The sequence below is a fragment of the Sphingobacterium sp. UBA3519 genome, from assembly GCF_002377215.1.
Classification (GTDB): Bacteria; Bacteroidota; Bacteroidia; order Sphingobacteriales; family Sphingobacteriaceae; genus Sphingobacterium; species Sphingobacterium multivorum.
This window is the reverse complement of the sequence record NZ_DFPI01000008.1, coordinates 1-57671: the sequence shown is the minus strand read 5'-3', so window position 1 is coordinate 57671 and position 57671 is coordinate 1. Positions and strand designations below refer to the sequence as shown.

At 39.5% G+C, this 57671-nt stretch carries 52 protein-coding genes (1 of these 52 running past the window's edge); 30 read left to right on the top strand and 22 right to left on the bottom strand.

Annotated features, from left to right (window positions below):
* A protein-coding gene (locus tag B3297_RS03675) for an aldehyde dehydrogenase family protein (protein ID WP_070562035.1) crosses the window boundary here: on the top strand, window positions 1-812 show its 3' portion. 718 nt of this gene lie to the left of the window's left edge; 812 of the gene's 1530 nt are visible here — the last part of the coding sequence; its start codon lies off the left edge, out of view; its stop codon occupies window positions 810-812.
* Between the two features lie 19 nt (window positions 813-831).
* On the top strand, window positions 832-2121 hold the full coding sequence (gene lat, locus B3297_RS03670) for an L-lysine 6-transaminase (protein ID WP_286778449.1): 1290 nt from the start codon (window positions 832-834) through the stop codon (window positions 2119-2121).
* A 59-nt stretch (window positions 2122-2180) separates the two neighbouring features.
* On the opposite strand, the gene B3297_RS03665 is transcribed toward lat, so the two are convergent.
* From B3297_RS03665 to B3297_RS03655, 3 genes are all read right to left on the bottom strand, one after another.
* Complete coding sequence (locus B3297_RS03665) at window positions 2181-2948, bottom strand: suppressor of fused domain protein (RefSeq protein WP_070562050.1); 768 nt, start codon at window positions 2946-2948, stop codon at window positions 2181-2183.
* 77 nt (window positions 2949-3025) lie between these two features.
* On the bottom strand, window positions 3026-3475 hold the full coding sequence (locus B3297_RS03660) for an energy transducer TonB (protein ID WP_083295803.1): 450 nt from the start codon (window positions 3473-3475) through the stop codon (window positions 3026-3028).
* A 70-nt stretch (window positions 3476-3545) separates the two neighbouring features.
* Entirely contained in the window at window positions 3546-4529 is a 984-nt protein-coding gene (locus B3297_RS03655) for a hypothetical protein (protein ID WP_115047073.1), read from the bottom strand.
* 223 nt (window positions 4530-4752) lie between these two features.
* Here B3297_RS03655 and B3297_RS03650 point away from each other — a divergent pair, with 223 nt between their 5' ends.
* Both B3297_RS03650 and B3297_RS03645 read left to right on the top strand, forming a co-directional pair.
* Complete coding sequence (locus B3297_RS03650) at window positions 4753-5259, top strand: GbsR/MarR family transcriptional regulator (protein ID WP_201303460.1); 507 nt, start codon at window positions 4753-4755, stop codon at window positions 5257-5259.
* Window positions 5260-5263: 4 nt separating this feature from the next.
* A complete protein-coding gene (locus B3297_RS03645; protein ID WP_286778448.1) occupies window positions 5264-6181 on the top strand; it encodes a TIGR01777 family oxidoreductase in 918 nt (305 codons plus the stop codon).
* Window positions 6182-6213: 32 nt separating this feature from the next.
* On the opposite strand, the gene B3297_RS03640 is transcribed toward B3297_RS03645, so the two are convergent.
* Together B3297_RS03640 and B3297_RS03635 are read right to left on the bottom strand one after the other, a co-directional pair.
* Window positions 6214-8325, bottom strand: coding sequence for a type IA DNA topoisomerase (locus tag B3297_RS03640; RefSeq protein WP_115047072.1), 2112 nt, complete (start codon window positions 8323-8325; stop codon window positions 6214-6216).
* A gap of 111 nt (window positions 8326-8436) precedes the next feature.
* Window positions 8437-9795: a deoxyguanosinetriphosphate triphosphohydrolase gene (locus tag B3297_RS03635; protein WP_286727371.1), complete on the bottom strand. Its 1359-nt coding sequence runs from the start codon at window positions 9793-9795 to the stop codon at window positions 8437-8439.
* A 250-nt stretch (window positions 9796-10045) separates the two neighbouring features.
* Between B3297_RS03635 and B3297_RS03630 the strand changes: the two genes are divergently transcribed.
* Complete coding sequence (locus B3297_RS03630; protein WP_070562019.1) at window positions 10046-11104, top strand: aldose epimerase family protein; 1059 nt, start codon at window positions 10046-10048, stop codon at window positions 11102-11104.
* Window positions 11105-11188: 84 nt separating this feature from the next.
* On the opposite strand, the gene argH is transcribed toward B3297_RS03630, so the two are convergent.
* Window positions 11189-12520 (bottom strand): argininosuccinate lyase, encoded by a 1332-nt coding sequence (gene argH / locus B3297_RS03625; protein WP_070562017.1) that lies wholly within the window; start codon window positions 12518-12520, stop codon window positions 11189-11191.
* Window positions 12521-13103: 583 nt separating this feature from the next.
* Here argH and rbfA point away from each other — a divergent pair.
* The 4 genes from rbfA to B3297_RS03605 are packed head-to-tail and all read left to right on the top strand — an operon-like array spanning window position 13104 to window position 15886.
* On the top strand, window positions 13104-13475 hold the full coding sequence (rbfA, locus tag B3297_RS03620) for a 30S ribosome-binding factor RbfA (protein WP_070562015.1): 372 nt from the start codon (window positions 13104-13106) through the stop codon (window positions 13473-13475).
* A gap of 29 nt (window positions 13476-13504) precedes the next feature.
* The gene (gene aat, locus B3297_RS03615; protein WP_286727370.1) at window positions 13505-14152 is read left to right on the top strand and encodes a leucyl/phenylalanyl-tRNA--protein transferase; all 648 of its coding nucleotides are present in this window, start codon (window positions 13505-13507) and stop codon (window positions 14150-14152) included.
* A complete protein-coding gene (locus B3297_RS03610; RefSeq protein WP_286778447.1) occupies window positions 14145-15233 on the top strand; it encodes an aminotransferase class V-fold PLP-dependent enzyme in 1089 nt (362 codons plus the stop codon). Before aat ends, B3297_RS03610 begins: the two co-directional genes overlap by 8 nt.
* A gap of 2 nt (window positions 15234-15235) precedes the next feature.
* Window positions 15236-15886, top strand: a complete 651-nt coding sequence (locus B3297_RS03605; protein WP_286778446.1) for a hypothetical protein — start codon at window positions 15236-15238, stop codon at window positions 15884-15886.
* 50 nt (window positions 15887-15936) lie between these two features.
* On the opposite strand, the gene B3297_RS03600 is transcribed toward B3297_RS03605, so the two are convergent.
* Window positions 15937-16335, bottom strand: a complete 399-nt coding sequence (locus B3297_RS03600) for a hypothetical protein (RefSeq protein WP_112373891.1) — start codon at window positions 16333-16335, stop codon at window positions 15937-15939.
* A gap of 221 nt (window positions 16336-16556) precedes the next feature.
* Here B3297_RS03600 and B3297_RS03595 point away from each other — a divergent pair, with 221 nt between their 5' ends.
* The 5 genes from B3297_RS03595 to hemL all read left to right on the top strand — a co-directional run bounded on the left by B3297_RS03595 (window position 16557) and on the right by hemL (window position 23180).
* Window positions 16557-17396, top strand: a complete 840-nt coding sequence (locus B3297_RS03595; protein WP_286767314.1) for a hypothetical protein — start codon at window positions 16557-16559, stop codon at window positions 17394-17396.
* Between the two features lie 219 nt (window positions 17397-17615).
* Window positions 17616-18857: a glutamyl-tRNA reductase gene (hemA, locus tag B3297_RS03590; protein ID WP_070562003.1), complete on the top strand. Its 1242-nt coding sequence runs from the start codon at window positions 17616-17618 to the stop codon at window positions 18855-18857.
* 348 nt (window positions 18858-19205) lie between these two features.
* The gene (gene hemC, locus B3297_RS03585) at window positions 19206-20792 is read left to right on the top strand and encodes a hydroxymethylbilane synthase (protein WP_286778445.1); all 1587 of its coding nucleotides are present in this window, start codon (window positions 19206-19208) and stop codon (window positions 20790-20792) included.
* 90 nt (window positions 20793-20882) lie between these two features.
* The gene (gene hemB, locus B3297_RS03580; protein ID WP_046674929.1) at window positions 20883-21866 is read left to right on the top strand and encodes a porphobilinogen synthase; all 984 of its coding nucleotides are present in this window, start codon (window positions 20883-20885) and stop codon (window positions 21864-21866) included.
* A gap of 3 nt (window positions 21867-21869) precedes the next feature.
* On the top strand, window positions 21870-23180 hold the full coding sequence (gene hemL, locus B3297_RS03575) for a glutamate-1-semialdehyde 2,1-aminomutase (protein ID WP_046674928.1): 1311 nt from the start codon (window positions 21870-21872) through the stop codon (window positions 23178-23180).
* A 91-nt stretch (window positions 23181-23271) separates the two neighbouring features.
* Here the strand turns inward: hemL and B3297_RS03570 are convergent, their stop codons facing one another.
* The 4 genes from B3297_RS03570 to B3297_RS03555 are packed head-to-tail and all read right to left on the bottom strand — an operon-like array spanning window position 23272 to window position 25598.
* Window positions 23272-23817, bottom strand: coding sequence for a DUF4252 domain-containing protein (locus B3297_RS03570; RefSeq protein WP_083295802.1), 546 nt, complete (start codon window positions 23815-23817; stop codon window positions 23272-23274).
* A gap of 6 nt (window positions 23818-23823) precedes the next feature.
* The gene (locus B3297_RS03565; RefSeq protein WP_046674926.1) at window positions 23824-24345 is read right to left on the bottom strand and encodes a DUF4252 domain-containing protein; all 522 of its coding nucleotides are present in this window, start codon (window positions 24343-24345) and stop codon (window positions 23824-23826) included.
* Window positions 24346-24351: 6 nt separating this feature from the next.
* On the bottom strand, window positions 24352-25041 hold the full coding sequence (locus B3297_RS03560) for a hypothetical protein (RefSeq protein ID WP_070561995.1): 690 nt from the start codon (window positions 25039-25041) through the stop codon (window positions 24352-24354).
* Between the two features lie 41 nt (window positions 25042-25082).
* Window positions 25083-25598 carry an RNA polymerase sigma factor gene (locus B3297_RS03555; RefSeq protein ID WP_070561993.1) on the bottom strand — a complete coding sequence of 172 codons (516 nt, stop codon included), beginning with the start codon at window positions 25596-25598 and terminating at the stop codon, window positions 25083-25085.
* A gap of 273 nt (window positions 25599-25871) precedes the next feature.
* Here B3297_RS03555 and B3297_RS03550 point away from each other — a divergent pair, with 273 nt between their 5' ends.
* Window positions 25872-26708: a hypothetical protein gene (locus tag B3297_RS03550; protein ID WP_070562046.1), complete on the top strand. Its 837-nt coding sequence runs from the start codon at window positions 25872-25874 to the stop codon at window positions 26706-26708.
* A 105-nt stretch (window positions 26709-26813) separates the two neighbouring features.
* On the opposite strand, the gene B3297_RS03545 is transcribed toward B3297_RS03550, so the two are convergent.
* Window positions 26814-28106, bottom strand: a complete 1293-nt coding sequence (locus tag B3297_RS03545; RefSeq protein WP_070561991.1) for a DUF3472 domain-containing protein — start codon at window positions 28104-28106, stop codon at window positions 26814-26816.
* A gap of 428 nt (window positions 28107-28534) precedes the next feature.
* Between B3297_RS03545 and B3297_RS03540 the strand changes: the two genes are divergently transcribed.
* The 4 genes from B3297_RS03540 to B3297_RS03525 all read left to right on the top strand — a co-directional run bounded on the left by B3297_RS03540 (window position 28535) and on the right by B3297_RS03525 (window position 31936).
* Window positions 28535-29689 (top strand): sensor histidine kinase, encoded by a 1155-nt coding sequence (locus B3297_RS03540; RefSeq protein WP_070561990.1) that lies wholly within the window; start codon window positions 28535-28537, stop codon window positions 29687-29689.
* A 62-nt stretch (window positions 29690-29751) separates the two neighbouring features.
* Window positions 29752-30441: a LytR/AlgR family response regulator transcription factor gene (locus B3297_RS03535; protein ID WP_070561988.1), complete on the top strand. Its 690-nt coding sequence runs from the start codon at window positions 29752-29754 to the stop codon at window positions 30439-30441.
* 75 nt (window positions 30442-30516) lie between these two features.
* Window positions 30517-31239: an intradiol ring-cleavage dioxygenase gene (locus tag B3297_RS03530; RefSeq protein ID WP_070561986.1), complete on the top strand. Its 723-nt coding sequence runs from the start codon at window positions 30517-30519 to the stop codon at window positions 31237-31239.
* Window positions 31240-31249: 10 nt separating this feature from the next.
* Complete coding sequence (locus tag B3297_RS03525) at window positions 31250-31936, top strand: hypothetical protein (RefSeq protein ID WP_139144908.1); 687 nt, start codon at window positions 31250-31252, stop codon at window positions 31934-31936.
* Between the two features lie 273 nt (window positions 31937-32209).
* Here the strand turns inward: B3297_RS03525 and argC are convergent, their stop codons facing one another.
* The 3 genes from argC to B3297_RS03510 form a co-directional block, all read right to left on the bottom strand.
* The gene (gene argC, locus B3297_RS03520; protein ID WP_139144907.1) at window positions 32210-33223 is read right to left on the bottom strand and encodes an N-acetyl-gamma-glutamyl-phosphate reductase; all 1014 of its coding nucleotides are present in this window, start codon (window positions 33221-33223) and stop codon (window positions 32210-32212) included.
* A 102-nt stretch (window positions 33224-33325) separates the two neighbouring features.
* Window positions 33326-34510 (bottom strand): argininosuccinate synthase, encoded by a 1185-nt coding sequence (gene argG / locus B3297_RS03515; protein ID WP_070561980.1) that lies wholly within the window; start codon window positions 34508-34510, stop codon window positions 33326-33328.
* 161 nt (window positions 34511-34671) lie between these two features.
* Window positions 34672-35388 carry a GNAT family N-acetyltransferase gene (locus tag B3297_RS03510; protein ID WP_070561978.1) on the bottom strand — a complete coding sequence of 239 codons (717 nt, stop codon included), beginning with the start codon at window positions 35386-35388 and terminating at the stop codon, window positions 34672-34674.
* Between the two features lie 575 nt (window positions 35389-35963).
* Between B3297_RS03510 and B3297_RS03505 the strand changes: the two genes are divergently transcribed.
* Window positions 35964-36227 carry a hypothetical protein gene (locus B3297_RS03505; RefSeq protein ID WP_046674987.1) on the top strand — a complete coding sequence of 88 codons (264 nt, stop codon included), beginning with the start codon at window positions 35964-35966 and terminating at the stop codon, window positions 36225-36227.
* Between the two features lie 43 nt (window positions 36228-36270).
* Here the strand turns inward: B3297_RS03505 and B3297_RS03500 are convergent, their stop codons facing one another.
* On the bottom strand, window positions 36271-38313 hold the full coding sequence (locus B3297_RS03500; protein ID WP_254667650.1) for a S9 family peptidase: 2043 nt from the start codon (window positions 38311-38313) through the stop codon (window positions 36271-36273).
* A 368-nt stretch (window positions 38314-38681) separates the two neighbouring features.
* On the opposite strand from B3297_RS03500, the gene B3297_RS03495 reads away from it, so the two are divergent.
* The 5 genes from B3297_RS03495 to B3297_RS03475 all read left to right on the top strand — a co-directional run bounded on the left by B3297_RS03495 (window position 38682) and on the right by B3297_RS03475 (window position 44677).
* On the top strand, window positions 38682-40307 hold the full coding sequence (locus B3297_RS03495) for a S8 family serine peptidase (protein WP_286754825.1): 1626 nt from the start codon (window positions 38682-38684) through the stop codon (window positions 40305-40307).
* Between the two features lie 439 nt (window positions 40308-40746).
* Entirely contained in the window at window positions 40747-41424 is a 678-nt protein-coding gene (nth, locus tag B3297_RS03490; protein WP_070562044.1) for an endonuclease III, read from the top strand.
* 67 nt (window positions 41425-41491) lie between these two features.
* The gene (gene recA, locus B3297_RS03485; protein ID WP_070561972.1) at window positions 41492-42517 is read left to right on the top strand and encodes a recombinase RecA; all 1026 of its coding nucleotides are present in this window, start codon (window positions 41492-41494) and stop codon (window positions 42515-42517) included.
* A gap of 191 nt (window positions 42518-42708) precedes the next feature.
* Window positions 42709-43476, top strand: coding sequence for an endonuclease/exonuclease/phosphatase family protein (locus tag B3297_RS03480; protein ID WP_286710089.1), 768 nt, complete (start codon window positions 42709-42711; stop codon window positions 43474-43476).
* Between the two features lie 19 nt (window positions 43477-43495).
* On the top strand, window positions 43496-44677 hold the full coding sequence (locus B3297_RS03475; RefSeq protein ID WP_070561968.1) for a metallophosphoesterase family protein: 1182 nt from the start codon (window positions 43496-43498) through the stop codon (window positions 44675-44677).
* 57 nt (window positions 44678-44734) lie between these two features.
* Here the strand turns inward: B3297_RS03475 and pruA are convergent, their stop codons facing one another.
* The 6 genes from pruA to B3297_RS03445 form a co-directional block, all read right to left on the bottom strand.
* The gene (gene pruA, locus B3297_RS03470) at window positions 44735-46372 is read right to left on the bottom strand and encodes an L-glutamate gamma-semialdehyde dehydrogenase (protein ID WP_070561966.1); all 1638 of its coding nucleotides are present in this window, start codon (window positions 46370-46372) and stop codon (window positions 44735-44737) included.
* A 168-nt stretch (window positions 46373-46540) separates the two neighbouring features.
* Window positions 46541-47188, bottom strand: a complete 648-nt coding sequence (gene msrA / locus B3297_RS03465) for a peptide-methionine (S)-S-oxide reductase MsrA (protein ID WP_286778444.1) — start codon at window positions 47186-47188, stop codon at window positions 46541-46543.
* A 150-nt stretch (window positions 47189-47338) separates the two neighbouring features.
* A complete protein-coding gene (locus B3297_RS03460) occupies window positions 47339-47947 on the bottom strand; it encodes a superoxide dismutase (protein WP_286778443.1) in 609 nt (202 codons plus the stop codon).
* A gap of 101 nt (window positions 47948-48048) precedes the next feature.
* Window positions 48049-48516 carry a nucleoside deaminase gene (locus tag B3297_RS03455; protein ID WP_286754821.1) on the bottom strand — a complete coding sequence of 156 codons (468 nt, stop codon included), beginning with the start codon at window positions 48514-48516 and terminating at the stop codon, window positions 48049-48051.
* A 9-nt stretch (window positions 48517-48525) separates the two neighbouring features.
* Complete coding sequence (locus B3297_RS03450; RefSeq protein ID WP_112373905.1) at window positions 48526-48867, bottom strand: tRNA-binding protein; 342 nt, start codon at window positions 48865-48867, stop codon at window positions 48526-48528.
* On the bottom strand, window positions 48864-49073 hold the full coding sequence (locus B3297_RS03445) for a hypothetical protein (RefSeq protein WP_112373906.1): 210 nt from the start codon (window positions 49071-49073) through the stop codon (window positions 48864-48866). The genes B3297_RS03450 and B3297_RS03445 overlap by 4 nt, the downstream gene beginning before the upstream one ends.
* Before the next feature lie 87 nt (window positions 49074-49160).
* Between B3297_RS03445 and B3297_RS03440 the strand changes: the two genes are divergently transcribed.
* From B3297_RS03440 to B3297_RS03420, 5 genes are all read left to right on the top strand, one after another.
* Entirely contained in the window at window positions 49161-49757 is a 597-nt protein-coding gene (locus B3297_RS03440; protein ID WP_286767316.1) for a porin family protein, read from the top strand.
* Between the two features lie 171 nt (window positions 49758-49928).
* On the top strand, window positions 49929-50699 hold the full coding sequence (locus tag B3297_RS03435; RefSeq protein WP_046674909.1) for a succinate dehydrogenase cytochrome b subunit: 771 nt from the start codon (window positions 49929-49931) through the stop codon (window positions 50697-50699).
* Between the two features lie 57 nt (window positions 50700-50756).
* On the top strand, window positions 50757-52691 hold the full coding sequence (locus B3297_RS03430; protein WP_070561950.1) for a fumarate reductase/succinate dehydrogenase flavoprotein subunit: 1935 nt from the start codon (window positions 50757-50759) through the stop codon (window positions 52689-52691).
* A gap of 14 nt (window positions 52692-52705) precedes the next feature.
* Complete coding sequence (locus tag B3297_RS03425; RefSeq protein WP_172462311.1) at window positions 52706-53479, top strand: succinate dehydrogenase/fumarate reductase iron-sulfur subunit; 774 nt, start codon at window positions 52706-52708, stop codon at window positions 53477-53479.
* Window positions 53480-53649: 170 nt separating this feature from the next.
* A complete protein-coding gene (locus tag B3297_RS03420) occupies window positions 53650-57396 on the top strand; it encodes a HAMP domain-containing sensor histidine kinase (RefSeq protein WP_286778442.1) in 3747 nt (1248 codons plus the stop codon).
* The last annotated feature ends 275 nt before the right edge of the window (window positions 57397-57671 follow it).

The window sequence follows — 57671 nt, the reverse complement described above, 5'->3', positions numbered from 1 at the left end:
CTACCCGAATGGGAAAAGAAGTCGCCGTTACCGTAGCACAACGCCTTGGTAAAACACTTTTGGAGCTCGGTGGAAACAATGCGATCATCGTTACTCCAGACGCCGACTTAAAAATGACCATTATCGGTGCTGTATTTGGTGCCGTAGGTACAGCCGGACAACGCTGTACAAGTACCCGAAGACTTATTATCCATGAGGACATTTATGACAACGTCAAAAAACAACTGACAAAAGCTTATGGTCAATTAAAAATTGGTGACCCTTTGGACACGAAAAATCATGTGGGACCATTGATCGACAAAGCCGCCGTAAAATCATACTTAAACGCACTGGACAAAATTAAAACACAAGGGGGAAAAATGCTGATCAAGGGAAAGGTCCTTGAAGGCAAAGGGTATGAAAGTGGCTGTTATGTGCAGCCTGTCATTGCCGAAGTTGAAAATCATTATGAAATCGTACAGCATGAGACCTTTGCCCCTATTCTTTACTTAATCAAATACAAAGGGGATATCAGTGCGGCCATAGCACTTCAAAACAGCGTCGCCCAGGGATTGTCTTCTGCCGTTATGACCAACAACCTACGGGAAGCCGAGCTATTTCTCAGTCCTGCTGGCTCTGATTGTGGTATTGCCAACGTCAATATCGGCACATCGGGCGCCGAAATCGGAGGTGCTTTTGGGGGCGAAAAGGAGACTGGCGGAGGCCGGGAGTCTGGATCAGATGCCTGGAAAGCTTATATGCGCCGCCAGACAAATACCATCAATTATACAACTGACCTTCCCTTGGCACAAGGTATCAAATTTGATTTATAAACCATTTACACACAAAACTATGAGCAGCGTACATGAAAGATTAAGCAAACATATATTAGCCGATGGATTCCCTTTGGTTATGGATATGGAGAAATCCCATGGTTCTTATGTCGTGGATGAAAATGGGGATGAATACCTCGATATGTTCAGTATGTTTGCCTCCATGGCCGTGGGTTACAATCATCCACATTTGGTCAAACAACGTGACTTCCTGGGTAAAATGGCCGTCAATAAGCCAGCCATGTCAGATATTTACCCCAAAGAGTTTGCTGATTTTGTCGACACTTTTGATCGCGTAGCCATACCGAAAGAACTCCCCTATGCCTTTTTCATCTCGGGGGGAACACTCGCCGTGGAAAATGCATTAAAAGCTGCCTTCGACTGGAAGACAAGGCTTAATTTTGCACAGGGAATACAAAAGGAAGCCAGCCAGGTCATTCACTTTAGACAGGCTTTTCATGGTAGATCGGGCTATACCTTGTCATTAACGAATACACAAGACCCCAGAAAATACCTTTATTTTCCAAAGTTCAACTGGCCACGCATTACCAATCCTAAATTGAGCTATCCTTTAACAAACGAACATATCGGCCAGACGATTGCTTTGGAGGAAAAAGCTGTCTCAGAAATACGTCAGGCGATCACGGCTAACCCCAACGATATTGCCTGCATTATTATTGAACCGATACAGGGTGAAGGTGGCGACAACCATTTTCGAAAGGAATTTTTCGTACAGCTTCGTCAAATATGTGATGAAAATCAGATCCTCTTAATTTTTGACGAGGTACAGACGGGATTGGGTATTACGGGAAAAATGTGGGCTTACCAACATTATAACGTCATTCCCGATATCATTGCCTTCGGCAAAAAAGCACAAGTCTGCGGTATACTGGCGAGCAAGGAAAAATTTGATCAGGTGGAACATCATGTCTTTCAAGAATCCAGTCGTATCAATTCGACATTTGGTGGCGATTTTATGGATATGCTCCGCTTTAAATTAATTCTTGAAGTCATAGAGCAAGAAAACCTGATTCAAAATGCGGCAGAAAAAGGGCGCTATCTACAAGATAAGCTCCAGGAACTGCTAGCGAAAAAACCGCAGCTGTCCAATTTACGGGGTGAGGGTTTATTCGTTGCAGTGGATTTCGAATCGGAAGCTGCACGGAATGAATTTATCAAGAAAGCCTACGCCAATAAACTGATTATGTTAGGCTGTGGAGAGAAAAGTATCCGTTTTAGACCGCACCTCAATGTGAGCTATGCGGATATCGATAAAACGATAGCAATTATAGAAAAAAGTATTTCCTAAAAAGATATGCAATGCTAAAAGCTCTAAAATAGCCCATCGCATTGCATATTTTTTATAAACTATCTATCTTTACAGACATTGGGACGGTCGATATCGACCAGCTCGGAAATTCCATATTCATCAAACAAGTCTAAGAGTGCATCTGTGCCCTCTTCCAGTTTGTAATCCATCTCTTCTTTATACACGGGAATCATTGCATAAAAATTGATCAGATTACCATCTTTGGTCTTTAACTCCAAAAATTCCTCATCAAAACTTAACATAGGCGGAAGCAGCAACATACAACCGAAACCTGTATTTGCAATATCTTCGGCTTCCATGCCATTGGGAATGGTATGCCCATAGCCCAGCCAGGTTTTGTACTCATGTGGAAACCGCGCTAATCTTTTCAAAAAGTAGACCGGCCAATAATTATTGTCATCCTGAAATTCCTCTTCTCCGATCTTCCAATCAGCGGGCAGCACAACCATTAGCTCTGCGCGCTCATAAGACTCTTTGTTTTCCACTTCATCTGGAACATGCATAGCCAGGTCACTCATGCCCGAAGTAACCAAGATATGGTATGGATAATTTGCACTTGGTTTAATCCAATGAACATCGATATGAACAAGCTCAGAGATTATCTCATGGAACACCATATCGGGTTCGGCAATATATTTGGTCAAATGCTCCTCAATCTCATCCAGATAAACACATTGTACCTCCGGAAATAAGTTTTTTGGATCCTTATCATCAGATTGATCTTCATAACGGTAGACCGTAGAACCTCCGGCAGTAATTTCTGTATCTTTTTTATCAGGCGAAGATTCCTCCGCTCCGCTACTCATAATCTTTTTGACTTTATCCCAAAATGACATATTATCTTATAAATGGTGAAAATTTAAGCTATTCTTTTCTTATCAATTTATTCGATCACAGCAACGACAGGTTGCCTGAATCTTGTTTTAACCGGTTTTCCCTTGACCTGACCAGGCATCCATTGTGGCGACCGGCGCATAGCAGACAACACAGCCTTTGCAAACTCGGGGCTTATCTTATCGGGATTCTCGATTTCAATATTGCAGATCGCCCCATCCTCGCAAACAATAAATTTCAGAATTGCCGTTTGCCGAGATCCGTATTTTGCATAGGCCACACTGTCCATTGCCCGGACTGTTCCGGACAGATCCAGATTATTTTGTATAAATTTGGACCAGGCCACCACCCCGCCCTTGAAATAGGGAAAATCATCAACATGCTGTGCGATACTGTCTGCAGGGATATCCCGCTTAGCAATCACTTGTGCACTTGCGGAAGTACACCATACCATAAAAAGTAAAACTGAAAAAAGAGTCTTGAATCCTGTTAAATACATACCCTATCCTATCCATAACCGTACCATTTAACGCTTATATAAGATAATTTATTACTTTAATTCTTTTGGACTAATTGAGCGGCCTAGCAATATCAGTAACAAACTCTCCTGCTTCGTCAACAAGAAAACTAATCGGATGCTCTGGATTTTTAATAATCTCGAACAAGGTCAAACCCCAAGGTTTCCAAAAATTTTCCAAAACTTGGCCATAGGTCTTGTTTTGCCAATGATCAAAGATAGGTTTCATCGACATATCTGCTAATGGCATCGGTTCAACATAGACTTTTTGCGGGGTATTTAAATAGGTATAATCTGGTAAACGATTAAATAAGTAGGCTGAATAAAAATAGCGTGCACACAATTCTTCAAACTGAATGGGATGCAATGTTTTGCCCGCAATAACCTTGAGGATATCTTCGTGATAAATATTGTTTGTGGCATTATCTTGAAGACAGGCGATTACAGCAAAGTCCTTCATGCGGATAGAAAAGATCAAGGTATTGATTTCATCACGATACATAAATGTATCGGGTGCATTCTCAACCGGTACAACAACCAATGAAAATGGGAAGGTATTTTCAAACTCCATCGGTACAACCAGCGACTGCAACATCGCATGGAGATTTGTAAAACGCTGTGCAAGGGCCTGAGAAAAGTTCATATCTTCGCCAGAAGCTTTTTGCTGCCGAATTCCCGCAAGAATTTCATTAAAGACCACCCCATAGATGATTTTTGTCATCCATTGAAACAATAATAAGGGATCCAACTGTTTGACGGCTTCATAACCTTGTTCAAACGACTGTTCTACCACACGTTCCATTTGTTCGATCGCTTCAGCTGCAGTTATGGAACAGGGGAGCTTCAACGATTTATAAGTCACCAGATTCTCATCCAGCATTTTAAAAGGTTTATCTTCCAATTGAAAAGATTTCATCATCCATGCAGGAAACACCTGAATGGATTCTTCTTCCGATTGGAGTTTATTTCCTGTTAAAAAACAAATATCTGAATCAAACTGAAATTGTTTGAATGGATTATACAAAGTTGCCGCCATAATGCAGGCAAAGTTAAAACAAATCGAAAAGTCCGCAAGAAAAGCAAATTCTTATTACGATATGGTGACTTGTCTATTTAAACTTATTTTATTTTCAGAAATTTTTGAAAGTTCAAAAACTTTGAATAACTTTAATATAAGCAATTCATAAAAAGAACGAGAAAGCCGATCGGTTCAATAGTCCGATAAAAACAAATTGAGGTATTGGCAAAATAAAAGCACGATGGAATTACAAGAAGCAAAACAGCAATTTATAGACACCTGGGGGGCATTAGGTTCTGAATGGGGAATCAACAAGTCCGTTGCGCAAGTTCATGCCTTACTCCTCTCGGCAAGCAATCCCATGTCTACAGACGAGATTATGGACAAGTTGGTGATCTCGCGCGGCAATGCCAATATGAGTATCCGACAATTGATCGATTATGGCATCGTCTACAAAAAGCATATTGCTGGCGACAGAAAAGAATATTTTGTTGCCGAGAAAGAAGTCTTAAAATGGGCCATGAAAATTGCGGTAATGCGTAAGCAAAAAGAACTTGACCCCGTTATGGATATTTTAAAAGATATCAGCCGAAATACCGAGAAGGATCAGACGGCAGAAGGTAAAGAATTCCATAAAACGGTCAAGGACATCCAAAATCTGACGGATCAACTCGAAACTATTGCCAACAAGATTTTCAATACAAGCGGGGGAGATTTATTAATTAAATTGATCAAATTAATGATGTAGCATCATGAACTGGACTGTAAACACACTTGCCATGCATAAAATAGTCATCGCTGGAGGAACAGGTTTTGTTGGACAATATCTTTCCGAGAGATTTCAGACATTGGGCTACCAGGTTATCATCATTGGCCGTCGGCCGGGCAATATCCTTTGGACCGATCGATCCGGCATTTCCGATGCACTGGAAAATGCGGAGATGCTAATCAATCTAGCCGGAAAGTCTGTCAACTGTCGATATAACGAAAAAAATAAGGCCGAAATATTTTCTTCAAGAACAAAGACGACAACGATTCTTGGTGAGCTGATCGTAGGCTGTACCAATCCACCAAAATTGTGGCTCAACTCCAGTACAGCAACCATTTATCGGCACGCCGAAGATCGTCCGATGACCGAAAGTTCGGGGGAGATCGGAACAGGTTTTTCTGTTGATGTTGCCAAATTATGGGAAAAGACTTTTTTCGACTTCAAATTGGAAAAGACAAGACAGGTGGCACTTCGGATGGCGATTGTTTTGGGTGCGGATGGAGGTGTTATCCTTCCTTTCAAAAATTTGGTTCGCGCTGGACTAGGAGGTATACAAGGAAATGGTCAGCAATATTTTAGCTGGATCCATATTGAAGATCTTTTTCAAATTATTTTATTCTTAAAAGATCATGGAGATATGGATGGTGTCGTCAATTGTGCGGCTCCCCAACCGATAATGAATAAGACTTTTATGGCGACTTTTCGACAAGTAATGAACCGTAACATTGGTCTACCATCTCCCAAATGGCTACTGGAAATAGGCGCTGCTTTAATTGGTACGGAGACAGAGCTGCTTTTAAAAAGCCGTTGGGTATTACCTGAAAAGTTGGAGAATAGTGGATTTACATTTAGGTTTCCAACGATATCAAGTGCTTTACAGGATATTCTACAGCGGGGGTAAAAATTGAAAAGATAAACGTGGGGTAAACCAATTTATCCCACGTTAACCTTAAAATTTTCAAATACAAGCGGCGCAGTGACAATAGCACCCTCGTTATTTTTCACCCCTTTAAACTCGGAGGTTTTTCCTTTCTCCAACAGGTTCTTCATCTCTTTTTCGTCGAGAAAGATACCATTCAATGTTCGCCAGATCTTAAAATCACATCCACGGGCATAATGGTCGCATTGGGCTACTTTATCGTAGAGCAAAATCAATCCCTTTTCACATTTCGGGCATTTTATCTTTCCTTTTTGTTGAGGTTTAACTTCCTCTTGCGCGAGAGAAATCCGCAACGTCAACAGTTCTTTTGTAATTTTGGCCGTATAGTCTTTAATATGTTTCATAAAAACATCATAGGACACTTTATTGGCCCGCATCTCTTCCAGCTTCTGCTCCCATTTACCGGTCAAGGTTACCTTGGCAATGGAACGATCTTTTACAAGATTGTATACCGCAAGTCCTTTTTCCGTTGGGATCAGTTTTTTCTTGTCGCGCTTAATATAATCCCGCTGGAAAAGTGTTTCGATGGTTGCAGCACGTGTAGCAGGGGTACCAAGTCCACAGTCCTTCATGGCCTGCCGCATTTCATCGTCTTCAATTTCCTTTCCCGAAGTTTCCATGGCCTTCAATAAGGAGGCTTCGGTATGTATGGGTCTTGCTTTGGTAAAACGTTCGGCAAGTTCGAGGGTCAGAATCTGCAATAATTCCTCAGCTAACAGCTTCGGTAACTGCGCATTTTCATTATCCTGATCGTCATTGTTTTTATCTTCATCGGGCGCTTCGATCTGCTCCGCGGAAAGACGCCAGCCGTATTGCTTGATCACAGTACCTTTGGCGATAAGTTCAACCCCCTGCGCATCAATTGTCACGGTGGTAATATCTTTTACACATACTTCCGAGAAACTTTCCACCATGCGCTTGGCGATCATATTGTAAACATTCTGTTGCTCTTTGAGCATGGGACCCGGCTTTTCATCCGTCACCAATAGGGCGTGGTGATCGGTTACCTTTTTGTCATCGACAGAACGTTTGTTCAATTTTGCGCCGATCAGATTTTTTGCGATCGACGCGATGGATTCATCTGCGGTATCCGACAAATGTTGAAAAAGTGCGCCAATTTCTTCAAAAACATCCTCACCGATGTAACGGGAACCCGTACGCGGATAAGTGATGACCTTCTTTTCGTAAAGTGTTTGCGCAATACTCAATGTCTGATCGGCCGAATAACCATACTTCTTATTTGCATCCTGTTGCAGCGATGTCAAATCAAATAGCAAGGGCGGTTGCTCTTTTGTTTCTTTGGCTTCCACCTTTGCCACGCGAGCATTGGAACCAACGGTCAATCGCGCAATGGTTTGCTCGGCGACATCCTTTTTATCGATCTTATTCGATGTTGCCTTAAAACTGATATTATCTTTTTCAAAACCGGCCTGAATTTTATAGAATGCCTGGGGTTTAAAGTCTTTATTTTCCAGATACCGCGAACAGATCATGGCCAAGGTTGGCGTCTGTACGCGGCCCAAAGAAAGTAATCCTTTATTCCCGGCTGCCAAGGTGATGGCCTGCGTCGCATTGATACCGATCAGCCAGTCCGATTCCGAACGTGAACGGGCAGACATGTACAGACTATCGTATTCTGTACCTGCCTTCAAATTGGCAAAACCTTCTTTAATGGCTTTATCCGTTTGGCTCGATATCCAAAGGCGTTTAAAAGGTACTTTAGAACCTAAAAAATAGTATATATTACGAAAGATCAATTCACCCTCCCGTCCCGCATCGGTAGCCACAATGATTTCTTCGGCTTGTTCCAACAGGGATTTTATGGTGTTGAGTTGCTTAACTGCTCCGGTATCATCCATCTGCTTGCCATCACGCTTCACTTTCTTCGATTCTAGCTTAAATGTGGATGGAATGATCGGCAAATTTGAAATTGTCCAGGAATTGTATCCGTACGCCTGTGGCGTACAGAGTTGAACCAAATGGCCAAAAGCATACGTAAAAGCATAGCCATTGCCGGCGATATAACCGTCTTTGACTTCCTTCGCCCCCATCACTCGAGCCAGATCACGCGCCACGGAGGGCTTTTCAGCAATTACAACCTTCATTTTAGATATGAGATGTTAAATTTTCGATCCGAGACTTTAGGATAATACACGCGGATATTACAGCTTGTCTCAATTTAATATTGATGTTTTAACCTTTTACCTGAAACGTCCCTATTCTATGGATGGTATTGTTATTCCCTTGATTTTACGGTACAGCTCTATGGCATAAACGTCAGTCATACCTGAAACAAAATCCAATACACAACGGATTTTGGAATACGAATCTTGTTTGTCCGTATAAAATTGTTCAGGAATTAATGCGACCAGCTTTTTATCGTAATTGTTCTTGTTCTTCTTTAGGTATGCCGGAACAAATTCTTTTAATAGGGCATCCATCACCCGGTAACCAGCAATCTCAATTTGCACAACCGTGGGCGCATTATAGATTTTTGCAATGGAAATCTTCGAGATTTTTTTCATTTGTGTAACAATGTCCTCATCTAAAGCATCCATTAACGCTGATCCGAAAGTTCCTGACAGAAATTTGTCCTGCTCACGTACAAAGACATCAACACATCCTTTAATCAAGGTATTGATCGCTTTAGCACGCAACAATGCTACACGGCTTGGGGTATCCAGCAATCCATCGAGCCTGTCGCGAAGATTTTCTTTGCCACAGAGCGGCAATAGTAATTCTTCCACTTCTTGATAGGACAATATCTTAAGATGATGTGCATCTTCCAAGTCAATAATATTGTAACAAATATCATCCGCAGCCTCCACGAGATAAACCAAAGGATGTCTTAGGTAGCCCTTTGAATTGGAAGGATCTTTTAATAATCCCAATTCATTAGCAACCTTCTCAAATGCTTTTTGTTCTTCCGTAAAAAAGCCATATTTCTTGCGATGATGGCTTTTCTTGAGGTGGCCATCAATTGCCAGACAGGGGTATTTTACAATGGAAGCCAGGGAAGTATAGGTCAATGCAAAACCTTTGGGATCCTTTCCTTGAAAGGCATGTGTCAGAATCCGTAGCGCATTGGCATTTCCTTCAAAGTGGGTCAGATCGGCCCATTCTTCGGCTGTTACCTGCTCTTGGTATTTACGTCCATCGCCATCTGTGAAATATGTGGAAATAGCGGATTCACCAGAGTGACCAAAGGCCGGGTTGCCCAGGTCATGTGACAAACATGCCGCAGAGATAATATTTCCTACTTCTTGCAAAAAAGGGTAATCATTATCCAGGTTTGGGTTTTCCTCTTTCAACTGTGCATAAAACATACGTCCCAAAGAGCGTCCTACACTGGCAACTTCTAAACTATGTGTCAACCTATTGTGCACGAATACAGCGCCAGGAAGTGGAAAAACCTGCGTTTTATTCTGTAATCTCCGAAATGGGGATGAAAAGATCAAACGATCATAATCCCGTTGAAATTCCGACCGGGCCACCAGGTAACTATCTACGCTCCGATCTTCGTAACCCCAGCGCTTTGCAGAGAGCAAATCTTTCCAATTCATTTTTTCAGACATAGCGCAAACTTAGATAAATTTGCCTTTAAATACAATTATAATCATAGGAGACCGGCTCAGAAATTCCCCGAATGACTGTGCACATATCCCTATATTTTACTGCTGTTATTTACCTGTCCAGGAGTCATTTTTGCAACAGTATCCTGGATTGCATTTCAAAATGACAAATTTTACAAACAGCTGTTGTCAAAGTCATTTTTATACTGGTTATATTCTGTATCTTTAACCTAAATACCAATAGGGATTCATCATGACGAAATATCAAACACTTATTCCAAAACATTTTGAAGGTACAATTGACGGCAAAAACACGCATTTGCTCTTATTAAAAAACGAAGGGGGCATGCAAGTACTCTTAACGGACTACGGTGCGCGTATTGTCAGCATTTTGGTACCTGATAACAAGGGAAATTTGGTGGATGTTGCACTGGGCTTCGATTCCATTCAGGCCTACCTGGATTCTGATGAGAAATACCATGGCTGCACAGCGGGGCGTTTCGCCAATCGCATTGCTGAAGGCAAATTTGAAATAAACGGAAAACACTATACGCTTCCACAAAACAATGGCAATAATTGTCTTCATGGTGGTATTTCGGGCTTTCATGATAAGGTTTGGGACAGAAGGGTCACTTATCAATCGCACGTCGAATTTTATTATGTTTCCCAAGATGGTGAAGAAGGATTTCCAGGGAATCTAAAAGTTATGGTTTCTTATACCCTAACCAGAAATAACGAGATTATTATCAAATATCATGCGCAATCGGATGCCGATACGCACGTCAACCTGACCAATCATACGTACTTCAATCTGGATGGGGAAGGCAGTGGCGACGTATTGCAGCAGATCCTTCAAATCAATTCAGATGAGGTCTTATTTGTAGACGACAACCAGATACCGAATGCAATAGTACCTGTGGAGGGCACCGCCTTCGACTTCCGCATACCCAAACCTATTGTGCAAGATATTACCGCAAATAACGAACAATTGATCGCTGCCAAAGGATATGATCATTGTTATGTCAACAACCAGCCTATTTCGCAGCCTTGTGCAACAGTCTATTCTAAAAACACGGGCATTCAGCTGGATGTCTTTACAACGGAGCCGGGCGTACAACTCTATACAGCAAACTGGATGACCGGAAATGATTTTGGCAAAAGAGGTTACAAGTATCTTCCTTATGCCGGATTCTGTCTGGAAACTCAGCATTTTCCGGATACACCCAATCAAGCGGAATTTCCTTCAACTTTGTTAAAAGCAGGCGAATCATTCGACTCCGAGACACATTTTAAGTTCTCCATAAAAAAATAAGAACATAAAACGGCCGATAAGCACATGCTTACCGGCCGTTTTATGTTGATGTGCTATTTCCTCTGTAGGGCTACAGCATATTTTTTATTTTAAAAGGTCATCCAATGCTGATTCGACTTTTTCAAAACCAAAAGTTGCTTTGACCTCACCGAACATCCGTTGAATCTGATCATTGCAGAGATTTCCAATACTTCCTTCATGGGTATGATTTACCTCTTTTGATGGCTTGAAGCGCCCTTCATCAATATCAATCCCGATAGTCCTGTAAGCCTCGCGGAAAGGAACTCCTTTAAGAACTTCATTGTTCACGACTTCAACAGAGAACAAATAATCGTATTTTGGATCGTCCAGGATATTGTCTTTAACAGAAATGTTTTCCAACATGAAAGTTGCGATTTCAAGACATTCATTGAGCGATTTAAACGCCGGGAATAAATTTTCCTTTAACAACTGAAGATCTCTATGGTAACCCGATGGCAGGTTGGTCGTCATCAGCGCAATTTCATTTGGCAAGGCCTGTATCTTATTACAACGTGAACGGATCAACTCAAAGACATCGGGATTTTTCTTGTGTGGCATGATGCTCGATCCCGTAGTCAAATGTGCCGGAAAAGAGATAAAGCCAAAATTTTGGTTGATATATAGACATACATCCATTGCAAACTTGGCCAACGTCGCCGCGATGGAACTCATGCCCTGTGCCAAGATACGTTCGGTTTTACCTCTACCCATCTGAGCATAAACCACATTGTAATTGAGGTCTTCAAATCCTAACAATTGCGTCGTCATCGTTCTATTCAATGGAAAGGATGATCCATACCCTGCAGCAGATCCTAAAGGATTCTTATTACAAACCTTCCATGCTGCACGCATCATCTCCAGATCATCCACAAGACTTTCGGCGTAAGCACCAAACCATAATCCAAACGATGAAGGCATGGCAATCTGCAAGTGCGTGTATCCAGGGATCAGAATATGCTTATACCGCTCGCTGAGTTGGATCAATTCATTAAAAAGAGCCTCCGTATTCTGGATGATATGCTGAATCTCTGAGCGGAAGTATAATTTTAGATCGACCAAAACCTGATCGTTACGGGATCTGCCGGAGTGAATTTTTTTACCAGCCTCTCCAATACGCTGTGTAAGCAACATTTCAACCTGCGAATGCACATCTTCTACCGAGTCTTCAATACGAAAGTCACCGGCTAAAATTTCTTTATAGATATTTTTCAGTTCTTTTTGTACAAGCGCTAGATCCTCATCGGTCATCAGGTTTATGCTATTCAACATGCGTGTATGGGCCAATGAACCCAAAACATCCGCAGCAGCAAGTTGCAGGTCCATTACGCGGTCATTGCCCACTGTAAACGATTCTACAAAAGAATCGACATCTATATTTTTTTGCCAGATTTTCATTCGTATAATTTCTTTTTGATCCTGTTATTTTCAAAAGCCTTTGGTCGGTTTAGTGTTGATTGAAGCTTCTGATAATTCTATCACATACAATTTTTACAAAAATACCAATTGCAAATGGTTATATCAATGCAAAGATTGCATACATTTTGCTCAGAAAATTGGATGAAAAACAAAAAATCAGGTGGAAAAAAAAGACTGTTACAAAAAAAATAAAATGTTAAAAGTTTGTTAAATCGCGATAAACACACATTATAAGTAACCACTCACTTTATTTTTAAAAGTTATTTTGTCAGTTTTTTAAGTATTCCTATGTTTGTAGTGTAAGGGAGATGAAAAAATAGAAGATGGTAAGGTTAGTAAATACTTACCGCTTTAAATACACCGAAATTTCAAACCAAATATGATAGACCCCAAAGTCTTAAAACTTGAAAGAAATTACCTAACCAATTGTGAATCGAAATTTAAAGGCACGTCAAACCAAGATGTGCCTTTTTTCTTATGTCGAGTCAAGTTTCTCTTTTAATTGAAATTTTGGCTATTTTTGTTTAACATAATTGAGAATATTCAACATAAAACGTATACGATGGGAACAGAAAGCAAGAGACAGCAACGTTTTGCTGGGGTGATTCAACAGGATTTAGCAGCATTATTTCAACGCGAAGGTAATTCATGGGCTCCTGGAGCGTTTATCACGGTTACACGGGTTCGTGTTACACCTGATTTGGCAATTGCCCGTGTTTACATAAGCTTTTTGAACACAAAAACGGCACAGGAAAATATGAAGTCCATTCGTTCCAAAACATCTGAAATACGCTACAAACTGGGAGCAAAAATTAAGAACCAGGTAAAGATTGTTCCTCAATTGGAGTTCTTCCTCGATGATACCAACGAATATGTTGAACACATGGACAAACTATTTGACGAGATCGGCAAAGAACCGCGTCAGCCAGAATAATGCTATCTATCGCAGCCTGTTAAACAACCATGGTATTTGAACTGGATACGAACAGACTGGAGTTTCCACACCCAAGTTATGCAGAAGAAGATGGTTTACTCGCCGTAGGTGGAGATCTTTCGCCAGATCGTTTGCTACTGGCCTATAGTAACGGAATTTTCCCCTGGTTCAGTGATGACAGCCCTATACTTTGGTATGCCCCAGACCCCAGATTTGTGATCGATCCCTCCAAGGTCAAGATCAGCAAAAGCATGGCGAGTGTACTCCGGAAAAAAACATTTTCCTTATCGATAGACCGCAGCTTTAAAGAAGTCATTCAGCTTTGCGCGACTATCAATAGAAAAGATCAGGCTGGAACCTGGATAACCCAGGGCATGATCCAAGCATATAGTAAACTTGCGGAGCTAGGTTATGCACATTCGGTGGAAGTATGGCAAGGTGGTATACTCGTTGGCGGGCTTTATGGCGTGTTAATCAATGGTGTCTTTTGTGGAGAAAGCATGTTTTCAAAAGTCCCCAACGCTTCGAAAGCGGCCCTGATTTATCTCGCCCAAGAAATTGAACTACGTTTAATTGATTGCCAATTTCACACGGATCATTTGGAAAGCATGGGCGGTGAATACCTTTCCTTGACAGATTATTTAGCAATACTAACAAAAGACCAAAGACATGAGTAGTCCCTATCGTAAACATTTTGACATCGCTTCAGCCGTAACTTACCTCACGACACCAGGATCCGGCTTACTTTCACGTGAAACAAAGGCTTGGCGCTCCAAAAGAGACCAAGATTTCTTTGACGCGAACAGTACCTTACGCGAACAGCAAGGTGCAACTTTAGATGCCTGTCGGGATACGCTCGGTAAATTCTTTAATTGCCCTTCCCAAAATGTGTTCTTATCAAGTTGTTTTTCCTTTGCCTTCAATGCGCTATTGGCAGGTTTACCGAAACAATCGAAAGTGCTGCTATTGGACAATGATTATCCTTCGGTTAATTTTCCTACAATTATAAGCGGTTTTGAACATCAATTTGTCAGGATGGACGAACAGCTGGAAACGAATTTATTGGACACAATAGCAACATTTAAACCAGATGTCCTTATTCTTTCCATTGTTCAATATATTTCGGGATTAAAAATAGACCTATCTTTCATACAGGAATTGAAGCATCAGCATCCCGACTTGTTGATTGTAGGCGACGGCACCCAGTTCTTGGGAACAGATCTTTTTGATTTTACGCTTTCGGGCTTTGACGCCGTATTATCCAGTGGATACAAATGGCTTATGGCTGGCTTCGGCAATGGTTTTGTTCTCTTAAGTGACAGACTCAAAGCGATACTTTATGCGGATATCCAAAAAAATTACAGCTTCCTCAACAACCAATGGATGAATAAATCTGTGGTACAACTTTGTTTTGAACCAGGGCATCTGGACACCCTGTCGCACGGAACGCTACAGCAGTCCCTTCTTCAATTGGAGGAATGGGGATTTTCCGAAACAGTGGCCTATACCCAAAAGTTAATTGCAGATGCCCGCGCTGAACTTGCCGACCGTAAACTGTTATTGGACAGCATCATCAATAGACGTCCGCAGAGCAATATTTTCAATATTCAGATCAACCCCGACAATTATCAGACCCTCCTGGATGAGGGCATAAAATGCTTTCCCCGAGGATCGGGGATCCGTGTTGGATTTCATTTATACAATGATCACTCGGATCTTGAGAAGCTATTATATATTATCGACACAAAAGTAAAGTAAACATGAAATTTAGAATAGGCGACTTAGTACGGTTTGTCGATGAGCCCATTGAGGGGCATATCACATCCATGCAGCCCAACGATATTGTAGGCGTTACAGATGACACTGGTTTTGAGATTCCGGTGCCCATGGATAAAATCACCCTCGTCTTCGGTAATATGCGTCGAGCAGATGATGAACTTGACAAGCATGCGACACCACTGACACCACATCGATTTATCGAAAAAGGAATACTTTTGGCAATTTCGGGAGACCACAAAGATGGACTTGCCAAATTACATATCATCAATGAAACGAGTTTTGAGCTCCTAGTGTCCGTAGCTGAAGCTACAGCGAATAAAGTGAAAGGTATTTTCAGCAATAAAATACCGCCACACGATTCGATGCAGTTTTATACAGGCAACTTTGCAAATGTTGGGAAATGGCCTACCTTCCGTTTTCAGATCATACGGCATAGTGCCAGTTTGCAGGAACTGACCTCACCAATCAACAGAGAACAGCGTGTACGTCCTGTAGATCTTACTAATCCAAAAGTCCTGAACGAAATTTTGGATGAAAAAATATGGTCCTACGAACTGGATAAGATTGAAGAGGATTTAGGACTGGACAAGTTGAAAAATCATTTCATACCACATCGTCCAAATAAAAAATAAGCTAGATGAATTTCATCTAGCTTATTTTTTATATACCAAACGGCTTTATTTTATTCAGCTGTCGCAGAAACCTTCCTGGTGCTCAACAATAATAATACGATGCCGACCAAATAGACAATCCAGCCCCAGCGCATGTGCAGGGATTTAGAAAGCAATTTATCGGCAAATCCCCAGCCGAAATAATTATTGATCTTAAACCAGACCGCTGTTATACTCAACAGGTACCAACAGGCGGCCACTCGGGTCATCCACTGATAAGCTCGAACCGCACGGACAAAAAACAAGAGGGCAGTCACCCCGAGAATAAGTAATGTGATAAAGAACAAATAGGCATCTACCTGATATAAGTTCCAATTTCCCTTAATAGGCACTTTTAAGAATGGTGTCATGCTGGACAAAAAAGAAATGACTAGTCCAACAATGGCAAAGTATTTTTTGATAATAATCATGGTTCAAATTACTTTAAAACTGCTACGAATATAAGTTGAATATTGACACATATATAACTTGTATTTCACTTTTTGAAAAATTATTCTATTTTTAAGCGCAATTAACACTTAGAACAAATAAAAAACAAGACTAATCCAAAGATCATCAATCATTTAAATCTGGTTTTCACTTGTTTAAAAGAGATGAATATAATTTTTAGCATTTAAGCCGAATAATAAACATGAAAAGAGAAGTTGAAGAAATCGCAGCAGAACAACCTGCACAGCCTAATAAAAAGAAAAAGATCTATATCATTATTGGCGTCGTGCTATTGGTTGTCCTAGCGGGTGGCGGATATTACAACTATAGCCATCGACAAGCTATCGACGGCCTGCAGGTGGATAGTACCGCGACAGCTGTTGTAGGGTTTGACAATGCAGATCCCAAAGATCTGGAAGATGCTGATGGTTGGAGTTCACTGGAAGACTATCAACACTGGAACAATGCAATCTTCACGATTCCCGAATACGATAATATCCCGTTACGCTATAGAAGGGGTATTACAAAGATATTCATGGGTAATAACTACCTTGAACCTGTAGATGATAAACCTATATACAAGTTTACACGCATAAAAGATCGTGCTAAATCTGTTTTCTGTTATGGTAACTTTACCGATCGCAACGATTCAGACAGTTGGAATAAAGAAATGGCTTTTTTGGTAGAAAAGAACGACTACCAGAGCAGTGCCATCTGGATCATTTCAGCAAAAGGCGATATTTTATTCTGGAAGGAATATTCAAGCGAACTGCCACTCATCAACAGCTTCAAAAAGGGACAAAAAATTTTTATGGATGAGATGAAGTTAGTACCTGCTCCTGCTGATGGAATTATTGTCAAGAATAAAAATTCCAAGTACGCATTAATTTACAATAAAAGCAGCAAGACCTTCGACAGCTATTACCAATACAGTGATAGTGAAATTCAGGAAGCTACCACTTCTGAAGAGGAGCCTTATGTGGAAGAATTGCAAGATGTCACCATCGACTCTGCAACTACAAATACAGGTATTAAAGAGTAGTTTATCGTATTTTATCGCTTAAAATTTTCGTCACGACAGATCGTGACGAAAATCATTCGATATTGATACGCAAAACAAACACCTGAATTACAGACATATAACCATCAAAATCAGCTATTTAAAATCTTTCTAAATTAATCCCTTTGACAGATTTTTGACACAAGCACAAAGCTTTTAAGCTACATTTGTACCGTTAAATATAAGCGAGGGATTAGAGCTTTGAAAAATCTTAAAGTATTAGCGTTTACTCATAAACATGTCGAACTAAAAGATCTAGGTAATCTAGTGATCTGCAATGAGGATTTAGAAAGTCGCCTCATCAATCTAAAGCATAGCCTAGACATTCCAGAGATCTTTTATATTGGTACTTGTAACCGAGTAGAGTTTGTATTTTATGGTGCTCACGAATTGACCCATGAATTCATTGCTGATTTTATGGGAAAATTGAACTTCTGTGTTCCTCAGGAGAGACTACAATGTTATTTAGGACAGGTCAACAAATACGAGGGTATGGATGCTTTAAACCACCTGCTTCGGATGTCATGTTCACTTGAAAGTCTTGTTGTTGGTGAAAAAGAAATTTTGGCACAGGTACGTCGGGCCTATGATCGTTGTAGAGAAGCTGGTTTTACTGGAGATTTTCTACGTCTGATGATGGATCGTCTCGTAAAAACGGCTAAAGAAGTATACACCTATACTAAAATTTCCAGAAACCCAATTTCCGTTGTCTCGCTTGCCTATCGCAAATTGCGCGAACTAAAACTGGTTGAAAACCCTAGAATCGTCATTATCGGTTCTGGAGAAACCAATCAGAACTTAGCGAAATATTTCCAAAAGAACCAAAAAGCTAAGTTCGTTATTTTCAACCGCACAATAGAGAACGCAAAGGCCTTAGCCGAAGAATTAAATGCTGAAGCTTATCCCCTAGCTGATATTGATCAGTACAAAGAAGGCTTTGATATTTTAATTACTTGCACAGGTGCTCCGACCTCCATTATTGACAACACACTTTATCAATCCTTATTAAACGGAGAAACGGATAAGAAAATAATCATTGACTTAGCCGTTCCGAATGATATTGATGCTGAAGTTCTCCAAAACAATCCGATTCATTATATCGAAGTAAGCAGCTTACAAGCTATTGCGGAGAAAAACATCCAAGAGCGTTATAACGAATTGGAGAGTGCCGAAAAGATTATACAGGACAATATCCAAGAATTTTTACCTTTAATCAAACAGCGACGTGTAGAGGTTGCTATGCGTGAGGTTCCTGAAAAGATTAAAGAAATTAAATCATTTGCGCTAAATGAGGTTTTTGCTCAAGAGGTTCAAGCCCTAACCCCCGAAGCGAGAGAAGTATTGGAAAAAGTCATCAACTACATGGAAAAGAAATACATCAAGGTTCCAATGGTTATGGCGAAAGAAATTTTGGTTAAAACTCCAGAAACGGAAAAAAACTAATACTAAGCTTCCCTTCGAACAGAGTTATATTCTATTACTTTTTGTTGCTTCCCTAGGTTTTGACCAAAGCCTATTAGCGGAATGAATCTGCGCCCATCCCGAGCTATCCTTTGACTGTTTCCTTTAAATTTCGGTTTATCAATTATTTCCTGACATATAATGACAGTAACGTGTCAACATATTCCTTCTATTTATTTATTTTTGCTCTGATTAATGGTATTAAACACATTTTTCCGAAATTGTTTATTTCCGGGGCTCAATTGAATTAAAACACATGCTGTGCTAGTTGAATACGTCGCTACTGGGGGAACATTTTGTGATTGTTTTAATAGGTAAAGTAAAATTAACGTGAATAGAAAACTAATTATTGGTACCCGGGGAAGTGTTCTTGCCATGTGGCAGGCAAATTTTGTAAAAGATCGATTGGCAGAAATCGGAATTGAAGCAGAATTAAAAGTCATTAAAACACAAGGGGATATCATTCAACACCTTCGTTTGGATAAATTAGAAGGCAAAGGATTTTTCACCAAAGAGCTTGAAGAGGAGCTTTTAAGCGGGACCATTGATTTAGCTGTACACTCACACAAAGATTTACCTACGGTCAACCCTCCGGGATTGATCATTGCAGCGGTTTCTGAGCGTGAAGATCCCGCTGAATTATTGATTATCCACAAAGATTGTGTGGATATCAAAAAACGTCTTTCATTAAAACACAATGCGACTGTTGGGACATCATCCAACCGTAGAAAAGCGCAGATCTCGGCGCTACGTCCGGATCTAGAATTTGACGATCTCCGTGGTAATTTACAGACAAGAATCCAGAAGCTACGTGATGAGCAATACGATGCTATCGTACTTGCAAAGGCAGGTATTAGCCGTATTGAAATGGATATTACATATTTTCATGTGGAAGAGATTCCTCCTGTTGAAATTATCCCGGCACCGGCGCAAGGAGTACTTGCTATTCAGATCCGTGAAGTTGACAAGGAACTTTTTGACGCTTTACAGCCCTTAAACAATGAAGAAGTAGCAAAAACAATCTCCGTAGAACGTTTGGTATTAAATAAATTTGACGCGGGATGTCATGCGCCATTAGGATGTTATTGCCGTAAAAGCGGTGATGAATACGAAGCTTGGGCCTCTATTGCTGACACAAGCGAAGATTTTCCTGACCGTGTTTACCTTAGAGATACCGATGCGACACGGTTAGCGGAGCGTATTTTCAGCAAATATGCAAAGGATAGAAAATTGCCACAATCTGTATTTATCTCCCGGGAGGTAGACGAAAATTCCTATTTCGCAAGAGCAATGGCCAAGCACAATATTACTATTGAGGGCCGCTCTTTGATCAAAATATTCCCCATCATCAACAAATTGGATCCTTTTATCCTAAAACACGTGGATTGGATTATATTTTCAAGCAAGAATGGTATTGAGCACTTTTTCAATTTAGAGCCACGTTTGAGCAAAAAGACCAAGATTGGTGTAATTGGCCGTGGCTCGGAAGAGATTTTGCGCAAATATGACCGCGTTGCTGATTTCTCTGGCGACAGTGAGGGCATCAATATGGAGGAAATTGCGAAGAAATTTGCTGAATTGGCCAATGGTGGTACCGTGCTTATACCACGTGCGAAGGAATCTTTGGAGACGATCCAAAAAGCATTAAGCCCGGAGACAAAAATTATCAATATACCGGTATATGAAACGGTCTTAGAAGAAAATGTAGATCCATCCAATGCGGAGGTATTGGTCTTTACCAGTCCGAGCAATGTGGAAGCATATTTTGCAGACAACCTACTGGAACCAGGCCAAAAAGTAATCTGTATTGGCCGCTCTACCGGTGCAAAGTTTGATGAGATGAATGTCCCTTATGCACTTCCTTATTCTCCAGATGAAATAGGTCTTTCTGAAGCCGTTTTTGGATTGGAGTATTAGAATCGTATAAAGTAGTTTGTATTTCAACGTCGGTAAACGATTCCACTGACTTTGAAATAAACAACATAGATCATAAATAATCTTAATATAATGTTACAACGTCCGAGAAGAAATCGTAAATCTGCCGTGATTCGCGACATGATTCAAGAGACACGTTTAGACGCGTCAAATTTGATTTTCCCACTTTTTATCGTCGATGGGCAAAATCAAAAAACTGAGGTTAAATCGATGCCAGGCATCTATCGCTATTCAATAGACAATCTATTGAAGGAAGTGGAAAGTTGCCTGAAGTTGGGCTTACGTTCATTTGATCTTTTCCCTAACATTGAAGAGTCATTAAAAGACAAATATGCTACAGAAAGCTACCGTGATGGAAGTTTATACTTACGTGCAATTGCTGCGGTAAAGAAAAATTTTCCGGAGGCTTGTATCGTAACGGATGTTGCCATGGACCCTTACAGCAGTGACGGGCACGATGGAATTGTCGAAAACGGTGAGATCCTAAACGATGAGACATTAGAGGTATTGGGCAAAATGGCCTTGGCACATGCACAATCAGGTGCAGATATCATTGCACCATCAGATATGATGGATGGCCGCATCGGTTACATCCGTGAGCTATTGGACCATAATGGTTTTACTAACGTTTCTTTGATGTCGTATACGGCAAAATATGCTTCGGCCTATTATGGTCCTTTTAGAGATGCCTTAGGCTCGGCACCCAAGCATGGCGATAAAAAGACCTACCAGATGAATCCTGCCAATGCAAAAGAGGCGCTTATTGAAGCACAGCTCGACGCACAGGAAGGAGCGGATTTTCTGATGGTGAAACCAGGACTTCCCTACTTAGATATCGTTAAACTTCTTGCAGACAACTTCGATCTACCAATTGCAGTATATAATGTCAGTGGAGAATATGCGATGTTAAAGGCGGCAATTCAAAACGGCTGGTTAGACGAACGTGTCATCCTAGAAACGTTATTGAGCTTCAGACGTGCTGGCGCTACAGCAATCTTATCCTACCACTCCAAAGAAGTATTGGAGAAAGGTTTTATTTCGCATTCAACTATTTAGACTATGCAAGCACCTGATATTTCAAGAGCAAAATCTGCTGAGCTATTTGAAAAAGCAAAACAATATTTCCCTGGAGGCGTAAACTCTCCTGTTAGGGCTTTCAAATCCGTATATGGTACCCCATTATTTATTGAGCGTGGCGATAAAGCACACCTGTGGGATGCTGACGGAAATGAATTCATCGATTTTTGTTGTTCATGGGGCCCCTTAATTTTAGGGCACAATAATGATCAAGTTCGTGAAGCTGTAGCGGCACAACTCGGGAAAGGCTTAAGTTTTGGCGCTCCCACTGCGTTGGAGAACCAACTGGCTGAGTTGATTATCGAAAACAATAGGTTTATTGAGAAAATTCGCTTTGTCAGTTCCGGAACTGAGGCCGTAATGTCTGCAATCCGTTTGGCTAGAGGCTACACGAAACGTGATAAGATCATCAAATTTGATGGCTGTTATCATGGCCACTCCGATTCTCTTTTGGTTAAAGCGGGTTCTGGTTTGGTCACTTTTGGTGAGACATCATCGGCTGGTGTACCTAAAGCATTTGCAGACGAAACCATTGTTATCGAATTAAACGATAAGCAAGCTTTAGAAGCTGCTTTTGCAGAATTTAAAGATCAGATTGCCGCAGTTATCATTGAGGGTATACCTGCAAACAATGGCTTATTGTTGCAATCTAAGGAATATGTTCACTTCTTACGTAATATCACCAAAGAACATGGTGCAATGTTGATTATGGATGAAGTGATCACGGGATTCCGTATTGGTTTTGAAGGTGCTTCGGCTTACTATGACGTACAACCAGATATTATTACCTACGGCAAAATTATTGGTGGCGGAATGCCTGTTGGTGCCTATGGAGCCTCAAAAGAATTGATGGCCTGTATATCTCCTGATGGTGCAGTTTACCAAGCCGGAACTTTATCCGGAAATCCAGTTGCTATGGCTGCCGGCATTGCCGCATTAGGTATCTTGGCACAAAAGGATTTCTACACAAATTTAAATGCCAAAACAGAAGCTTTCGTCAATGATATGCGTACTTATATTGCGGAGAAAGGATATAAAGTTCAACTTTTCCATGTGGCTTCTATTTTTTGGTTTGCCTTCACAGAACAGCACGAAATTAAAAAAGCGAGTGAAATCGATCCTAAATCGATGGAATCTTATAAAATTATGCACCGCGAATTGTTAAATCGTGGCGTATATTTTGGTCCTTCAGGCTATGAAGTAGGCTTTGTTTCTGATGCACATACAGCAGCGGATCTTGACCAGGCAAAAAAACATATTTTCGATGCTTTAGACATTGTCTTTAGTGCATAAAATCAAACTACTATAAAAAAGCCCTCCAGTATATTACTAGAGGGCTTTTTTTATAGGTTAGTGGAAGTATATTCTCGAATCAACGTGCTTATTAGAGTTTGTTTGCCAGCTTCTTATCTTTAGATTTCATCTTATTTAGTCCGGCAATAAGTTCATCCAATGAAAACTTACCTTTGATATCCATAAAAACACTTTCATCTTCGTTATCATGAACGAGTAGAGAAACCCGCTGAATAACATTATTCTTATCAATACGCGCATTCAGCGAAATCTCCTGTCCATCCGTGTTAATAACCAGTAATTCCTCAAATTTGTTCTTCTTCAAAAACTTATGGTAATCGTCCAAAATCCGTGCATTCTTCGTTTTGTCATTATTTGAAAGTGTCAGCATTCTGAACTTCTTTAATTTCTTTACAATTTCAGCCATTGCACGAGACTCTTCATCATTATCGTCCTTTAAGGCTTTTTTCATAAAGGGTTTTGTTAACCACATCGGTAAATTAATGGCAACAATCTCAGCGTCGTCCGATACATTAGACCGGCTGACGAAATCCATATTGGAGGCTTTTTTTATCATGCATGACTGCATGGAGAAAAGAACGCCAACTAGGCACAACAAGGTTAGTAATCTTTTCATAATCTTCTACTTTTTGTTGTTATCACCTTTATTCTTACTCACTTTATTGTTCCCTTCGTTGACCAAGCTAGTCACGTCTTTCAACGGTATAGCCCCGTCAAGGATCATAAATAGATTTTGCCCATCTCCGTTGATCGTTAGTAACAGATTGTTTAAGATGTCGGCATTTGCAGACATATTTTCGACCATGAACCGGATATCCTGACCTTCATTATTGAGCGACATGAGTTCTTCATACTTTAAATTTGAAACTGCCCCTTGAATAATACCTGTTAAGGCTTTATCCTCCCCATCTTCAACAATCAGCATCCGCAACGATTTAACATTCTTAAGTAGTGGTGTAATTGTCTGCATATCCTCATCGTCTATTTTCAAATTACCCAATAGCTTGAACATCGGCGCCCCGATTTTGAGTGTTGTCACACCTTTCTTTCCTTGATATTGTTCAAAAAGTTTATCCAATTTTGAAATTTGTGCATTTGCCATACTTGCTACAAGTAGAAGGCAAGCTATTAAAAAACCTTTCATTTTATTTTAGTTAATCGTTATTGACATTTGTTTTATATTCATTGCTTTATCTACACCATTTTCCAGATTATTTGCCAGTAAGCCTAAAGATTTTAGGGTCAGTTCAACAGCTTCCTGTTCGTTCGCGACAGGTTTCCCATTCAAAACCACATAATCTGCCTGATAGGGTTCACTTTCGACTGATTGCAGACTTTCAGCAACTATTTTCTTCTTTTCAGTCCATGCCTTCGCTCGTTTTTTAACTTTAGAATGTTTGAGCGTTTCTGCGATCTGTAACGTCTTACCGCTTTCCACCGAAGGGGTCCCATCATTAGCATTGGAAACTACCGTTTCTTCATTTTGTTGTTCGATCAGCTTCTTGTCCGCGGATTTTAGCTCTTTCATTTCCTTTTCGGCAAGTACAGGTACTCGCGTTGTTGGTTCCTGATTTAGGAATAGTGCAATTCCAATAGCCATTAACAACATGGCTGCTGCTGCATATTTTATCCAGCTATTATTCCACCATACAATACGTTTCTTATCCTCATTGATCTCACTTTGGAAGTCCTCAAAGGACCAGTCCATTGTTCTATTCTTTTCTTGATTCAATGATTGAAAAAAAACATCATCCGAGCTTTTCAATGCTCTTTCTTCCTCTAATGACGACTGGCCATTAAAGTACTTCTCTTCCAATTCTTTTAATTTCTTATCTTTCATCACTGTGCATCTTATTTTCAAAGACGATGAAACATTCGGGTTTATTTTTTACCTGAATAAATCCGCGTGGTTTCATAATCGAATAATTTTGTCAATTGTTCTTTTACCTTCTGTCTAGCACGCATCAGATTAACTCTTACCGCAGACTCGCCCATCTCCAATACTTCACCGATTTCATCGATGTCATAATCCTCAACATCGCGCAGATGCATAACAAGCCGTTGTTTTTCGGGAAGGGAATTGATCATTTCAAGGATAATTTCTTTCGTATTCCCAACAGTATGTTCCGTCATGGTAACAACCTGATGCTGCTCAACAAAGTCTGCCCTAACCTTATCTTTTTTTAGACGATTGAGCGCTTCATTTTTAACACTCTGCATGCAGAAGGCTTCCATATTTTTATATTGAAGCAGCTGATCTTTTAATTGCCACAACCGCATCATCACATTTTGTACCGCATCAAAAGCCTCATCATCATCAACCAAGATCCGTTTCGCAAAGCGAAATAGCTTATCCTTATGGATGAAAACGGTATTTTTAAATTGCTCTTGGTTCATGTTATCGTCAATATTGAGACTTACGCTATTTTAATCTTCTAATCGGCTTTTGCCCCATCTCCGTATCACCTGTGCCTTTTATATTATCAAGACATTTCAGCTTATCGATTTATTACATCTAATATGACTATTTTTTTAAAAATATTTAATTCACTGTGTATTAAACTTCAATGAGTAGCCCAAACGGCCTATTTTTAACCTTATTACAAACAAAATAGGAACATAGACTGTTACTTAAGATGCTGAATGATTAAAAAATTAAACAAAAAAATTATGAAGTATTACAGAATTATCGGTATTACTGCTGCAGTAGCGCTCCTAGTAGGCGCTATCGGGTGTAACAACTCATCTACGAAAAGTACAGGTGGAGCTGACTCAAGCAGCAGTATGGACACAAATACTGCACAGAAAATGGACTCAATCACCGTTAGTCCTATTGCAGACTCGAAAGAATTTCCTGGAGCTGATCTGCAGATCGCCTCGATCACTGCAGAAAAGGTAGGAACAGACTCCGCAAAAGTAACTGTAAAATATGCGATTAAGAATTTCAAATTAACGGAGATGACCGATGATGCCCATGCTGCCCATATGGCAAATTCGCATGATGGGCAACATATTCATTTTATTTTAGACAATAAACCTTACACGGCTCTCTACAAGCCCGAGAACTCTGTAACAGTACCGTTAAATTCGGAACATTACCTGCTCTCATTTTTATCAAGATCCTATCATGAATCCATAAAAACCACTGAAGCTTCTAAATTGGTAAAATTTAAGATTGATGCAACGGGTAAATTGACGACGGATGCAACACCAAAGGAATCATCACTTTTCTATTCTCGACCTAAAGGTGAGTATAAAGGAGATGAAACAAAAAATCTCCTGTTAGATTTTTACGTAATCAATACCAAACTTGCTCCAGATGGCAACAAGGTAATTGCAGATATCAATGGCCAGACATTTACATTGGACAAATGGGGCCCATATGAGATAAAAGGCCTGCCAATGGGCAACAATAAAGTAAAATTGACTCTAGTAGATAAGGATGGTAATGCTGTTACCGGAGATAATGTTTCGGTAGAACGTGATATCAAACTGTCTGAAAAATAAATCCAGAGCTGTACAAAACAAAAAAGAGTCGCATTGAAATGCGACTCTTTTTTGTTTAGGATAAACTTTGAGCAACAATAAGGCATCGTCTTTATTCCTTTTTGATTAAGGTAGTTTGTCAAAATCAATTTCTGGTGCATTATTTTTATTCCGGAATTCAAACTTACTTCCTTGCTTAACAACGTCACTAAAGAAACCACCATTTCTAAGAAAGTATCCGTTTTTGTTGATGCCGCCGATTGCATCAATGCGCTGATTTGCACGATAGGTATTATCCACACTGAAAGAAGCCGCTTGTACAGCTTTCCATTGCCCATCATAGACCCATTGATTGCCAAACTCAACCTTTCTACCCAGGTAGCCTTGATTCGGACTAAAGTTCTCCAAGAAACTATGGAATCGTTTCAGGTAGGTATTTGTCTGCGGACGTTTGAAGCTTGCGATCACATTCCATGCATTCTCTTCAGGTACAAAAAACCAGGCGGTATAGTCGGTATTTCCTCTTCCATCGGGCACACCTTTCAAGAGAAACTTATAGGTTATACCTGCTTTCCAAAAGTACTTGCGGTAACTCTGCCCGCCTGACCCTTCATTTCCAAACTCGCCCGAATGCACATCCTTTCCTTTTTTTAGTAGATGGATTTTTTGCTCATCTGGAATACTTTTCGGATCATCTGTATGGAATGGACTCCATACGGAAAATAAGATACGTCGCTCGGTTTCTGAATTAACCTGTATACCAAAGTAGCCTTCGCCAAAACCATTCGCCATAAAATAGGAACCAACTTTATCTTCGCCTTGAGGGACGGTAACTTCATTATAATAGTAACTCACGTTGCCCTCCGTAGGAACGGTATAATTAAGATGACAGGAAGGTCCTCTTCGGGACCAGTAGTAATAGTCGGGGTTATCAGAATAGATAAGTCCTTCTGACGCGGCTTCACCGCTAACAAGTAGTTCTGTCACATTAGCAAAATTACTGCCCGATTTACTGACTCCTTTTAGGTCGACCCGAACATAACCGGGAGCCTTTATTTCAATGGACAGCGGAGCTGTTTCGGCAAGTTCATTTCCTTCAACATCTACAACGGCTTTTTTCCCTAGTGCGTCAATTTCTATTTTAGATTTCCCAGCATCATTTTTCGCTTTCAGCTTTAATGTCAATTTCCCTGCTTTCTGAGCCCGAAAATAAACCGATGCCACTTCCTGATTGCTTGACCATTTTACGAGGCCATTACGACCGGAAATTTCCGCATCACCGGCTTGCCCTGCGGTGATGAAAGCGTTCCCGGCTAGAGGAACGGCATACGTCTTCCCTGCTGTCTGTGCGATACCGCTTATCGAAAGACAGGATAAAGCTCCCAGAAAGAGATACTGGATAAAGTGTTTTCTTTTCATACTTTATTTTTTTTATCAATTTATATATCAACCTTAAGCTAGTTATACTACCTGCGGTTATTCATATTCGTCATAAACTCGAGATGCTATTACATTCTAATACTTCGCGAAACCGACTACTTTATTAGTTCCGAAATTCAATTTATCAGCTACCTTTATGCTGCACTTTACTATTGAATAAAGATGGTATCGGTTTGTGAAACTGGATTATTTGATGAAGATAAGGCTTAGATTTACAGAAAAAGAAAGGAAATGTATATCAATCGATTGTGTAAAAAAACGGCAATAATTGACCACCATTCCTTTCCATTTAAATGAACTATTATAAAATGAGATGTATATTTTAACATTTTAAAAATACGATCTAATCTTTTTGTGTATTTTTAGGATCAGAGTCCCCTTTTATAAAAGCTAAAATAGCAAGCTCCATGGACAAATCTGCTTATAGCACATCAAAACGTATCTTAGGACAAAAACAAATCTCCATATTGATCCATGGACTCGCCTGGCTTATTTTCTTATCCTTTCCAGTACTATTTTTTAACAACGGTCAATTGGAAATTAAGGAAATACTTTTTGCACCGGCATTTTGGATTTTCACAGGCTGTTTTTTAATCCTATTTTATGTCAATGCCTATGTACTGATTCCATACAGCATAAAGCATCGAAAATTTATCAGTTACGGAATCTCCATTATTTTGACAGGTTTGTTACTAGCTTGCTATCTTCAGCCCTTTGACCGGCTGATGCGTATTGGACGTCAACAATTACCGACCCCTGGGGACAGAGAATTTTCACCTAGGCATCATCCTGATTTTCCACCGCCACCATCTGCTAGGCATTTCCCATACCGAGGTCCAGGGCAATCCCCGGGACAACGGCCACAACCTATCGATATCGCTTCTGTGTATATTTTCCTGTTAACTATTAGCCTTGCCGCGCTCTATAGAATCGTAACCTATTGGATGGAAACGCAGCAAAAAATGCAATTGGTCGAACAAGACCGTATGAAGGCCGAACTTTCCTTTTTAAAAGCGCAAGTCCACCCCCACTTCTTGTTTAATACCTTAAATAATATTTACGCATTGGCACTGACCAATGATGATGCCGTCGCAAGTAGTATTCATCGTCTTTCGCAATTAATGCGTTATTACATGGATGAACGGCACAGTGATACGATTGACATCAAGATCGAAATCCAGGCTATACAAGATTTTATCAATCTCCAAAAGCTACGCATTGGCCCGAATTGTTCGATCAGTGAACACTATACGGGGCTCGAACACCCTAAAACGATACACGCATTTGTGCTGCTTCCTTTTGTTGAAAATGCGTTCAAATATGGATTAAGCACCATAGAGCCCTGCCAATTAAGTTTTGAGGTCATTCTAACGCCAACATCCTGCACATTAAATGTAAAGAATAGCATTGCTACACAGTCAACCGAACAACACCGCACAGGAACAGGCCTTAAAAATGTTCAACGTCTATTGGAACATTTTTATGCCGACAGGCACCGCCTGACGATCCAACAGGAGGATCATTCTTTTTTTGTTCAGCTTATCCTCTATATTTCTCCATAAATTGTTTTTATATTAGGCTATACGATTATGTATACATAAAGCAGTCTATCTTAATTTAATCGATGTTAACTTGCATAGCTCTTGACGATGAACCATTGGCTCTTCGTGTTATTTCTACGTTCACAGCAAAGCATCCCGCTATACAGCTTGCTGGAACCTTCAATAACCCCCATGAAGCGAAGTTGTATCTCGCCAATAACAGTGTTGATTTGATTTTTTTGGATATTGATATGCTCGAAATCAACGGTATTGATTTTGCAAAAAACTTAAATCCAAGACCCTTATTGATTTTCACTACGGCACATAAAGAATATGCGATAGATGGATTTGAACTTGATTCAGTAGACTATCTTCTCAAACCATTTGACTTCACTCGTTTTGAACGGGCTATCGATAAGGCAATGACACGTTCAGCTTCACAGAGCCATCGCCCTTTCTTAATCGTTAATGTGGAATATCAACGCATCAAAATCTACCTTGATGAAATTGAGTGTTTGGAAAGCATGCAAGATTATATCAAAATTCATCTCATACAAGGAAAAACAATATTGACTTTGTCGACGATGAAAGCCATGTTGGATCGTTTACCGCCAAATCAGTTTATCCGCATTCATCGCAGTTTTGTTATCGCGGTCAAACACATCATTACGTTTTCACAACGTAAAATACAATTACCCAACTTCACATTGAAAGTCGGCGATGGGTACTATAATGAAGTGATCAAATGTTTACGTGATTCGTCGATGCAATAAGCCTCTTTATCGACACTTAACATTATTTTACATCTCCGTCCACTACCTTGCTTCCATTCATAAAAAAGAAGAGATATGGAACGCAAAAATTTTATAAAAACCTTATCATTGCTGGCATTTACAGGTCCAATGGTCTGGGCAGCCTGCAAGAAAGACGATACCGCATCAACCACGGACGAGGGCACTGACGTCAATGTCGATTCAAGCTGTAGTGTGACACCATCTGAAACCGAAGGGCCCTTTCCGACAAAAACACCTTCAAGTTATGTCCGCTCAGATATACGCAAAGGTGATGGTATTGGGGCTAATATGCTCGGTTTAATTACTATTGTCAATACAAATAATAACTGTGCAGCACTAGAAGGTGCCTTAGTGGATATATGGCATTGTGATGTGGAAGGTAATTACTCGCAATATGGTGGAACACAAATGCAATCCAGCAACTATCAGTCTGTCAATTGGTATCGTGGTAGACAAGTTACCAATGCCAATGGACTTGTTTCTTTCCAAACCATCTTTCCGGGCTGGTATCAAGGCCGAGCAACACATATTCACGTCCATGTATATGATGCTACCGGTAAATCGCTATTAGTGACACAAATCGCTTTTCAAGATAGCCTGTGTCTTGAAGTCAATAATACAGGTTCATCTTATGGTTACAAAAAAGGTGTTTCAGGCTATACCTATAATGCCAATGACAACGTATTCAGCGATGGTGTTACCAAAGAAATGTCTACGGTCACAGGATCCTTATCTGAAGGTTTCCAAATGAAAATGACGATTCATGTTAATGCTTAACAGCCTGATCATGCAGGATATTAGAATCTATATCGCGGAACAGCGAGGGGAAACATCTACCGGAACACATTTAGTCAGGAGCACCCTCAATTATGGCTCCTTTGCTGCTCCTCACCGGGAAGCTATTGGTCGACTTCAACAGGTCAATAACTGGGAAGTTGCGCCTCAAGGCACTTTGGATCTCCCGACCAATAAAGGTACGGTCTCGCTTTTGATTCCTTTGATTGGGGATCTACTTGTAACAATGAATGGCCAAACCTACACGGTACCCGTTGGGACAATCTTAATATGCAATCCTGGAAATAGTACGGCAATTCATATAAGGGCATCGTCCGAAACTGAAGGCCCAGTGACCTTTCAAGAATTTGGACTTAATTCGACAATACACACTCCTACACTACCTCATATCGTGGATCTTCCATTTACATCTTCATTTGAGAAAAACAAGATGTATCCTGTAGGCACCGATTTAGCTACTGATTTTCAGTTCTACTTCGGTGCATTTGCTGGAAAACATGATTTTGAATTACAAACTGGCCCAGACCACAAAAACGTATTTGCATTTACGTTAGATGGTAATTTTGAAATTGAAGAACGCATCCTTTATCCATTTGATGGTCTTTATCTACCATATTCAAACAATTTGGACATCGAATTTTTATCAGCAACTGGCCTTTTGGTAGTTTTGAGTTTCTAAAAATAATATCCATCATCAAAGTCCAACCTATCAATTCACTCTGATTCAATAGGCTGTCGACATAAGAGTCCGTTTTTTTGAAAAACGACATATCATTGTTCATAACTGGATAATGTACGTTTCGAAAGACCGATTCATAAAAAAAGTGAAGGGGCTACCCTTCACTTTTCCACACGATATTAATAAAATGTTGAAAACCTTATTTCGCTTTCAGGACGAACTCCCAAGTTATTCACAACTTGTTAATATTGCTGTTTAATATCCTAAAAAGGGTTAAAAACCAACGCTTTTCAAGTTTAATCCTGTACGCTCGTCTAAACCGAACATTAAGTTCATATTTTGTACAGCTTGACCGGATGCTCCTTTAAGCAAATTATCAGTCGCATTTAAAATAAGGAGCTTATTTCCGTGCTTTTCGAGGTGGATAATACTTTTATTTGTATTGACAACCTGCTTAAGGTCGATATTTTTTTTGCTGATATGCGTAAAAGGGTGAGCGGCATAATAGCTCTCATACAATGCGTAGGCCTGCTCTTCAGACAAATCGGTGTCTACATAAATAGCCGAGAAAATTCCCCGGGCAAAATCTCCACGTTGTGGAACAAAATTAATTTTTGCTGCAGCACGTTCCAACAACGATCCTGCTGACACCGGTAAAAATCCCGCTTGCAGCTGATCCAAAGATTCTGAAATTTCCTGTAAATGCTGGTGTTCAAAAGATTTGTAAGCAGAAAGATTATTGTTACGCCAGGAAAAATGCGTGGTTGCACCCGGTTTTTGCCCCGCTCCTGTTGATCCAGTCGTTGCATTAACATGGATTTGATCCGGTAATAAGCCTTTACTCGCTAATGGCAATAAAGCCAATTGTATGTTTGTAGCAAAGCATCCTGGGTTTGCAATATACTGCGCTGTTTTGATTGCTTCTTTGTTTAGTTCTGGAAGCCCATACACAAATTGGTGCCCTTGGAAAGCTGTATTCGCACGAAGACGATAATCTTGTGAAAGATCAATAATCTTCACGGATGCATCGATCGGATTTGCATCTAAAAATTTGCGTGCATCTCCATGGCCCACACATAAAAACAAGACATCAATCGCGGAGTGATAGTCGGAAGAGAAGGTCAATTCAGTATCGCCAAATAAATCATTGTGAACTTCATATAACTTATTTCCTGCATTGGAAGCACTATTAGCAAATACGATTTCCACCTCAGGATGATAAATCAATACACGTAATAATTCACCACCAGTATATCCTGCCGAACCAATTATTCCTACTCTTATCATTTTTTTGAATTTAGAATTTAGGGATGTGTTGTCCCCCATTATGCCCTGTATTTTTTCTTATCAATTTTACGTTAAGAAAAAATACAGGGCACAAAACACGGTTTATTTTTTATTCACTTTGTGCCAAATGATGGTTTGATTTCCAAAAATTTTGGAGAAACCTTTCACATCGTCACCTGTATAGCCCTTATTCATCTCACCATAGCTACCGAATTTATTGGACATCAAATCGTGTTCAGACTCGACACCAATGACGACAAAACGGTATGGGTGAAGTTCAACAATCACTCGGCCAGTCACTGTTTCTTGTGAAGATTGCAAGAATGCTTCAATATCACGCATAACGGGATCGTGCATTTGGCCTTCGTGCATATAATTTCCATAGAAAGCAGCGATTTGGTCTTTCCAAGACAATTGCCATTTGGTCAAGGTATGTTTTTCTAAGGCATGGTGTGCCTTAATTAAAATGACAGAAGCAGCAGCTTCAAAACCCACACGACCTTTGATACCAATGATGGTATCACCCACGTGGATATCACGGCCAATACCGTATGGTTGAGCGATTGCCTGTAATTCTTGAATCACTTTAACAGAAGCCATTTTCTCACCATTTAAGGCCACAGGCTCTCCTTTTTCAAAATCGATTGTAATTTGTTGTGGCTCTGAAGAAGTCACTGGAGTAGGCCATGCCGATTCAGGCAAATATTGGTTGGATGTCAATGTTTCTGCTCCACCAACAGAAGTACCCCAAAGTCCTTTATTGATGGAGTATTTTGCTTTTTCAGCAGAATACTCTACACCATGCTTATTCAAATACTCAATTTCGGCTTCACGCGACAATTGCAGATCACGGATTGGGGTGATAATTTCCACTCCTGGAATCAGGGTCTGGAAAATCATATCGAAACGTACTTGGTCGTTTCCTGCACCGGTAGATCCATGAGCAACACATTCAGCACCAATTTTCTTTGCGTAGTTTGCAATTGCGGTTGCTTGGCATACACGCTCAGCAGATACTGACAATGGATAAGTCGCATTTTTTAACACATTGCCAAAAATCAAAAATTTAATAGTTTCGCGGTAATAGTCTGCCGTTTCGTCTATAGCTGTATGTGATTTCACACCTAAAGCATAAGCACGTTCTTCAATATTTTTTAATTCTTCATCCGAAAAACCACCTGTATTTACAACTACGGAATGAACTTCTAAACCTAAATCTTGTGTAAGATAAATACAACAGAATGAAGTATCTAATCCGCCACTAAATGCTAAAACTACTTTTTTCATTAGAATGTTATTTTATGAGTGTTTGTTTTCAACGGCTGACTTAAGCTCGTTTCACTCGGTTTTTTATTATTATGTTGAGAGAACCTTGAACTGATCTTGTTATTATGAACGTCTTCAGTTACCTGTTACATCTATTTTCAATATAATCGATCAGCTTTAGCTTAATATCCTTTTGCGACTTTGTTATGCTTCGGAAAATTGACGGCAATAAATTTATTGGCCGATTTCCAAAACTTCGCCTGTATACGCTTTAGCAGAGACTGTTTTTGTGTAATTCTTTCCAAGCGTTCTTTCGCTTCATGCTTGCGCTGGATCTTCTCTCGCAATTCACGTTCTTTCTCTTCGGGGTCCCAAAGCATGGCTGTACACATACAGTTTTTACGGTCTTTGCTCATCAGAATTTCATAATTCACGCAACTTTGACAACCCTTCCAAAATTCATCATCGGAGGTCAATTCGGAATATGGAACCGGTTCATAGCCTAGTTCTGAGTTGATTTTCATCACGGCAAACCCGGTTGTCAAACCAAAGATCTTCGCTTTAGGGTATTTCTCACGGGAAAGTTCGAAGACTCTTTTTTTGATCGCTTTTGCCAAACCGACTTTTCTGAATTCGGGATTGACAATCAAACCTGAGTTCGCAACATAATCACCATGCCCCCAAGTTTCTATATAACAAAAACCTGCCCATCGGCCATCTCTATGTAAAGCAATCACTGCTTTACCTTCATTCATCTTGTTGGCAACGTATTCTGGTTTACGACGCGCAATACCAGTACCACGAGCCTTTGCAGACTCGAACATTTCGTCGCAAATAACCTCTGCATAATGTGCATGCTCAGGTTTAGCCGGGATAATTAAAAAATCTGATATAGTCATTGACTTACGACCCTAATAATAAAACAACAACTACTGTCGTGTTTTGTTACTAAATAAATTAAAATAATGGATTCAAAACCATCGGACAATCATGGTCTTGCTTGGAAAGATTCACTACCTCAAATCAAGCCCGAGGTAGTATAGGTCGTCGGAGGCGTAAAACAGGTATTTCTACAAAAATGAAAGCACAGAAGACCTTCCTCATAAACTTCTCAAAAGCTTGAGTATAAGAATAATCGTTCTTTTTGTTCTGTTTCATTTTTTAATGCGCTGTCAATTGTTTCTGACGATGCAAATGTATAAAAATATTTTTTTCTTTTCCACAATATTCTAATTGATTTTTTGCAAAAATCAAAAATTTACAATCTACCATCAAAACCGCGTTGTAAGCTTCATTTTCAAGCAATTAATCCGCAATAAGCCGGCAATAGACCGCGCACATTAGCGATATTAATTTGACAACAAAACGTATAAAGGTTTAAGGCTTTATCAATTGAAATTGTTGTTTTTCCTATCGGTTCGTTATTTTTAGTCAAAAACAATACTTTTGTAGGGATCATTTAATGGAGAATAGTATGTCACCGAGTTTAATTTTCTATCTTATTTTTGCTGTCCCTTACATTATCTTTATGTATTGGCTCGTCAAACAGGACAAACATAAATATGCCTGGGGAATAGCAATCATTACTATTGTTGCCCTATTAGCGATTTACGTATCGCAGAAAGCCAGTAAAGTGGCCATGGACAATTATCAACAGCATCAGATCGACTCGAGAGAGATCGAGCGGGAAGAGCGTTTACAAAAACAACAGGATAGCATTAATCATGCTCAACAATAAAAAAGCGGCGAATGCCGCTTTTTTATTGTTCGTTTGTATAATTTCAAATAAGACCTTCTAATTTAAAGAGAAAAGCATATTCCAATGCAATTTCCTTTAAGTAGTCAAATCGACCAGATGCCCCACCGTGGCCATAATCCATATCTGTCTTTAAAAGTAAAACCGTACCTCCGGTTTTAGTTGCCCTAAGTTTAGCCACCCATTTTGCTGGTTCAAAATACTGCACCTGACTGTCGTGAAGCCCTGTTGTGACCAATAAATTGGGGTATTCTTTTGCTTCAATGTTTTCATATGGAGAATAGGCCTTCATATAACTATAAGCTTCCTTTTCATTGGGATTGCCCCATTCATCATATTCATTTGTAGTCAACGGTATAGTATCGTCCAACATGGTATTCACTACATCCACAAACGGTACCTGAGCTATTATGCCATGATATAGCTCGGGCGCAATATTAGCGACTACGCCCATCAGCAAACCTCCTGCACTTCCCCCCTGTGCATAAAGATGTTCGGGTGTACAATAATGTCGATCAATCAGGTATTTACCACAATCCACAAAATCATAAAAGGTATTCATCTTATGCATCATTTTCCCATCTTCATACCACTGCCGCCCCATTTCCTCTCCACCTCTGATATGTGCCAAAGCGTAGATAAATCCACGATCCAACAAACTCAGTCGATTGCTCGAAAAAGTGGGGTCCATCGATGCCCCGTAAGATCCATAGGCATATTGCAACAATGGAGCTGAACCATCAAGTTTGGTTCCTTTTTTATAAACAATAGAGATCGGCACCTGAATACCATCTCTTGCCGTTGCAAAAACACGCTCGCTGATATATGCAGCTTGGTCATATCCACCCAAAATCTCCTGTTGCTTTAACAATACTTTCTCCTGCTTAGCCATGTCATATTCATAGACTGAGCTTGGTGTCACTAAAGAAGTATAGCCATATCGCAACTTATCGCTGTTGTATTCAACATTAATAGCCGGATATACCGTGTAGGTAACTTCTCCAAAATCCAAATAGTGCTGTTGCTGACTATTTAAATTATAAATTGCCAATTGAGTCAATCCGTTTTTTCGTTCAGCAATAGCTAGAAAACCCTTAAACTCTTTAATATCGCTGACCAATACATCCGGTCGATGATCGATGAATGTCTGCCAGTTACCGCGCTCTGTACGATCTAAGGGACATTGCATGATTTGAAAATTGATGGCCTCATCATTGGTCAGAATTAAAAAGCGATCGTCCAATGCAATGACCGAATAGAGAACATTGTGTATCCTTGGCTGAAAAACGCGAAATTCCGACTGCGGTAAATCAGCATTCAATATCCAAATTTCTGAAGACAATGTCCCTTCAGAATTGATGATGATATATTTTCCATTTTTGGATTTCCCGACAGCAATATAATTTGTATTATCTTTCTCTTCATACACGGCCACATCCGCTTTTGTATCGCTGCCCAATGTATGTCGCATAATCCTCTCGCTAAGTAAAGTTATAGGATTTTTAGCCGTATAAAACAACGTCAGGTTATCATTTCCCCATATCGCTGCCCCCTCTGTATTCTTTATCTGGTCGTGATAAATTTCTCCGGTCTCAATATTTTTGATAAATATGGTATATTCCCTCCGGGATACGGTATCCACACTAAAGGCAAGCAAACGATTATCCGGACTAACCGAAAATCCCTTTGCCGTATAATATGCATGCCCTTGGGCAAGCTGATCTACATCCAATAGCACTTCTTCTTCGCCCTCAAGCGTACCCTTTTTCCGACAGAATTTAAAATACTGTTTCCCCTCTTCCGTACGGCTATAATAGTAGTAGCCATTTTTGAAATAAGGTACCGACTCGTCTTTTTCCTTAATACGGGACTTCAATTCGTGAAAAAGATCCTCCTGTAGGTCTACTGTATCCTGAAGCATCAAACTGGTGTAATCGTTTTCCTTTTCCAGATAGTCAATAACTTCTTGAGCTTTTTCTCCTTTTTTAAAGTAATCAATCATCCAATAATAATCATCTCGCACAGCATCATCATGTATGTTTCTTACATGAGGGTAAACTGCTGCCATTGGGGCCATTACATTAGGCCAAACTATTTTTTTATTTTGTTGCATTCGCTTTCTTATTCGCTATTTAATATAAACGCTTTCTCATTCTGCTGTCCGGACCATCCCATAAAACAGGAGCCTCCTAGAAAGATTTGAATTTAAGATATTTCGTCAACAGTTTAATAAGAGATATGGATTATAAATACTTTTAATAAAAATTAACAGTTCAGAAGAAGCATTAGCATTATCTTTGCTATTCTGCTATAGTTAGGAATAAATGAGCAGGCACGCTCTTGAAAAAAAATTAAAACACACAGGAGAGAATAACCAGGTGGAATGCGTTCATGGCAATCATTGAAAGCAGACACTTCATTAAGAATTATTTACATATGAATTTAAAAAAATCACTATATCTAATTGCTTTAGGCTCATTGCCACTTATCTCTTTCGGACAATCGGATACCATTCCAGCAAATTGGTTTAATTTGGACTATAAAACGGATGGGGTGATGGGAATCAGTACCGAAAAAACGTATAAAACTTTATTGAAAGGGAGAAAATCCACTCCAGTCATCGTTGGCGTATTGGATGGAGGTGTGGATGTTTATCACGAGGACCTCAAAGATGTCGTGTGGATCAATGTGAAGGATAGTCTTGCAAATGGTATAGATAATGATGGCAATGGCTATATCAATGATAAATATGGCTGGAACTTTATTGGAAACGCCAATGGAGAAGATGTTCAGTTTGACAACCTTGAACTGACAAGACAGCTTAGGATACTGGACGAAAAGTTTGCAAACATCACAGCGGCAACAGAACTCAATGAAGCTGGTCGAAAAGCTTTCGCTAGTTATCAAAAAATGCTTGCCAAATATAAAAACAAGCTAGAAGAAGCTAAAATGGGTCAATTTTCGTACGATGCGCTCAAACGCAACATAGACGCTGTGGTACGTGAAATAGGTAAAAAGCCCGAGGATATCACACAGGAGGACATAGACAATTTCAAAGCGACCACAAATACGCAACGCATCGCACTGGGCTATGCAAAGGATGAAATCCACAACGGCGGCTTTGCCAAATTTTTTGATGATATCACCGAAGGTGCAAAATATTTCAACAATCAAGTTGATTATCATTTAAACAAAGCATACGATTCTCGACCTATTGTTGGCGATAATTATGAAGATGCTTCAGAGCGCCATTATGGCAACGCGGACGTAAAGGGACCAGATGCATTACATGGCAGCCATGTCGCAGGAATTATCGGTGCAAAACGCAATAATAATATCGGTATCAATGGAGTAGCGGATAACGTTAAAATACTCACGGTTAGACTCGTCCCTGATGGTGATGAGCGTGACAAAGACGTCGCAAATGCTATTCGCTACGCTGCAGACAACGGAGCCAAAGTACTGAACATGAGCTTTGGGAAAAGTTATGCCCATAATAAGCAGGCCGTAGACGATGCCATCAGATATGCTGAATCCAAAGATGTATTGATGGTTCATGCCGCAGGAAATGACAGTGAAGATAACGATATAGAACCTAATTTTCCAATGAAGTATTATACGGATGGAAAAGGTGATACCACCGGAGTTGCCAATGCATGGATCACCGTAGGCGCAACCGGTCTTCATTTGGACAATGAACTATTAGCCGATTTTTCCAATTATGGCAAAAAAACGGTCGACGTTTTTGCTCCTGGCGTCCACATCAACTCAACGGTACCAGATTCCAAGTATAAAGAAGAACAGGGCACGAGTATGGCTGCGCCCGTTGTCGCTGGTCTGGCGGCAATGATTCGATCTTATTATCCCAATTTGAGCGCGGTGGAAACCAAACAGATTATTATGGAATCGGTGGAAAAGCCGAACCAACTGGTACAGATAAAGGTTGGTGAAGATGCCACCAAAACGGTTCGATTAGCGGACATCTCGGTCACCGGAGGAATCGTCAATGCTTATAACGCCATTATAAAAGCAGAAGAATATACCAACAAAAAGAAAAAATAAATATTTTCTCGTTTTTTATACCAAAACTATCTTTTGTCCGTTTAATTATTTAACTTACAGAGACAAAACAACAGATGCTTATGGTAGAAAACTTTACCCAATCAGAAAACGAAGTTCAAAATTTGCTAACCCAAAACGAGAAGGTAATGACAGACGAGGACATAGAAAATGAATTGAAACTTCAATTACCAAAAATGTTGCTTCATCCAAGCAAAAGAAGTGTAGAGAATATCCTGGCATATTCGAAACAACTGGAAAAAAGAAAGGCCTAATCTGGGAGATTAGGCCTTATTTTTTAACCTTAATATCGTCTTGATTTATCTATGATCCAAAACAGTTGAGACTTCCCTTCCGTTTTGCACATTAAAATCAGAGTATTCACCATGTAGTAGGTTTCAAAATTTCTTTTTTGATGGAAATTTTGGCTAGTTTTGAACCGATGTTAAAACAAGAACGATACAAGGCTTTCGTAGATTATTTCTCCAAAAATAGTCCTGACGCACAGACAGAACTCAACTATAGTAATCCGTTTGAATTACTGGTCGCTGTTATTTTATCTGCACAATGTACAGATAAAAGGATCAACCAAGTCACGCCCAAATTGTTTGAACGCTACCCTGATGCACACAGTTTGGCAGCTTCTAGTGTAGACGAGGTGTTTAGCTATATACGATCCGTAAGCTATCCAAATAACAAGGCCAAACACCTTGTTGGAATGGCTCAACTACTGATTGAAAAGTTCAACAACATTGTACCCGAAAAAATTGAGGATCTTGTGAAACTTCCTGGTGTAGGTCGAAAAACTGCTAATGTCATTTCATCTGTTGTTTATCATAATCCGGCGATGGCCGTAGATACCCATGTTTTTCGTGTTGCAAATCGTCTTGGGCTAACCTATCGTGCGACAACGCCATTGGCTGTAGAAAAACAGTTGGTAAAAAATCTACCCAAAGATACAATTGCCATTGCTCATCATTGGCTTATCTTACACGGACGTTACATATGTCTGGCCCGAAAACCAATGTGTGAGAAATGCCCTATTACTTATATGTGCAAATACTTTGAAAAAAATCACCATATAAAAAGTGTTTCAGCTATATCAGAAACAAAAAGCTAATTTTTTTAGTGAAAATATTTGGTTTATGATTTTTAATTTTTAATTTTGAGAAATATATACTAAAAATATGAGCAACACAGATAAACTAAAGGCTTTACAGCTGACGTTAGATAAATTGGAGAAGAACTTTGGAAAAGGTTCAATTATGAAGTTAGGGGATACTGCTGTTGAGCCGATCGAAGCTATTTCTACAGGATCTCTAGGCTTGGATATCGCCTTAGGCATTGGCGGTGTACCAAAAGGCCGTATCATTGAAATATACGGACCTGAATCTTCGGGTAAAACTACCTTAGCAACTCACATTGTTGCAGAGGCACAAAAAAAAGGCGGTATTGCAGCAATCATTGATGCTGAACATGCTTTTGATAAATATTACGCTCAAAAATTAGGCGTAGATGTAGAAAATTTATTGATTTCTCAACCGGATAATGGTGAGCAAGGTTTAGAAATTGCTGATAACCTAATCCGTTCTGGTGCAATCGACGTTATTGTCATTGACTCCGTTGCGGCTTTGGTACCAAAAGGCGAGATCGAAGGCGAAATGGGCGATTCTAAAATGGGGCTTCAAGCTCGTTTGATGTCTCAGGCTTTACGTAAGTTAACAGGTACAATTTCAAAAACAAACTGTTGTTGTATTTTCATCAACCAATTGCGTGAAAAAATTGGTGTCATGTTTGGTAACCCAGAAACAACAACTGGTGGTAATGCCTTAAAATTTTACGCTTCTGTACGTTTAGATATCCGTCGTACATCACAAATCAAAGATTCTGATGAAGTATCGGGTAACCGCGTAAAAGTGAAGATTGTAAAAAATAAAGTAGCCCCTCCGTTCCGCATAGCGGAATTTGATATCATCTTTGGTGAAGGTATCTCTAAAGTAGGTGAAATCATTGATCTAGGTGTTGAATATGGTATTATTAAAAAAGCAGGCTCCTGGTTTAGCTATGGTGAGACCAAATTAGGACAAGGTCGAGACGCTGTTAAAGCCTTATTATTCGACAATCCAGATTTAATGGACGAACTTGAAGCTAAAATCCGCGCTGAAGTGACAGGAGAAGATCCAATGCTTAACACCGAGGAAAACGAAGACTAGTTCCTGTAAAAATTAGTATAATGTAGGTAGCCATCCTGTTTAGGATGGCTATTTTTTTGCGAAAGTTCAAGTGCTTAGATGATTATTTTGTTACATGTCCAAAGTTTTCAATTTGTACTCATAGATTTTATTAATTTTAGAAAGGCGAATTAAAAACGCCTGACATCCAAATGCTAAACTTAATATAAACAATGAATCGTAAACTAATTCTATTCCTTCTAATACTGCTAAGCTCAGTATTCCATCTACATGCACAAACAATACGCGTACTCTCGTTCAATATCCATCATGGAAACCCACCCACTGAAAAAGAATCTATTATCAATCTTGACACGGTTGCCAAGATTATTAAAAATTCCAAAGCTGACATTGTAGGTCTTCAGGAAATCGATGTTAATCTCGGTAGATCATATTTTGAAAATCAAGCCAAGAAATTAGCCGAATTAACAGGCATGCACTATATATTTTCCAAAGGAATAGACTTGGATAAAGGTGAATATGGCACCGCCATATTGTCAAAAAATCCGATTGAACGTGTAGAAAAACACCTTCTACCCTCACCTGTGGAAAGCGAAACACGTAGTTTATCTGTAATCGAAGTCACTATTCACAAAAAGAAACTCTTATTTGCGAATACACACCTTGACCTGAAAGACAAAAACAAAATCGAACAGGCAAAATTCATCACCAATCGCTTCAAAAACGAAAAGTTACCCACCATCCTTGTCGGTGATTTGAACTCCGAGCCCAATGATCCAGCGATTATTGAACTTAGCAAAATATTCACAAAAAGCAGTATTGCCAATGGATTTACGTTTCCTCAAGATAAACCCACTACTGAAATTGATTATATCATGATCAATAAAACAGTTGCCGCAAGGTTTTCTAACCATCGAATTTTGGACGAGAAATACGCTAGTGATCATCGTCCATTATATGTCGAGATAAATATTAAATAACCACTTGTGACCTTTAAATATGAATTTTAACAGAAGAAGATTTTTAGAAGTCCTGGCGCTGGCTGGGATTACATTACCGAATATAAGCGTCGCGCAAGAAAAAGAAGCAAATGAGGCAGAAGGCGAGTTCAGTTTTCTCGTACCTGCCTATCTACAGAATCAAACGGAAACAGGCGTCAGTATTTTTACAATTTTGAGCAAAGAGGCTTTTGCTTGGCTCGAGATTCTCGATAACGCAGGAAATGTCCATAAAAAAATCTACCAATCCGAAGATGGGATGATCAACGCCAATACTGACTTTTTTCATTTTACAATTGAGGACGCGCCGCGCTCATTTCGCTATCGCATCAAGGCGAAGGAAGTCCAAAAATTCGATCCTTATAAAATTGTATATGGCCAAGAAATAGAAACACCTATTTTTGAGGCTAAATTAGCCAAGAGCGATCAAGAGCAGATTCGCTGTCTTGTATATAACGATGTACATGAGGAAAAGAGCAGTTATCATGACCTTATCCCAAATCAGGATATCGCGCCTTACGATTTCTTTGTGATGAATGGAGACTCGTTTCATTATGTCACCAATCAGCAAGATATCACAGAGAAATTGCTAAAGCCAATTGAATTTTTTGCGACAAGCAAACCATTCATCATGAATCGAGGAAACCATGAGACAAGGGGATCTTTCGCTCGTAATTTCAAACGATATTTTGGTTATCCGGACAACAAGTATTACCAAGCCTTTAAAAGAGGGCCTATTTTTTGGATCATGCTAGACAGTGGCGAAGACAAGCCTGACAATCATGAGGTATACGCCGGAACAGTCGATTACGATAACTACAGAAAAGAACAGGCTCAATGGCTGGAACAGGTCCTCCAATCCAAAGAAAGAAAGCGTGCTCAACATACTGTTGTCATTAGCCATATTCCAATTTTTCATTCGGACGACTGGCATGGCACCCTGGATAACAGAGCATGTTTCCATCCCCTGTTTCAGAAATATAAAATTGATGCCATGATCTCGGGCCACACCCATCAATATGGATACTATCCAGCAGATAAAGACCACAATTACCCTGTCTTTATAGGTGGTGGTCCAAAAGCGGGGAAAAGAACCATCATCGATGTGGCCGGGAACAACAAGTCATTGAATATTCGGATGACTAGAGACGACGGAACAGAATTGGGATTATTTAAAAAATAGAAAAGGCGCTTTATAAGCGCCTTTTTCTATTTTAACAAAGCTGTTATGCTAGCTTCTTTATTCTCCCTTTTCCAAGAAAGGATATCTATAATCTGTATCTGGATTAAACGTCTCTTTAATTGTACGAGGAGATACCCAACGAAGCAAATTGATCATTGATCCTGCTTTGTCGTTTGTACCCGAACCTCTAGCACCACCAAACGGTTGTTGACCTACGACAGCACCTGTACACTTATCATTCACATAGAAGTTACCCGCAGCATGTCTCAATTTATCTGTTGCTAAATTAATGGCATAACGATCTTGCGCAATGATTGATCCTGTCAAGGCATAAATAGATGTTGTATCAACAATAGCTAACGTTTCTTCAAACTTAGCATCCTCGTAAACATATACCGTCAGCACAGGTCCGAACAATTCCTCAACCATGGTTTCGTAATCTGGTTTTGAAGCCTCAATGATTGTTGGATGGATGAAATATCCTTTAGATTTATCGTATGTACCACCAACTACAATTTCTGCTTCATTAGATTCTTTAGCTCTGTCGATATACTTCGCTAATTTATCAAACGACTTCTCATCAATGACAGCATTGAAAAAGTTCGTGAAATCCTCTGTTCCGCCGATTGTAAAAGATTTTACGTCATTCGTCATAGATTCCTTCAATGCTGGCCACAATGATTTAGGAATATATGCACGTGAGGCAGCAGAACATTTCTGGCCTTGGTATTCAAAAGCACCACGAACTAAAGCTGTATTCGCAACCTTCAAATCAGCCGAAGGGTGTACAACGATAAAATCCTTACCACCAGTCTCACCAACAATACGTGGATATGTTTTATAACGGTGGATATTGTTACCGATCGTTTTCCAAATGTCTTGGAATACTCCTGTTGAGCCAGTGAAATGGATACCTGCGAAATCTGGGTGTTGGAAAATCACATCACCTGCATCAGGACCTGAAACATACACCAAGTTGATTACACCATCCGGAAGACCAGCTTCACGGAAAATTTTCATCAATACATTTGCTGAATAGATTTGGGTATTGGATGGTTTCCATACAACAACATTACCCATCATTGCAACACACGACGGTAAATTACCCGCAATAGCTGTAAAATTAAATGGAGTCAATGCAAATACAAAACCTTCAAGAGGACGTTGTTCTACACGGTTCCAAACACCTTTACCTGATATAGGAGGTTGTTGCTTATAGATTTCACTCATGTACTGTACATTGAAACGCAAGAAATCCACAATCTCACATGCCGAATCAATTTCTGCCTGATAGGGGTTCTTCGATTGCCCCAACATTGTAGCAGCATTCAACTCATAACGGTATTTTCCCGAAATTAATTCAGCAGCTTTTAAAAAGATTGCAGCACGATCCTCCCAAGTAAGATTTTCCCAATCCTTTTTTGCCGCCAAAGCAGCATTGATTGCATCTGTTACGTGAGATTTATCGCCTTGATTGTATTGACCTAAAATATGTTGGTGGTCATGTGGAGGAGCTAGGTTTACTTTTTTAGAAGTAGTGATTTCTTTACCACCAATATACATTGGGATATCGATTTGTTTCGAACGTGCCTCATCAATTGCTGCTTTCAACAATTTACGTTCTTTCGTTCCGACAGCGTAAGTGTACACTGGTTCATTGGTAGGAACAGGAACTGTAAAAAATCCTTTAGACATATTACAATTATTAATTATTCATCCAAAAAATGCTATCAATGAATCATGAAGCTATCAAGTTTGTTCGTTCCATTATTTGCATGAGAAACCATGGTTTCAACTTGTTAGCATGATACTAAATAGCGTTAATAGAAGTAAAATTACCTCAAATTTTATGAATACCCAAAGTTACTGTCCCTCTTTGAGCACCTTGGAAAAGATACGTTTAAATTTTTCCAATTTCGGTTTAATCACCAATTGGCAGTATGGTTCTTTCCCATTTAATCTGTAATAATCTTGATGATAGTCTTCTGCAGAATAAAAGACTGTTGCCGGAACTACTTCGGTTACAATAGGTTTATTGAAAACATGCTCTTTTTCTAACGCCGAAAGATAATACTGCGTCTTGTCAAGCTGCTCTTTATCGTGCACAAAAATAGCCGAGCGGTATTGGGTGCCGATATCATTCCCCTGGCGATTGAGCTCTGTTGGATCATGTGCGACAAAGAAGGCCTTCAATAGTTTGTCGTAGCTGATCACTTTTGGATCAAAAATAATATTGGTTGCTTCTGCATGCCCTGTGCTCCCTGTACAAACCTGCGTATAACTTGGATTTGCTACCCATCCGCCAGTATATCCTGAAACAACACGTACACCCCCCTTTAACTCTTTGAATTGTGCCTCAGTACACCAAAAACAACCTGCCGCAAATGTCGCTGTATCCAAACTTGCCGTATTTTTTGCCGGTAACTTCGAGAAATCAGTTTTTTTTGCCTGCTGTCCCTGGCAGGAGCCTAAAATAAAAAGTGCTGCTAATAGCATTAAAATATTTTTCATCAGTAGCAGGTATGATCGTGGAGTTAACTATTATACTGTAGTGTTGTACTATGGTCTTATAAACAAATACAACTGAGGTTTTGTTTATAAAATAGAAAAGCGACAATAAATTAGTATTGTCGCTTTTCTATGGTTCTATCAAATGTTCAATTATTTTGCTGCAGCATAGTTTTGTGCTACGGCATCCCAATCGATAACATTAAAAATTTCTTCTAAATACGCCGGACGCTTATTTTGGAATTTCAAGTAATAAGCGTGCTCCCAAACATCGATACCTAAAATAGGATTTCCTTTTACTTCAGCAACATCCATCAAAGGATTGTCTTGGTTTGGTGTAGAAGTTACGGCTAATTTACCATCAGCACCAACGATTAACCACGCCCATCCTGAACCAAAACGAGTTGCACCAGCTGCTTGAAGTTGCTTTTTCAACTCATCAAATGAACCAAATGTTGCATTGATTGCTTCGGCTAATTCACCTGTTGGAGCTCCACCAGCATTTGGGCCTAAAACTTTCCAAAACAAAGAGTGATTGTAATGACCACCACCGTTGTTACGTACTGCTGCAGAATATTTACTTACATTTTTAATGATATCCAATAACGATAAGTTCTCAGCGTCTGTACCTGCGATTGCTTTATTTAAGTTATCCACATATGCCTGATGGTGTCTGTCATGGTGGATTTCCATTGTAGTTTTGTCAATATGTGGTTCCAATGCGTCGGCTGCGTATGGTAACGCTTCTAATTCAAATGCCATATCTATTTTAATTTAAATGTTTATTACTTCGTTTATACATACAAATATAACACAATATACACGGTTATGTTTTTATGTGTTACAATAAATCCATTATTTCCTTACCGTTTTTGACGAAAAAATGATTTTACCAAATCAGCACATTCTTCCTGCAAAATACCATGTGTAATGACTGTTTTGGGATGTAATATTTTATCGTGAAAATGAGAATAGCCACGCTTTTCATCTTTGGCGCCATAGACTATTTTACCAATATGTGTCCAATAGGCCGCTCCGGCACACATAATACAAGGTTCTATGGTAACGTATAATGTACATTCATCCAGGTATTTGCCTCCAAGGTAATTAGCAGCTGCTGTAAAAGCCTGCATCTCAGCATGAGCTGTCACATCATTCAATCGCTGCGTCAAATTATGACCTTTCCCTATAACACGTCCTCGATGAACAATAACTGCTCCAATAGGTACCTCCCCCTCTTCGTATGCAACCTTAGCTTCGTTCAATGCCATACGCATGAACGACTCGTCACTATCGATGAGTTGTGTTCCTTCAAAATCTATAAATGTCATGGTACAAACTTAACTAAGTTTAGATCCATTTGGTAATTTTTTGTCGACGGATGTCAAAATAATATCGCCATTTTCGTCGGCAAATCCGGTCACGAGACACTCCGAAAAGAAATTAGCGATCTGCTTTTTGGGAAAGTTCACAACTGCGACCACTTGCTTTCCAATCAACTCTTCTTTGTTATAGTGTACTGTAATCTGGGCACTACTTTGTAAAATACCAATTTCATCTCCAAAATCAAGTTTCAATTGATAGGCTGGCTTTTTAGCTTTCGGAAAGTCCTTTACTTCTAAAATAGTTCCTACCCGTAAATCCACTTTCTCAAAATCGGTCCAACTAATGGCATCACTCATAATCGGTTGCTACTAATATCCTGGATCTCTTTACCTATCGTAAATAAAACATAGGAAGGTTTACGGCCCAAACGAGAAGACAATCGATCAATCAGTTTATCCTCCTCTCCAGCTTTAAAAGCTAAATCTTCATCACTTAAGTGGTTGTACTTGCGACGGAGTTTTTCTTTGGCTACTTGCCACTGTTCTTCGTTAATTTTCAGCATAACTCAGATTTAGGTATAAAATTTGTATATCTTTACTGAACTGTAAAAGTTTGTTTAAAGATACAATATATACATAAATAAAAGATTATGAAAAAGATTTTACCAGCATTACTTTTGATTTGTGGTAGCGTAGCAACGGCACAGGCACAGCTTTTGCCGGGTTTTGAGGTGGGTGTAAAAGGAGGTTTGAACTTCTCCAAACTTAAAAGCGATGGCAAATATTTCAATTCCGACACGAAAGCAGGCTACCAAGCTGGTCTTTATGGACGTGTTGGTGTTTTGGGATTCCATATTCAACCTGAGGTTTACTTAACCGGTAAAAACACGACCGTGAAAGCAGAGAATGGTGAATCGACAGATGTTAAATTTACAACGGTCGATGTTCCAGTATTATTAGGCAAACGCTTTGGCTTGGGTCCGATTGGAGCAAGGATTCAAACTGGCCCAATATTTTCATTTAAAGTCGATGACAAACAAGACAGTCCAATTGCTAATTTAAATCCAAACAGCTATAAGAAAAATGGTACCGCGTGGGCTTTTGGTGTAGGCGCTGATATTTCAAGCTTGCGTGTAGATCTACGTTACGAAATGGGCTTAAATAAAGTCAACAACGAGAGCCAGGCTAATCCAAAAATTAACATGTGGAGTATCGGTTTAGGCTATAGGTTATTCAGTATTCTATAGTTCATTAAACACTGTTCATATACCGTTAGAAAGTCCGTTTTTATTCAAAACGGACTTTTTATTTCAATAAACTTTAGAACCGTTCTAAATTATTGCTTTTTCTTGTCAAAATGGTATCATATTTAATAGCAAATAGTAGATTTGCCTAATTCAAATTAAATTACAAGGATAATGAGTAAATCAAAGCCAGTTTTCAGTTCTTCGATTGGGAAGAAGCTAATCATGAGCTTAACAGGAATCTTCCTATGTTTATTCCTAGTTGTTCACTTGGTTGGTAACTTGCAATTATTTAAAGATGATGCGGGTCTAGCGTTCAACAAGTACGCCTATTTTATGACTCACTTTACACCAATCAAAGTCGTTTCTTACTTATTGTATGCTTCGGTCATTGTTCACGTCATCTACGCTATTACATTGTCGATGAAAAACAAGGCCGCTCGTCCTATTGGTTATGCCAAATATGATGGTCAAGCAAACAGCAAGTGGAATTCACGCAACATGGGTATCTTAGGTACTGTCATTTTAGTATTCTTAGCTACGCACATGTCTAATTTTTGGTGGAAATTTCACAATGATGAAGTACCGTACATCGAATACCGTACTGATTTGGCAACTGGACAAACCACAGCGAGAGAACTTCAAGCTTCTGAATTCCACGACTACCAAGAAACGGTAGAAAACAACGTTCAAATCTTAAAGGCAAGAGATTTGTATAAGCAAGTTGACTTTGCATTCAAAAATGTTGCATTGGTCGCTTTGTATGTTATTGCGATGGCAGCTTTGGCATTCCACTTAATTCATGGTTTCCAATCTGCGTTCCAAACTTTAGGTTTTAACCACAGAAGATATATTGGAATCATCAGAGCAATCGGTGTTTGGGTATTTGGGGTATTAATTCCAATTGGTTTTGCAATAATGCCATTGTTTTTCTTCTTTAAATAATTCAGAATCTTTTAAGATAGAGCAGCAGCTCTATTCATTAATATAAAATTAAGAGATATGTTAGATTCAAAAGTACCAGCGGGCCCATTAGCCCAAAAGTGGTCAAATCATAAATTTAATCTTAAGTTGGTTAACCCTGCTAACAAACGTAAATTTACCGTTATTGTTGTTGGTACAGGTCTTGCTGGTGCATCTGCAGCAGCGTCTTTAGCTGAATTAGGATATAATGTAATTACATTCTGTTATCAAGATTCACCTCGTCGTGCGCACTCTATTGCAGCACAAGGTGGTATCAATGCAGCAAAGAGCTACCAAAATGACGGTGACTCTGTTTTCCGTTTATTCTACGATACAATCAAAGGTGGTGACTACCGCTCACGTGAGGCAAACGTTTACCGTTTGGCTGAGGTATCTGTCAACATCATTGACCAATGTGTTGCTCAAGGTGTTCCTTTTGCGCGTGAATACGGAGGTCTATTAGACAACCGTTCTTTCGGTGGTGCGCAAGTTAGCCGTACGTTCTATGCACGTGGTCAAACGGGACAACAATTGTTGTTGGGCGCTTATTCAGCGTTAAACCGTCAAATCAAAAAAGGGAAAGTAAAATCGTATACGCGTCATGAGATGTTAGACTTAGTTATGATCGATGGTCATGCTAAAGGTATCGTCACTCGTGACTTGGTTTCAGGTAAAATCGAAACGCATGCTGCACATGCAGTATTGATGTGTACTGGTGGTTACGGTAACGTATTCTTCTTGTCGACAAATGCAATGGGATGTAACGTTACAGCAGCTTGGAGAGCGCACAAACGTGGTGCTTACTTTGCAAACCCTTGTTATACGCAAATTCACCCAACTTGTATCCCGGTAACAGGTGATCACCAATCTAAATTGACATTGATGTCAGAGTCTCTACGTAATGACGGCCGTGTATGGGTTCCTAAAACTCAAGAAATGGCTGAAAGATTGCGTAAAGGTGAGATCAAAGCCAATGACATCAAAGAAGACGACAGAGATTATTTCTTGGAGCGTAAATACCCTTCATTCGGTAACTTGGTACCACGTGACGTGGCATCTCGTAATGCAAAAGAAGCTGTTGATGATGGTCGTGGTGTTGGTAAAACTGGTTTTGCGGTATTCTTGGATTTTAAAGAAGCTATCGGTCGTCTAGGCGAAGATGCTGTACGTGCTAAATATGGTAACTTATTTGACATGTACTACCAAATCACGGACGAGAACCCTTACAAACAACCAATGCGTATCTATCCAGCTGTTCACTATACAATGGGTGGCGTATGGGTTGATTACAACTTGATGACTACAATCCCAGGTTTGTATGCATTGGGTGAGTGTAACTTCTCTGACCACGGCGCAAACCGCTTAGGTGCTTCGGCATTGATGCAAGGTCTTGCCGATGGTTATTTCGTAATTCCTTACACTGTGGGTGATTACCTAGCTAAACTAGGTTCATTCGCACCAGTAGATCACAACCATCCGGCATTCGAATCTACACGTAAGGAAGTTGAAGACAAAATCAACAAATTGTTGTCTTTAAACGGTACTGAAACGGTTGATGATATCCACAAAAAACTAGGTCTCATCATGTGGGAATACTGTGGTATGGCTCGTACTGCTGAAGGCTTACAAAAAGCACAAGGTTTGATCCAAGAGTTGAAAAAAGAATTCTGGACGAACGTTAGAGTCCTTGGAGAGAATGAAGAATTAAATCTTTCTTTAGAAAAAGCTGGTCGCGTAGCTGACTTCTTAGAATTAGGTGAGTTAATGGTAGTCGATGCATTGCAACGCGCGGAGTCTTGTGGTGGTCACTTCCGTTTAGAAAGCCAAACTGAAGAAGGTGAAGCAAAACGTAACGATGATGAATTCGCCTATGTATCTGCTTGGGAATACAAAGGAGACAATGTACCTGAGGAATTACACAAGGAAGACTTGGTATTCGAGAACGTTCAGTTAACACAAAGAAGTTATAAATAAGAAGGAAAATTATCATGGCACAACATATGAATTTAACGCTGAAAGTTTGGCGTCAAAAAAATGATAAAGATAAAGGTCAATTTGTAACTTATCAGGCAAACGATATCGCTGATGATATGTCTTTCTTAGAGATGCTTGATATTGTCAATGAAGAATTGACTCGTAAAGGAGAAGATCCTGTATATTTCGATCACGACTGTCGTGAAGGTATCTGCGGGATGTGTTCATTAGTCATCAACGGTCGCCCTCACGGTCCTAAAGAAGGTACAACAACATGTCAATTGCACATGCGTAGCTTCCACGATGGACAGACTATCGTGATTGAACCTTGGAGAGCTGCTGCATTCCCTGTATTGAAAGACCTTGCAACAGACCGTACAGCTTTTGACCGCATTCAACAAGCTGGTGGATATGTAAATGTTAATACAGGTGGTGTTCCTGATGCCAATGTTATTCCGATTCCTAAACGTATCGCTGACGAAGCATTTGAATCGGCTACATGTATCGGTTGTGGTGCTTGTGTTGCAGCATGTAAAAATGCTTCTGCAATGTTATTTGTGTCTGCAAAAGTATCTCAATTTGCCTTATTACCTCAAGGCCAAACTGAGCGTTACGAACGTGCACAGGCAATGGTAGATCAAATGGATGCTGAAGGTTTCGGTAACTGTACCAATACAGGTGCTTGCGAAGCAGAATGTCCTGTAGGAATCAAATTAACAAACATTGCTCGCTTAAACCGTGAGTACTTGACTGCTAAAATCTTCAGACAAGAAGAACCGCACGCTTAATAAGCAATTAAAATCCTTCGTGTTTTCGATAGCGTTAACAAAGCTTAAGAAACCGATTGAAAATTCTTTCTAGCCAATTAAAATAGGCTATTCAGAAAATAATATAAAAGTCCTTGCCTTAAGAAAGCAAGGACTTTTTTTTATATTTACAATAATGTAAATTGACGAACGTGAATTCTGGTATAAAAATTCGATTACTCCTACTTATCTTGACTTTATGCTTTATAGGAACAGCTATCACCATTAAAGAATCTGTTACCAATAAGGAAATACTGGACATTGATACAAAATCACTCAATGATTATATCGCTCAACAAGAGAAAAAAGTCGACCGAATTTTTAATGATTCACTCCTGCTCAAAACATTTAAAAACTACGATCAGTACCCAATAGCAGTTTATCAGGCATTTGAAAAGTTCAAAACCAATGAGAAGGTTTATTTATTTCTCTTTAAGGACCATGAACCGAAGATGTGGAGCACGCATTTATTTGTGCCAATTACAGATCAGGGATTTCCGGAAAAATCCAATTTTATTCAGGATGATAACCGTTCTTACGTTGTTCGAAAAAAAACAATTGGCAATATCAGTATACTCGCCTATATTATTGTTAAAGGCTATACAAATAACAACAACCCCTATTTAAATAGCTCATTGCGGAGGAACTTTTTCGACTCTCGAAATATCGACATTGCCTCCTATACAGACACGGTCACCATTAAAAATATCTATAGCAATGAAGGGTCTTATCTATTCTCTGTTAAGCTAAAAGACGGAGAGCATGAAAACGCCTATACGATTTTGCAATTCTTCTGTTGGCTACTTGCCTGGATCGCATTATTGATCTTCTTCAATAGTCTCTGCCTACATATGGCCAAGACAGGAAGGGCCTGGTGGTCTGCATTACTGCTATTATCGGTATTTAGCCTCGTCAAATTTGCCGATCTTAAATGGAATCTGCTGTCCGAAAACGCGACATTTTCAATTTTCGATTCGCGCAATTACGCTTACAATCGCTTCTTCCCCAATATATGGTCCGTGATGTCCACCACCATATTGGTGTTATGGTTGATTCTATTTATCTATTCAATTCGCAAAGAGCTCAATTTCGACAAGATAAAGAACATCCGGTTCTTCAGAATTCCTATCGCAATCGGATTTATTCTAAGTATATACCTGTCGTTCGGTCTATTGTATGACATCGCCGGTACCCTGATTACGCACTCCAATAACATCTATTTTGATTTCACAAAACTTGTCGATTTACATTTCCTAAGTTGGGTCGATTTAGGCATTGTTGGCATGGGTATTTTGGCCTTGAGCATCTACATTGATCTTGTCCTATTTTTTCTTAAAAAATTAGAGTTAAAACCGACGCAGCTACTCAACATTCAACTGGCATGTGTCATTTTTGTCATCCTGATCATTTCCTTTTATATTGAGAAAAATAGCCTGGTCAATTTGTTACTTGCACTGATCATCCTGATTAAATCATTTGGCGAGAAGTATTTCGACCGACATATATTAACAAATTATATCGCCGTACTGATACTTTGGGCAATCATAAGTGCAATCACGCACGCTCGTTTCTATAAGGAACGGAACTTAATTGACATGAAGATCTTATTGAGTAACCTACAATCAGAAGATGATGTCAATGCTGTTTCATTGTTCTCCGATATTGAAAGTAGCCTAGCAAACGATCAAGAATTAAAACACCTATTTAATATCAGTCTCCCCTATACCAACACTGAAGGGATCAACGATTTCATCAAGAAAAAGTACTTTAGTGGCTATCTTTCCAAATATGAGTTCAAAGCATATTATTATGATCAGAATAATATTCCGCTCAATCCAGCCAGTCAGAATAAGATCAATGAATATCGAGAAAAAGTAATCAACAAGTCGATAAAAGTCACGCAGAACTTTTACCGTTCCAGTGCGGAATTAGGTACGCATGAATACTTCTCCATCATCCCTGTCACCATTGACCAAAATAGAATTGTCAATGTTATCGTCAATCTTTCCAATAAAGATTTTAGCTATACGGTTCCCTATCCCGAAATCCTTACCGATATGCGGATTAACAATTCGCAATATTATAATAAAGGAGATTATTCGATAGCCCTCTATAAAGGCGGCTCCTTAATAACACAGTTTGGGAAATATACTTACGAGAACAATTTGAGGGGGCTGAAAGGTGTTCCAGGGGAATATATTCAAGTACTCGACCGAGATGCATACCTACATATGGCTTATGTTGCCAATAAATTTTCTACATACGTTATCAGTAAACAAAAACCTTCTTTTTGGGATTATCTAGCGACGACTTCATTTCTGTTCTTGGTATTTTTTATGATTTTCATGCTTTTCCATTTCATAAAATCACTCTATATCTTTCTTAAAAACACCAAGCTAACTTTCCGTAATTTAAAGTATCAGTTCTACAAAATAGTAAATAAAATACAGTACTCTACACGTATTCAGACTTCCATCATCTCATCGGTAATTCTGGCTATTCTTATTTCAGCGGTAATTTCATATATAAGTATCAACAAGCAGCTTTATAATAACAATAAAGCAAGTAAAGAGCGCTTTATTATCGAGCTGGGTAAACGGATGGAAAATATGTTGACCTACACGGATGAAACATCCACCGAAACGCAGCTGATCAGTATTCTCAAGACATTATCCGAAACAATTTCCAAAGACTTCAATCTTTATTCCAAATCAGGCAGGTTACTTTACAGTTCGCAGCGTAGAATCTACGATCTGGAGCTTTTCTCTACTTTCATTAATCCGGCTGCACTGAAAAATCTTTCCATCTTAAAAAAATCGGAGACAATTGAAGATGAGCGTATTGGCACTTTCCAATTTGAGACCAGCTACGCCACCATCAGGGATAAAAACTATAATACACTGGCTTATATAGGTATACCAAACTTCTCGCTTCAGAAGGAAGAAAATATCAATAAGAATCTTCTTTTAAATACCATAGTGAACATTTATTCGCTGATTATTATAGGCTTTGGATTTTATGCGACGTTTGTGGCCAACAGTGTCACCAATCCATTGAGCATCATCAGTAAGAAGATTTCACAACTACGCCTGGGGCAGCCCAACGAGCCTCTGTTTTGGCAACGAAATGATGAAATAGGTACATTGATCAAAGAATATAATCTTATGATCATAAAGCTGGAGGACTATGCTAATAAGATCAAAGATACCGAGCGAGAATCAACTTGGCGTGAGATGGCTCAACAGATTGCCCATGAAATCAAAAATCCGTTGACACCAATGAAATTAGGCATTCAGCAACTCCGCAGATCGTACAAAGACGAGGACCCTAAATTTCCGGATCGCTTCAATAAATTCTCCACTTCATTCATCGAACAAATCGATGCATTGACGCATATTGCCTCAGAATTTTCACATTTTGCAAAATTTCCAAATACGGTAATGGAAAACATCAATATTGTAGAGAAAGTAACAAAGTCCATTTCCTTGTACAACAATACACCAAATGTAAGTATTCGTCTCATTAACAATGCGGATCACAGAACCCTTATCGTTAAAGCAGATGGTAATGAGCTATTAAGAACCTTCAATAATTTGATAAAAAATGCGATTGAGGGCGGTTATGGACGAAAAAACATGAAGATCGAGATTTCCATTGAACGCTACTCAGACAAATTTGTCAAGATAGATATCAAAGACAACGGTTATGGGATTCCCAAAGAGATGCAGGATAAAATTTTCCAGATTAATTTTACGACAAAGAGTTCCGGAAACGGTTTAGGACTAGTTCTTGTCAAAAAGACAATTGAAGCCTGTAACGGGCAAATCTATTTTGAGACTGTAGAAGGCGAAGGTACAACGTTTCATATACTGCTTCCTTTGCAACAGATAGAATCTTAAATCAACTGTAATCAGACATCCAAGAAAGCGGATAGGATACTGCACCCAAAGCATCTAAATAATAAGATGAGCCGTTCCAAGTACATAAATAAGAGGCTACCACATTTTCAAGTAATGTAAATAAAACTAGGGCGTTCAGTTAGGCTCCTTATATCTCAAACATTGATTACATAAAACTGAACGATGAATGGGAATAGTCCTATTCTTACGACGTTCCAAGGATCAGCCTAACACAAACAGCGTACTATTAAACAAAAAAGAGGCTGTCTCAAAAA

Coding starts and splice junctions, on each gene's coding strand:
- lat (WP_286778449.1), top strand. CDS start 832: ATGAGCAGCGTACATGAAAGATTAAGCAAACATATATTAGCCGATGGA.
- B3297_RS03665 (WP_070562050.1), bottom strand. CDS start 2,948: ATGAGTAGCGGAGCGGAGGAATCTTCGCCTGATAAAAAAGATACAGAA.
- B3297_RS03660 (WP_083295803.1), bottom strand. CDS start 3,475: ATGTATTTAACAGGATTCAAGACTCTTTTTTCAGTTTTACTTTTTATG.
- B3297_RS03655 (WP_115047073.1), bottom strand. CDS start 4,529: ATGGCGGCAACTTTGTATAATCCATTCAAACAATTTCAGTTTGATTCA.
- B3297_RS03650 (WP_201303460.1), top strand. CDS start 4,753: ATGGAATTACAAGAAGCAAAACAGCAATTTATAGACACCTGGGGGGCA.
- B3297_RS03645 (WP_286778448.1), top strand. CDS start 5,264: ATGAACTGGACTGTAAACACACTTGCCATGCATAAAATAGTCATCGCT.
- B3297_RS03640 (WP_115047072.1), bottom strand. CDS start 8,325: ATGAAGGTTGTAATTGCTGAAAAGCCCTCCGTGGCGCGTGATCTGGCT.
- B3297_RS03635 (WP_286727371.1), bottom strand. CDS start 9,795: ATGTCTGAAAAAATGAATTGGAAAGATTTGCTCTCTGCAAAGCGCTGG.
- B3297_RS03630 (WP_070562019.1), top strand. CDS start 10,046: ATGACGAAATATCAAACACTTATTCCAAAACATTTTGAAGGTACAATT.
- argH (WP_070562017.1), bottom strand. CDS start 12,520: ATGAAAATCTGGCAAAAAAATATAGATGTCGATTCTTTTGTAGAATCG.
- rbfA (WP_070562015.1), top strand. CDS start 13,104: ATGGGAACAGAAAGCAAGAGACAGCAACGTTTTGCTGGGGTGATTCAA.
- aat (WP_286727370.1), top strand. CDS start 13,505: ATGGTATTTGAACTGGATACGAACAGACTGGAGTTTCCACACCCAAGT.
- B3297_RS03610 (WP_286778447.1), top strand. CDS start 14,145: ATGAGTAGTCCCTATCGTAAACATTTTGACATCGCTTCAGCCGTAACT.
- B3297_RS03605 (WP_286778446.1), top strand. CDS start 15,236: ATGAAATTTAGAATAGGCGACTTAGTACGGTTTGTCGATGAGCCCATT.
- B3297_RS03600 (WP_112373891.1), bottom strand. CDS start 16,335: ATGATTATTATCAAAAAATACTTTGCCATTGTTGGACTAGTCATTTCT.
- B3297_RS03595 (WP_286767314.1), top strand. CDS start 16,557: ATGAAAAGAGAAGTTGAAGAAATCGCAGCAGAACAACCTGCACAGCCT.
- hemB (WP_046674929.1), top strand. CDS start 20,883: ATGTTACAACGTCCGAGAAGAAATCGTAAATCTGCCGTGATTCGCGAC.
- hemL (WP_046674928.1), top strand. CDS start 21,870: ATGCAAGCACCTGATATTTCAAGAGCAAAATCTGCTGAGCTATTTGAA.
- B3297_RS03570 (WP_083295802.1), bottom strand. CDS start 23,817: ATGAAAAGATTACTAACCTTGTTGTGCCTAGTTGGCGTTCTTTTCTCC.
- B3297_RS03565 (WP_046674926.1), bottom strand. CDS start 24,345: ATGAAAGGTTTTTTAATAGCTTGCCTTCTACTTGTAGCAAGTATGGCA.
- B3297_RS03560 (WP_070561995.1), bottom strand. CDS start 25,041: ATGAAAGATAAGAAATTAAAAGAATTGGAAGAGAAGTACTTTAATGGC.
- B3297_RS03555 (WP_070561993.1), bottom strand. CDS start 25,598: ATGAACCAAGAGCAATTTAAAAATACCGTTTTCATCCATAAGGATAAG.
- B3297_RS03550 (WP_070562046.1), top strand. CDS start 25,872: ATGAAGTATTACAGAATTATCGGTATTACTGCTGCAGTAGCGCTCCTA.
- B3297_RS03545 (WP_070561991.1), bottom strand. CDS start 28,106: ATGAAAAGAAAACACTTTATCCAGTATCTCTTTCTGGGAGCTTTATCC.
- B3297_RS03540 (WP_070561990.1), top strand. CDS start 28,535: ATGGACAAATCTGCTTATAGCACATCAAAACGTATCTTAGGACAAAAA.
- B3297_RS03535 (WP_070561988.1), top strand. CDS start 29,752: ATGTTAACTTGCATAGCTCTTGACGATGAACCATTGGCTCTTCGTGTT.
- B3297_RS03530 (WP_070561986.1), top strand. CDS start 30,517: ATGGAACGCAAAAATTTTATAAAAACCTTATCATTGCTGGCATTTACA.
- B3297_RS03525 (WP_139144908.1), top strand. CDS start 31,250: ATGCAGGATATTAGAATCTATATCGCGGAACAGCGAGGGGAAACATCT.
- argC (WP_139144907.1), bottom strand. CDS start 33,223: ATGATAAGAGTAGGAATAATTGGTTCGGCAGGATATACTGGTGGTGAA.
- argG (WP_070561980.1), bottom strand. CDS start 34,510: ATGAAAAAAGTAGTTTTAGCATTTAGTGGCGGATTAGATACTTCATTC.
- B3297_RS03510 (WP_070561978.1), bottom strand. CDS start 35,388: ATGACTATATCAGATTTTTTAATTATCCCGGCTAAACCTGAGCATGCA.
- B3297_RS03505 (WP_046674987.1), top strand. CDS start 35,964: ATGTCACCGAGTTTAATTTTCTATCTTATTTTTGCTGTCCCTTACATT.
- B3297_RS03500 (WP_254667650.1), bottom strand. CDS start 38,313: ATGGCAGCAGTTTACCCTCATGTAAGAAACATACATGATGATGCTGTG.
- B3297_RS03495 (WP_286754825.1), top strand. CDS start 38,682: ATGAATTTAAAAAAATCACTATATCTAATTGCTTTAGGCTCATTGCCA.
- nth (WP_070562044.1), top strand. CDS start 40,747: ATGTTAAAACAAGAACGATACAAGGCTTTCGTAGATTATTTCTCCAAA.
- recA (WP_070561972.1), top strand. CDS start 41,492: ATGAGCAACACAGATAAACTAAAGGCTTTACAGCTGACGTTAGATAAA.
- B3297_RS03480 (WP_286710089.1), top strand. CDS start 42,709: ATGAATCGTAAACTAATTCTATTCCTTCTAATACTGCTAAGCTCAGTA.
- B3297_RS03475 (WP_070561968.1), top strand. CDS start 43,496: ATGAATTTTAACAGAAGAAGATTTTTAGAAGTCCTGGCGCTGGCTGGG.
- pruA (WP_070561966.1), bottom strand. CDS start 46,372: ATGTCTAAAGGATTTTTTACAGTTCCTGTTCCTACCAATGAACCAGTG.
- msrA (WP_286778444.1), bottom strand. CDS start 47,188: ATGAAAAATATTTTAATGCTATTAGCAGCACTTTTTATTTTAGGCTCC.
- B3297_RS03460 (WP_286778443.1), bottom strand. CDS start 47,947: ATGGCATTTGAATTAGAAGCGTTACCATACGCAGCCGACGCATTGGAA.
- B3297_RS03455 (WP_286754821.1), bottom strand. CDS start 48,516: ATGACATTTATAGATTTTGAAGGAACACAACTCATCGATAGTGACGAG.
- B3297_RS03450 (WP_112373905.1), bottom strand. CDS start 48,867: ATGAGTGATGCCATTAGTTGGACCGATTTTGAGAAAGTGGATTTACGG.
- B3297_RS03445 (WP_112373906.1), bottom strand. CDS start 49,073: ATGCTGAAAATTAACGAAGAACAGTGGCAAGTAGCCAAAGAAAAACTC.
- B3297_RS03440 (WP_286767316.1), top strand. CDS start 49,161: ATGAAAAAGATTTTACCAGCATTACTTTTGATTTGTGGTAGCGTAGCA.
- B3297_RS03435 (WP_046674909.1), top strand. CDS start 49,929: ATGAGTAAATCAAAGCCAGTTTTCAGTTCTTCGATTGGGAAGAAGCTA.
- B3297_RS03430 (WP_070561950.1), top strand. CDS start 50,757: ATGTTAGATTCAAAAGTACCAGCGGGCCCATTAGCCCAAAAGTGGTCA.
- B3297_RS03425 (WP_172462311.1), top strand. CDS start 52,706: ATGGCACAACATATGAATTTAACGCTGAAAGTTTGGCGTCAAAAAAAT.